The sequence below is a fragment of the Parajatrophihabitans canadensis genome, from assembly GCF_053764775.1.
This window is the reverse complement of sequence record NZ_CM132445.1, coordinates 509,835-566,419: the sequence shown is the minus strand read 5'-3', so window position 1 is coordinate 566,419 and position 56,585 is coordinate 509,835. Positions and strand designations below refer to the sequence as shown.

Genomic DNA, 56,585 nt, shown 5'->3' with positions numbered 1-56,585 from the left:
GTTCCCCGAGTTCTGAATCAAGATCATCGCGCTCGACTACATCAATCTCGTCATCGTCGAACACCGCTCCGAGCTCTTCGAGGTTGGGCTCGACCACCGCTTCAGAATGTGCGCCGCAACCATGATCGACCGTCACGACCTGGCCATCGGTCTCGGTGACGGGATTGGCGCAGACCCCGATCGCGGCGCTCAAGGATCCCGCGAGCGGCAGAAAGAATCCGCAGGTTCCGCACGGCGCGGGTGCCTGCCGGGCCATCGGCGTATCTGGACCGCCCGGACCGGCCGTCCAGCGATCGGCAGCATCCAGACGCCCGAAGCGCGACAGCACCCGGACGCGACCGACGCCGAGTTCGAAGGCGACCTCGGTGACCTGTGGGTCATCGGAGAGCAGGTAGGCCGGCACCAGCCGCGGGTCGTCGGGTGCAGTCGGCAATACGTCCCCGGGGCTGAGATCGCCCGGCTGTACCCGCTCACTCCACGGCACCCACGGGGGCGCCAGCAACGCAACATCACCGGGCAACAGGACGACCTCTGCGACGGTCGGCGCGAATCCCGGCGCACGATCGAGCGTGACTGCCCAGAACCAGCCGACATACCCGCGCAAGGTGGCTGCAAAGGCGTGCGTGACCAGCCGTTCGCCCTCAGCGCGAACACCGAGGTGTTCACCGACAGCGCTCGCTTCGCCTACCGCGGTCTCGCTCGCGTTCTCGATCGCGGCTGACCGCGCCAACTCGACTGCTGCTGCGCACTCGGCATCGAGCACGAACGTGTCCGCGGCGGCCTCGCCAGCACCTTCGGTGGCAATCGGGCTCTGCGGAAATCGCTCTGTTTGGACGCTCACAACGCCTATTGTCGCTCATTGGCATTTGAGTAGGCACCCGACTGCACAGATCTGGCGCCATTTCAGCCAGGCGGCGGCCTCGTCCGTCGGTGGTTTGGGGCAGGATGGAGACATGGGAACTGACTGGGAAGCGGGGGGCGCGAGCCCTGACGGTTTCTCCCAGCCCACCTACCACCACATCCAGCCGCCGGGCGGGCAGCAACCGCCGGAGCAGCTCGATCCCGGTAAGCGGGCGCTCGCAGGCCGCGAGTCGAACGAGCATGATCCACGAGAACCCAGGGCTGCCTCGGCCCGACCGGCTGGCACCGGCGATGTGACCGTGACCCGGGCCGTGATGGCCCGCAGCCGATACCTGTCGAAGCTTGTCGCCCACAAGGTCATCTCTGCGAGTCAAGCGGACGGAGCCCGCGAGTCCGGGCTCACGGCCTTGATCTGGAACCAGGTCATGTCCTATGGCGCGGACGCGATGGTCACGGTCGCGTTGGCCGGCACAGTGTTCTTCTCCGCGCCGTCGGACGCCCAACGCGGCAACGTTCTGCTCTACCTGCTCATAACGATGGCACCATTCGCGTTGGTGGCACCGATCATCGGCCCGGGTCTGGACCGGATCCAGCACGGCCGTCGTTGGCTGATGGCCGGCACGGCAATCGGCCGAGCGCTGCTGGCCATCGTCATGGCACAGAATTTCACCGACCTGTACGTACTGTTTCCGGCAGCGCTCGGGTCGCTGGTGCTGTCGAAGGCGTACGCCGTCATTCGATCCTCGGCCGCCCCCAGGCTGGTCCCCTCGAACCTCACGCTGGTCGAGGCCAACGCTCGGTTGAGCATCTTCGGCCTGGCCGCGGCGTTGCTTGGGGGTGGCATCGTCGGCGTGACGATCAAGGTGACCGGGTCCTACCCGCTCGGTCTCTGGATAACCGCCGTCGCCTTCGCGGCTACCGCCTTCTACTCATTTCGGTTGCCCAAGATCGTGGACACGCTGCCCGAGGATGCCGTGCACGTGGAAAAGCGCGCCCGGTCAGCCGCGAAAGAACCGCCGGCCGCGCGGCTGTTTTCGGTTCAACGCCTACTGGCCTGGTCCAGGCGTGGTTTCACCCAGCCGGTGATCCTTGCCCTGCAGGGTGAATCGACACTGCGCTGGCTGTCCGGTTTCATCACCCTCTTCCTCGCCTTCTACATCGAGGCGACCTCCCACGGGTGGGAGGCGGTCGCCAGCCTCGGGGCCATGGGCGGCGCCACCGGTGTCGGTAACTTTCTGGGCACCGGCATCGGTACCCGGCTCAAGATGGCTCGTCCCGACCTGATCATCCTGATGTGCAACGCCCTTGCCGCAGTGGCCTGCCTCGTAACGGCGGTGTTCTTCTCGCTGCCAATGGCAATCGTGGCCGCGCTGTGCTCGGCCATCAGCAACGCGCTCGCCAAGCTCTCCCTCGATGCGGTGATACAGCGCGACGTCGCCGAATCGCTGCGGTCCTCCGCCTTCGGCCGTTCTGAGACCTTCCTGCAGCTTTCCTGGGTGCTCGGTGCGACCATCGCCATCCTGCTGCCCTCCACGAATGGCCAGCTCGGCTTCGGCGTCGCCGCGGGTCTTACCGTCGGCGTCGCGCTGTTCATGGCCCTGCGCGAACGAGCGGTACGTGCCCGAGGCCACACTCAGCCGGTGCGCCCGGAGCGCGAGGCGCACCCCGGTAATCTCGGTGCGTGACTTCGTCGATAGACCGCTCGATCCCCGCCGTTGCCTCGCGCCGATCGGGCCGTCCGATCGCGATGGTCATCGCACTCATCGCGGCCGCGATGCTGCTCAGCGCTTGCGGCCAGAAGCCGCGGCCGACGGTAACCGTGTTCAGCGGATCTACTGCGAAGAAAGTGTCTGCCCAGCAACCCTGCGCGCTCCTCAAGACTTGCTCGGACGACTCGAAGATCGTCGAGCTGACCGTCCGGCCGGGCTCGACCATCCTGGTGGATGTGTCGCACGATCTGGCCGACGCCGGCTGGATCGCCACCGCGTTCACCGAGGACAGCACGGGCAAGTCGACGACCGTCGACGGTGCGGGGACGGCCGCACCCACCCGAGACTTCACGGCCCGGCTGAATGTTCCACAGGCCCAGGGCGGCTACTTCGTTCGGATCACCGCGGTACGTCCCTCGAACCAGCTGACAACCTGGCTGGTGCAGGTCAAACTCGAGCAGTAGTCGTGTTCGAGCAGATGGCGCCAAGCCGATGACCCGCATCCTGGTGGTCACGGCGGCAGGCGCCGAACGCGACGCCGTGCTCAAGGGTCGCAACCCGACAGCTGGGGCTGCCGGTGAGGTCGACACCCTGCGCTCGACAACGGCCGCGGGCGTGGTCGACGTGGTGGCCAGCGGCGTCGGACTGCCGGCAGCGACCGTTGCCGCATGTTGGGCCTTACGGCCACCGTCCTCCCGTTCTGATGCCAGCGCCGACTCCCGCGATAACTCCCGGTATGACTCCCCGTATGACTTGGTGATCTGCGCCGGGATTGCCGGCGGCTTCCCGGCCGCAGAAGTGGGATCGGTCGCGGTGTCTCATGCCGTCGTACACGCCGATCTTGGCGCCGAAACCGACTCCGGCTTCAGCTCGATGGCCGAACTCGGGTGGGGTCCCGTCCGCTTCGAGATAGATCAGCCGCTGGCTGAACTCGTCTCGCGCCGGACGGACGCGGTGCTCGGTTCGGTGCTGACGGTCTCCACGGTTACCGGTAGTCAGGCCAGAGCCGACGAACTGCACGCGGCTTATCCGGATGCGGTCGCCGAGGCCATGGAAGGTGTTGGCGTCCATCGGGCTGCGAGCAGGTTCGGGGTGCCATTCGTCGAGATCCGGACGATCTCCAACCGGGTCGGGCCCCGCAACCGCGACAATTGGCAGATCACCGAAGCGCTGGCCGCCCTCACGGCTGCCTTCGACGGGCTGCTGGCCAGCCCGTTACCGTTGAGAATTCAGGGAGACCCAGCATGACAACCCCCGCCGTGTCGTTAGCGTTCTCACCTTGCCCCAATGACACGTTCGTGTTCCACGCCTGGACACATGGCTTGATCGACGGCGCTCCGGTGCCAGAGGTCACGTTCGCCGACGTCGACGTCACCAATCACGCCGCCCAGCGAGGTGATTTCGACGTGGTCAAGGTGTCATATGCGGCCCTGCCGTGGCTGCTCGACAAATATCGCCTGTTGCCGTGCGGCGGTGCGCTCGGCAGGGGCTGCGGGCCCCTTGTCTTGACCAGCGAGGCTCGTGCGGATCTCAACGACGCCAAGGTTGCGGTTCCGGGTGACCGGACAACCGCGTACCTGCTGATGCGGCTGTGGGCCCAGGGCCAACAGCCGGCATCGATTGAGATCGTGCCCTTCGCCGAGATCATGCCCGGCGTCCGAGACGGACATTACGATGCAGGTCTGGTCATTCACGAGGCCCGTTTCACCTATCCGCAATACGGGCTCACCGCGATCGCTGACCTCGGCGAATGGTGGGAATCCACAACCGGGCATCCCATCCCGCTCGGCGCGATCATCGCGCGCCGCGACGCGTCCCGTCCCGAACTCGATCCAGAGCTGCTCAGCACGGTGATCAGGTCTTCAGTCGACTACGCGTTCGAGAATCCCCAGGCCTCTGCCGACTTCATCGCCGAGCACGCCGACGAGATGGACCCGGCCGTCCAGCGCCAGCACATCGCTCTGTACGTGAACGAGTTCAGCCGCGATCTGGGCGATGAGGGCTACGACGCGATCGAAGAATTGCTTGGCCGGGCACGCGCCGCGAGGCTGGTTCCGGCGATCGGTTCGCTTCGCGACTGAGCGGCGGCGAACCGACGCTCGTCGCCGACGGGCGTCAGCGCGATAGCGAGCAGCGGAAAGATCGCCGCAATCGCGAATCCGAGCGCGTAGCCGTGTGCCGAGATCAAGGCGCCGAGTAGCGGCGGGGTGAGTGTGGCGGCGATGTTCTGCGCGGTGTTCTGAGCGCCAAGAGCTCGACCAGCCCAGGACGATCCGGCGATTTCAGCCACCGACGTGAAGGCCAATCCGTTGTCGGCAACCGTGATGACCGCACCGAGTACCAGCACGACGATGACCACCGGCGACGAGATCCGGTCACACAGCGCCGCGGCCACCATCACCGCGGCACTGGCCACTGCCAATTGACGCATTGGGCGCAGCCGACTGCCAACCCGATCGGACCAGACTCCACTGCCGATCCGTCCGAACGCCCCGAGCACCTGTGCGAAAAACAGCAGCCTGCCGGCGTCGGTCGCATCCCAGTGCCGCACTCCGACCAGGTAGATCATCGAGAATCCCGATACTGCGAACTGCGGGACGACCAGCATGGTCGAGGCGGCGTGCAGACGCCACAAGGTGGGTACCCGATACGGTGATGCGACCTTGCGGGCTGTATCTGATGTCGTGGCCCCTGATGTTGTGGCCCCTGATGTCGTGGGCATAGCAGGCCGTGGTGGGTCCAGCGCAAAGGCCGCAACGAGGACAGCGAGCACCGCGCAGGTCACGGCCGGGATCGCGAGGGCCGGGCCAAGCCCCCATCGCTGGGCGACCGGTGGCAACACCAGAGCCGCAAAGGCCACGCCGAGCGGTTGACCGGTCTGCCTGATGCCCATCGCCAGACCGCGCTCATGGGCCGCGAACCAGCCCAGCACCATCCGGCCGCTTGCGGCGTTCACCGAGGCGGCCGAGGCGCCGGCCAGCACAAGCGCGATGCACAAGGCGAGGACGGAGGCCAGCTGGGTGGCCCACAACAAGAAGATCGCGGCCAGCGCGAGGCCGGAAACGATGATCCATCGTTCGCCGTAGCGGTCGGCAAGGGCTCCCCAGGCGATCAGGGTCAGCAGCAGCCCGAGCGCGGGCGCGCCCACCACCGCGCCGGCCACGGGCAACGACAGGTGCAGGTCGGTTCGAAACTGGGGAACGAGCATCGGCAGGCCGTACAGGAACGAGCACGTCGCCGCTTGGGCGAAGAGCCCCAGCGCGAGAATCAGCCAGCGCCGACTGCCTGCCGTTGGACGAGTGCCTTCCACGAAGCACACGGTACCGCAGCTCTCATTATATGGGAATATCGTCCCATAGAATGAGATACCGCGAGACTTTGAGTGAGCTCGCGAATTGCAGCAAAAAGGGGCTCCGGCGATGCGCCGGAGCCCCTTCTGCGATCTATCGAACTGCTCAGGACTCCAAATTGTCGGCGACGGCCCGTAACAGGGTCGCCACCTTCTTACCCTCGGCTCGGTCCGGGTAGTGCCCTCGACGTAGCGAGTTGCCTACTTTGTCGAGCAACTTGATCAGATCCTCGACGATCGGGGTCATTTCTTCGGCCGGGCGACGAGTGGCCTTGACCACCGACGGCACCGGATCGAGCAAACGGACCTGGAGCGCCTGGTTTCCCTTGCGCCCTTGCACGATGCCGAACTCGACCCGCTGACCGGGTTTGAGCTCGGCAACTCCGACGGGCAACGCGTCCTTGTGAACGAACACGTCGGCCCCCTCGTCGTCGGCGAGGAAGCCGAAGCCCTTCTCACCGTCGAACCACTTCACCTTGCCGGACGGCATGAGAAACACCCCACTACTCTTGGTCGTACTACACAGAAAACGTCCGCACGTCGTGCGGACGTCAATGTCACAGAATATCGTGGTCACACTATCCCTCGCACCAGAGATACTGGTGGACATGTCTATCGCGCAAGCATCATCTGTTGCTGATAACACCGATGGTTCTTCAGCACCCTCTCAGCAGGCAACGCGTTCGCGGGCGGTCCGGGTTGGTTTCACCGTCTTTGCGGTTGGCTTGCTCTTCCTGTCAGTAACGGTTCTGCCCTTCTTCTGGGGCGATGACAACCGCTCGCTCTGGCTCAATATCGGTTGCATGCTCGCCCCGATCGGTTTCGTCATTGCGATTGTCGGCGTTGTCCGCGCGGGCCGGGCCGACCAGCGCGCCGCTCTGACTGCGATCGAGTAGCTCCGCGCTCAGGTGCCCGCAGACGCGTGGCACACTGGTTGTTCGCATCAGAAACGCGTTATTTGCTCTCGCAGCACCGCATAGCTCTCGCAGCACCGCATAGAAGGTGGGCAGTACATGGCAGGCACGGTTACGCCGCGCACCATAGCGCCGCAGCTGAACTGGGAAGAGGACTACCCCGAACACCCGGTCAACGAGTTGCTCGCGCAGAATCCCGGCTCGCAGTCTCCGTTCGGTGACGACATCACGTTTCCGTTACCGGTCGAGGATCTGTACTACGAGCACCCCGGGCCGCAGAACCGCCCCCATCTCGCAGGCGACTGATTCAACTTCACCCAGAGGCCAGTCATGAGCACGACCGCAATGCCGTGACAGCCCTGCCGGATGCCACCAGTTCGGCGGGCTCGCCGCACACGCTTACTGACTGGTTGCGCCGATCCTCGGATTCCGATCTGATCGCGCTGCTGCGGCGCCGTCCGGACCTGGCCCTGCCGGCGCCGGTTGATCTGGCGACCTTGGCCAGCAGGGCAAGCGTTCGATCGTCCATCGCTCGGGCGCTCGACTCTCTCGATGCCTACACCTTGCGAGTGCTCGAAGTGATTTCGAGCCTTGGCGCCGGAGCCGCGGCCAACGAGGTCCAGGGTTGGTTCGCAACCGATGAGGCCACTGCGGTCGATGTTGCGATCGAACGCCTGCGCGAGTGGTTGCTGATCTGGGGCGCCGATGAGGATTTACATCCGGTCGGCGCGGTACGCGAGGTCATCGGGCCGTACCCAGCCGGCTTGGGTAGAACTGCTGCAGAACTGTTCAGCATGGTCAACGACATCGCTCTCGCGCCGTTGTCGCGGCGGCTCGGTGTGCCCCCTGCAACACAACCGCGGTCCGGATCGGCCGTTGCGCAAGCTGTGCTGTCCGATCTCGATCAGCTACTTGCCGACTGCGACGACGCCGAGCTGTCGATTCTGGATCGGCTGGCAGCCGGACCCCCGATCGGTACGTTGCGAAACGCGACCACCGTACGAGTCGACGACAGTGGTTTTCGAGCCGCAGATCCGGACCAGAACGCCAGTCCGGCGCGATCCCTCCTGAATCGCGGCCTGCTGGTTCCCGTCGACCGCGACACCGTCGAACTGCCACGCGAGATCGCGCTTCGACTGCGGGCCTACCCCGCCGGCGACGTGCGCCACGAACCTGCCGAGATCGCGCGGACCGACCGGGGCACGGCGGTCATCGACGGCGGCGGATCGAGCGCGGTCATGGAAAGCGTCCGCCTCGTCGAGGTGTTGTTGAACGCGATGGCCGACGATCCTCCCGCCCAACTGCGTGCAGGCGGGCTGGGCGTGCGGGATTTACGCCGGCTGTCCAGGATCCTCGATGTGACCGAAAGCGTGACCGGTTTACTCGTCGAGGTGGCGTACGAGTCCGGGCTGTTGTCATCGACGACGCACGTTGACCCGTCCTATTTGCCGACCACTGAGTTCGATTCCTGGCTCCGACGCGCCACACCGGCACGTTGGGTACAGCTGGCGACGGCGTGGCTGGGCATGACGCGACTACCGAGTTTGATCGGGGAACGCGACGAGCGGGACAAGACGATCGCTCCGCTGTCCTCCGACGTCGAACGGCACAGCGCACCTGGGCTGCGGCTGCAACTGCTCAGGCTGCTTGCAGAGCTGCCCCCGGGGCAGGCGCCGACAGCCGATGCTGACGTGCTGTCCAGGCTCAGCTGGCTGATGCCACGACGAGCCGCGACCAGCCGCCCGCTGGCCGCGTCGATGCTCACCGAGGCTGCAACCCTAGGCCTGACGGGGTACAGCGCAATCACCGGTTACACCCGAGCACTCGTCGACGGCGCCGAGACCGGTGCGGTACGCGCGGAGCTCAACGCCACCGACGCGCTCACCGCGGCGTTACCGGAAGCAGTCGATGAATTCCTGCTCCAGCCTGACCTGACCGCAGTGGTGCCTGGGCCGGCAACTGCCGACTTGCAGCGCGAGCTGAGCCTTGCCGCCGACCTCGAATCGACCGGCGGTGCGTCGGTGTACCGCATCTCGCCGACAAGTCTGCGACGCGCACTGGATTCGGGGCGATCGGGATCGGATCTGCTCCAGTTCTTCACCGGGTCTTCCCGCACACCCGTTCCGCAGGCCCTGCAGTACATGATCAACGACGTTGCCAGTCAACACGGCCGGCTGCGTACCGGCACAGCGGCCAGCTACCTTCGCTGCGACGACGAGGCCCTACTGGACCGTGTCATGACCGATCCGATCGCTGACACCTTGAATCTGCAGCGGATCGCCCCCACCGTCGTGCTGTCGAGCTCAACGATCAACGTGGTGCTCGACCGGCTTCGCGCCGCCGGGTTCGCCCCCGCGGCCGAATCCGCAACCGGTGCGATAGTGAGCCTCGCGGCGGACGCGCCCCGGGTCGCTGGCCGGCCGCAATCGCGGGTATCGCGAGTACGTGCCAGCAGTATTCCGGATGCCCAGCTCAGCGAGGTCGTGACCAGGCTGCGTGCCAGCGAGCGACTCTCGCGGGCAGTCACCCAATCGACGAACCGGGTGTCCCAGCAGATACCGGGCGTCACCTCCGCCTCGATTCTGGAGGTACTGCGCGCTGCTATCCGAGCGGAGCAGACCATCGCGCTGGGCTACGTGGACGACACCGGAACGCCCTCACAGCGCACGTTGCTGCCGATCTCGATGGGCGGCGGCATGGTTCGGGGGCACGATCCAGACGATGAGCGGTTGCGCAGCTATCCACTGCAACGCATTACTACCGTCAGTGTCCTAGACGACTCCGACGACTCCGACGACGACCTCTTCTAGCCGGGAACGCCCACGGGAACACCAGGCTGTCATAGTTCCTTGGCACAATGGACAGTTCGCGCACGTAAATGCAGGAAGCCTAGGAGCACGGTGTGACCGACGGACCGCTGATCGTTCAATCCGACAAGACCCTGTTGCTCGAAGTCGACCACGAACTCGCCGGCGAGGCGCGGGCCGCGATCGCGCCGTTCGCCGAGCTCGAGCGCTCTCCCGAACACGTGCACACCTACCGTCTTACCCCGCTGGGTTTGTGGAACGCGCGCGCCGCCGGCCACGACGCCGAGCAGGTTGTCGACGCGCTGGTGCGGTTCAGCCGCTACACCGTTCCGCATGCGCTGCTGGTTGATGTCGCGGACACGATGGACCGTTACGGCCGCCTGCAGCTGGCCAAGCACCCCGTGCACGGTCTCGTCCTGATCTCCCTCGATCGCGCGGTGCTCGAAGAGATCCTGCGCCAGAAGAAGATCGCCCCGATGCTCGGCGAGCGGATCGACGAAGACACGGTGCTCGTACATCCGTCCGAACGGGGACGGCTCAAGCAGGCATTGCTGAAGGTCGGGTGGCCCGCCGAGGACCTTGCAGGTTATGTCGACGGCGAGGCGCACCCGATCGAGCTCGACAACGCAGATTGGACCCTGCGGCCCTACCAACAGTTGGCAGTGGACTCCTTCTGGGCCGGCGGCTCGGGGGTGGTGGTGCTGCCCTGCGGCGCCGGCAAGACTCTCGTCGGTGCAGCCGCGATGGCCAAAGCCAAGGCCACCACCCTGATCCTGGTCACGAACACGGTCAGCGGCCGCCAATGGAAGCGCGAGTTGCTGGCCCGAACCTCGCTGACCGAGGACGAGATCGGCGAGTATTCCGGCGAGAAGAAGGAAATTCGCCCGGTAACCATCGCGACGTACCAGATCATGACGACCCGCCGGAAGGGCGAGTACCGCCACCTCGAGCTCTTCGACTCTCGGGACTGGGGTTTGGTTGTCTATGACGAGGTGCACCTGCTGCCGGCGCCGATCTTTCGGTTGACCGCGGACCTGCAGTCGCGCCGCAGGCTCGGGCTCACGGCAACTCTGGTCCGGGAAGACGGTCGCGAAGGCGACGTGTTCTCCCTGATCGGGCCCAAGCGCTACGACGCGCCGTGGAAGGACATCGAGAACCAGGGCTGGATTGCGCCGGCCGACTGTTCAGAGGTACGAGTGACGCTCACCGACGCCGAGCGGATGGCGTATGCGACTGCGGAGCCCGAGGACAAGTACAAGCTCGCCGCAACGGTACGAACCAAGCTGCCGGTCATCGAGGCAATCGTGAACAACCATCCTGACGATCAGATCCTCGTCATCGGCGCTTACCTCGACCAGTTGGACGAGATCGCCGAGCACCTCGGCGACGTGCCGATCATTCAGGGCTCGACCCCCAACAAGGAACGCGAGCGGTTGTATGACTCGTTCCGAACGGGTGAGACCCGCGTGCTGGTGGTGAGCAAGGTGGCCAACTTCTCCATCGATCTCCCTGAGGCTGCGGTGGCCATTCAAATCTCGGGTACCTTCGGATCCCGACAAGAGGAGGCTCAGCGACTGGGACGGGTGCTGCGCCCGAAGGCCGACAAGCGGCAGGCGCACTTCTACACGGTGGTCAGCCGTGACACGCTCGACGCCGACTACGCCGCACACCGCCAGCGGTTCCTCGCCGAACAGGGCTACGCATACACGATCGTCGACGCCGATGACCTCTTGAGGCCGCTCTGACGAGTCTGGGTCAGGAATAGCCCGGGGCCGAATAGCCCCGGGGTGCTAGTCAATCAGCGCGGCCGTCAGCTTCTGGACTCGAGCCACTCCTGGCCGGTTTGCAACTCGGTGCGGAATCCGCTGGCGATGACCCTGGCCAGGTCGGGCTCGAACTTCTTGCCAATGATCGGCACGGCGACCTTGACGTCACCCTCGATGGTCACCGTCGATCCGCTGCCTGACGGTGCTATGACGGCCGTGCCGACCATGGTTACCGGCTGCCCCTTGATCGTCAATCTGAGGTCAGCGGTTCGGCCGCCCGCGGAGTCGGCGGCACTCCACTGCTCGATCTGACGGACTTCGATCTTGTCGCCGATGAATTTCTTGGCGAAATCGGGCACGTCGGGCGGCAACGAGCGATCGACCTGAATCCGCACCGTGCCGTCCGCGGCGGGCTCAATCGTCACATTCCAGCTCAGGGCACCAGACTTCTTACACGCGGCCTCGCGCACACCCGGCTCGCAGTGAGCCTCGAAGGTCTGCTCGACACTGGCCTCAGAGGTGATCGACTCGCTCAGTTTCATGTGCTGATCATGGCCGATAAACCCCAGAATCGTGTAACGCTCGGCACCGTATCGGTGCCGAGCGTTACACGATCTTGGAAAAACTGACCTCTTAGAAGTCCATACCGCCCATGCCACCGTCGCCGCCACCGGGCATACCGGCAGGTGCCTTCTCAGGCTTGTCGGCAACAACGGCCTCGGTGGTGAGGAACAGGGCCGCGATCGACGCTGCGTTCTGCAGGGCCGAACGGGTCACCTTGGCGGGCTCGACGACGCCGGCCTTGACCATGTCGACGTACTCACCGGTTGCAGCGTTGAGGCCCCAGCCAGCAGTGAGGCCGGCAACCTTCTCGGCCACGACGCCGCCTTCGAGACCGGCATTGATCGCGATCTGCTTGAGCGGCGCGGTGAGCGCAACCCGAACGATGTTCGCGCCGGTGGCCTCGTCACCGGACAGGTCCAGCTTGTCGAACGCGGTCGCGGCAGCGTTGGCCAGAGCCACGCCACCACCGGGGAGCAGGCCCTCTTCGACGGCAGCCTTCGCGTTGCGAACGGCGTCTTCGATGCGGTGCTTGCGCTCCTTGAGCTCGACCTCGGTGGCTGCGCCAACCTTGATCACTGCAACGCCACCGGCCAGCTTGGCCAAGCGCTCCTGCAGCTTCTCGCGGTCGTAGTCAGAGTCCGAGTTCTCGATCTCGCCACGGATCTGGTTGACGCGACCCTGAATCTGGTCGGCGTCACCGGAACCCTCGACGATGGTGGTCTCGTCCTTGGAGATGTTGACCCGACGAGCGCGGCCCAGCAGCTCCAGGCCGGCGGTCTCGAGCTTGAGGCCGACGGTCTCGGAAATGACCTGGCCACCGGTGAGGATGGCGATGTCCTGCAGCATGGCCTTGCGGCGGTCACCGAAGCCGGGAGCCTTGACGGCAACCGACTTGAAGGTGCCACGGATCTTGTTCACGACCAGGGTCGAGAGGGCTTCACCCTCAACGTCCTCGGCGATGATGGCCAGCGGCTTGCCGGACTGCATGACCTTCTCCAGCAGCGGGAGAAGGTCCTTGACGGAACCGATCTTGCCTTCGACGATCAGGATGTACGGGTCGTCGAGGACGGCTTCCATACGCTCGGTGTCGGTAACGAAGTACGCCGAGATGTAACCCTTGTCGAAACGCATACCCTCGGTGAGCTCGAGCTCGAGTCCGAAGGTGTTCGACTCCTCAACGGTGATGACGCCTTCTTTGCCGACCTTGTCCATCGCCTCGGCGATGAGCTCGCCGACGGTGCTGTCAGCGGCCGAGATCGACGCCGTGGCGGCAATTTCTTCCTTGGTTTCAACTTCCTTGGCTGCCTTCAGCAGAACCTCGGAAACGGCTGCGGTCGCAGCTTCGATACCGCGCTTGAGTGCCATCGGGTTTGCACCGGCGGCAACGTTGCGCAGGCCCTCTTTGACGAGCGCCTGGGCGAGCACGGTTGCGGTCGTGGTGCCGTCACCGGCAACGTCATCGGTCTTCTTGGCGACCTCTTTGACGAGTTCGGCACCGATCTTCTCGTACGGGTCCTCGAGCTCGATTTCCTTGGCGATGGAAACACCGTCGTTGGTGATCGTGGGGGCGCCCCACTTCTTCTCCAACACGACGTTGCGGCCCTTCGGGCCAAGCGTCACCTTTACGGCGTCGGCAAGGATGTTCATGCCGCGCTCGAGGCCGCGGCGGGCCTCTTCGTCGAACGCGATCAACTTAGCCATGCGATGTCGTCCTTTGCTTGTCTGGGACTGACTGAGTCCTACCCAGCGATCACCGGATAGTCCAGCATCCGATCGGTGATGCCCGCGACGGCCGGCGCCCGTCAGGTGGGCACCTCATCACGATCGGCTAGCACTCACAGTACGCGAGTGCTAAGTCAGGTTTAGCACTCGACCCCAACGAGTGCAAGGTCGCTTCGTCCGCTATTGGCAGACTACGTCCGGTTATTCGGCCGGCACGCCGGGGTTTACCCGACGGACGACGGGCACCAGTGGCCGAGCGGCGGCCGGGCCGTCCAGCAGGTCGGCGAGTTCCAGTTGCAGCGCACGAAAGAAGTCATGGTCGAAATGAGCCTGCACGGCGGCTCCATCGGCGAATTCCTCCCACATGAAGACTTGGTTCTCATCATTGGGATCGGCGGCCACCGCGAACAACAGGGTGCCCGGTTCACCGTCGAGAGTCGCGGCATAGTTCGTAAGGATCTTCAGCAGCTCTTCGCGGGCACCCGGCTTCGCGGTCATCTGCAGTATGGCGCCGAATTTGCCTACGCCTCGGGCCGGTGTTGCCTCATCCACTGAAATCTCCGAACGTTCGCCTGGTGTGCACTCCAGCTCAGGGCAGATCTGGCAGGGCGCCGGTCTCGACCACCTCAGCGGCCACGTCGCGCAGCTTGACGTGCAGGTTCTGGCTCGCGGTACGAAGCAGCGAGAACGCCTCGTCCTGCCTCACCTTGTGATGGGCCATCAGCACCCCCAGCGCGACACCGATCTCGCGGTTGCTGTGCAGGGCCGACTCGAGGTTTGCCGCGTGGCCCTCGGCATCGTGCAGCGCAACCAGGCTCGAGGCGTGGGCGGCAAAGATGGTCGCGGTGTTGATCGCCTCGTCGCCGAACGCGGCCGGCTCGTCGGCGAACAGGTTCAGCGCGGCGGATTCTTCGGCAAGCAGCTGGAACGACAGGACGCTGCGAACCGGTGTCTGTTCGGCGACGGCAGCGGCAAACCGGGGCCAGCGGGGCTCGTTGGCGACGTCGAACAGCAAATAGTCGGCGTCGTCCTCCGCCGCCTGCACGCACGGACCTTCGTTCAGTTCGTACTGCAGCGCATCGGCCCGCGCGGCCACTGGATCAGAAGCAGCGAGCGTGTGGGCTTGCTTGCCTCGAAGTACGGTAATGCTTGCCCAGCTACAGCCGTCGACGTGCTTGACCGCAAGTTCGACCATGCGATGTAGCGCCGCTGCGTTGTCGCCGTCCCCGTGCAGTTCGTTGCCGAGCGCGGCAAACTCCTGCGACAGCTCCAGCATCTCGTTCGTATCCATGCTGTTCAGCCCCCAGAAGAGTCGTCTTGCCGATACACATTGTGACGGCAGCATTGTGCATGATCGCTTGGCGGCTTCGCCAGCGGGCCGCCTGTCAGGTCGGTGTCCGTCGGTGTCAGGTCGGTGTCCGTCGGTGTCAGGTCGGTGTCCGGTCGGTGTCAGGACGATTGCCGCACCCGAGTCAGGTCGGCTCAGGCGAGCTTCGTCGGAGGCGGCGGCAGCTTGAGCTCCCCAGATTCCGCGACGTCCATCGCCACATCGACGAGCTTGCGGTGGGTGTTCTGACTCGCCATCCGCAGCAGATCAAAAGCCTGAGCCTGGGTGAGCTTGTATTGGCTCATCAAGACGCCCATAGCGACACCGATACCGCGGTTACTCTGCAGCGCGCGCTCGAGGTGTTCGACCTGCTCGTGCATCCGTGCGGTCGTCACTGCCAGCGATGCATGCGTGGTGAACATCAGCGCCACCGTCTGATCAGAGTCATCGAAGGCGTCATGCTTCGTCGAGTACAGGTTGAGGGCGGCCAGCAGGTCATCGTCCTCGAGGAACAGCCTGGTCGACAGCATGCTGAAGATGCTCTCTTGGGCCGCGGCGCGGCGGCCGAATTCCGGCCACCTTCGGTCAGCCGCCAGATCGCCCGTCCGAAAGGTCGTGTTCTCCTCGGCCGCATCGACACACGGGCCGCTGTTGAGCTCGTACTGGATTCGATCGACCCGCAGCGGAAGGTCACTGGTGGCGCCGACGGTCTCGAACTTGCCGACGCGGCCACGGCTCACCGCCGCCTCTTCCGCGCCCGGTACCAGCTCGACAGCGCGTCGCGAGATCAGCGTCAGGGTGTCCTCGAGACTGCGCTCGGACATGAGGTCACGTCCGAGCTCGGAGAACAGCTCAGCGAGACGATGTACCGACTCAGCATCCACCATTGGAACGTACCCGCTGAGAGTTCGATGCGCTCACTCTGACCGTAGGGAGACCCGTTCGAACGCGCGCTACCGGCCCGAATCGGTGTGCGATCCGGGTCGGCGGCGGCGGTATTGAGGGTTTGATACTGCGGCGGTTCAGTTGACGGTTCAGGCTGACGGTGTCATGCGCCAGCGTGACTAACCGACGACGCGAACGCCTTCGGCCTGCGGACCCTTGGGTCCCTGAGCGACTTCGAATTCCACTCGCTGACCTTCATCAAGAGAGCGGTACCCGTCCGACTCGATGGCGCTGTAGTGGACGAATACGTCCTGGCCACCGTCCACGGCGATGAAGCCGTAGCCCTTCTCATTGTTGAACCACTTAACGCTGCCCTGGGCCACGTGCACTCCTTGCTAGGGGCCTTCCGTCGCTCACCCGTCGTGAGGGCGGGGTCTTCGTTCCTTCGGTCCCGATCAACGCGCACGGCCGGTCGGCGTGATGCCTGCCGTCGTGGCCCTTCGTCTGGCGAAACGCTTGGTACTACGACCAAGGCAGAAATTAACACGCAACGAGATTCACTGGCTAGAAATCTCAACCAAACCGAGACCATCGAATATGCAACGCGCAACCCGCATGCTCTACCCTCCGTCCCCGTCGCCGCCTGTTTGATCCCGAATGTCAGCGTCGGTCCGATGTTGTCGTCGATCTCGTCCGGTGCGCCGTCCGGCGCATAGCCTGGACCGATCCGTACCGACCGATGATCCGTACCGATCGTGGGGGCGCCCGCATGGCCGATGAAGATCTGTCGACAGCAGCCGACGACGGGCGCAATGAAACCAACGCCGCGCGCCTTGATCGCAACTACGCTGAGTTGCTCCAAGAATTACGGGTCTCAGAGACCGGCGTCCAGATCCTGTTCGCCTTCATGCTGTCGATCGCGTTTCAGCAGCGGTTCCAGAGCATCGACACCTTTCAGCGGACGATCTACGTGCTGACGTTGATATTGTCCACGCTGGCCATCGCATTGCTGATCGCGCCGGTAGCCTTTCACCGGCTGGTCTTTCGACAGGGGCTGAAAGAAGAACTCGTGCTGACTGCGAGCAGGTTGGCGATTGCCGGCACGAGCTTCCTGCTGCTGTCGGTCCTCAGCGGCGTACTGCTGATTCTCGACTACGTCGTCGGACGAGCCTTCGCGATAACCACAACCGCGCTGCTCGCGATCGTGTTTCTGCTGCTATGGGTGGCTCTGCCGCTGTGGTACCGCGACCGCGCAGGCGATCGACGACGTGAGTCGGCAGCGTCCCGCTAGAGCAAACCTGCTGCCCGCATCCCCTTGAGCGTCGGCGGAATTACCGCGGTCGGGCCAACCTGCTCGGCGACCGCATCGACTGTCTTCAGCCCGTCGCCGGTGTTGTAAAGGACCGTCTCACGCGTGGTGTCGATCTGGCCGGACTCGACCAGCTTCTTCAGCACGGCCGTCGTGACGCCGCCAGCCGTTTCGGTGAACACGCCGCAAGTCTCAGCAAGCAACTGGATCCCGGCCCGGATCTCGTCGTCATTCACATGAGCCATCGCGCCGCCGGTGGAGCGAACGGCGTCGAGGGCGTACGGCCCGTCCGCGGGATTTCCGATGTTGAGCGATTTCGCGATGCCAGTCGGCTTGACCGGAATCACGGTGTCGCTACCGTCGGCGAACGCCTGGGCGATGGGTGAGCAGCCGGTGGACTGGGCACCGTAAATCCGGTAGTCGCTCGGCTCGACGAGACCGATTGCCTGCAGCTCTTTGAACGCCTTGTGCACCTTGGTCAGCATCGACCCCGATGCCATCGGTGCCACGACCTGGGGCGGCAGCCGCCAGCCGAGTTGCTCAGCGACCTCGAACCCGAGCGTCTTCGAGCCCTCGGCGTAGTACGGGCGCACGTTGACGTTCACGAACGCGGTGGACTCGAACTCATCGGTCTCCGCGAGCTCGCTGCACAACCGATTCACGTCATCGTAGGAGCCGTCGATGGCGACCAGAGTGCCGCCGTAGATCGCGGTCTGAGTGATCTTTGCGGGTTCGAGGTCCGCCGGAATGAAGACAATCGAGTCCATGCCGATTCGCGATGCGTGGGCGGCCACGGAGTTGGCGAGGTTTCCGGTTGAAGCGCATGCGATCCGGCTGAAGCCGAGTTCGCGCGCGGCCGTGATCGCCACCGAAACGACCCGGTCCTTGAAGGAATGGGTCGGGTTGGCTGAATCGTCCTTGACCCACACCGGTGCCGTGAACCCCAGCAGATCCGCGAGCCTGTCGGCCCTGATCAAGGGCGTCATGCCGGTGCCGGAATCGACCCGAGTCTCGGCGTTGTGCCCGGCGGGCAGCAATCCGGCGTAGCGCCAGAGCGAATATGGCCCGGCCTCGATCTGGGCGCGGGTCACGCGCGCCAGCCGCTGCGGGTCGTAGCCGATCTCAAGGGGGCCGAAACACTCGAAGCAGGCGTGTTGGGCGCCGAGGGGATAGGTCGCGCCGCAGTTGCGACACACCAAACCTGAAGCGGGAGTTTCGCCGGACGTACCAGCGGGGCGATTGATCACAGCAGTCATTCCGAGGCCTCTCCTCATCTTTCCCGGGCGTCGTGGTGACGACCAGGCCGGAGTTGGCACCTACCTCGCGATGTCGCCGGTCTATGTGGCTGGACGCCACACGCTGCATTCGTCAGCAGCAATACGGTCTATCGCGGTGGTTGCCGGGGCTTCAACGGGCCGGTCCCTCTGCCCCTCTGGATGAGCGATATGTAGTCCGCGCGCGGAACCAGGCAAGAAATGACACGCACTGCCGAACGTTGTGCGCCTAACTGTAGTCGCTGGTCAGAACGAGGACGATCGGACCCTCGGGAAGGCCGTCAAAACGAGGCTTGATCCGCTTGATCTGCGGAAACTGAGCCTGCAGTGCCGTTGCCGCCGACTGAGCCCCAGCGGCGTTCGGGTCGTAGTAGGCCGCGGTAGAGAGAATGTCGCCGCTGAAGACGCCGCCGTCCGTTGCTGTCCAGCCGCCTTGTACGAGCCTTGTCACAGCAATGCCGCCCAGCCCGTCGGTGCCCGAGTTGTTCAGCACAATGACGGACGGGCGATTGACGGTCGGTTTGGTCGCCGTAGCCGGGTCGGTCGGTGCCGCTGCGGTCGTAGATGTCGTTGGTTTCGGCGACGTCGTGGCGGGCGTCGACTTCTTGGTCGTAGCGGCGGAGGCGGAACTAGAGACTCCGACGCTAGCCCGGTCGGCTTGGCGCCCCTTGGGGTGATTCAGCGCGACAAAGGCAAGGACCGCGACGAGCACCCCGACCGACGCCAAAACGACGCCAAGCAGTAACTCAACACGCCGACGTCGCGACGACGGCGGAGCAATATGCGACATAAATTATGGTTAGACCTCGATGCCCAGGCGGCGAGCAGAGCGCTGCCGCTGGCGACTGGCTCGAAGTCGCCTCAGCCGCTTGACCAGCATAGGGTCTGCCGCCAGCGCTTCTGACGAGTCGATCAGTCCGTTGAGCACCTGGTAGTAGCGGGTAGCGGACATATCGAACAACTCGCGAATGGCCTGTTCCTTGGCGCCGGCGTATTTCCACCACTGTCGTTCGAAGGCCAGAATCTCGCGGTCTCGCCGGTTGAGGCCACCCAGCTCTTCAGACTCTTCTGCGCCAGGAGCCACACCCACCTCGATCGGTGGTGCGCCATCAGAATCGGCTCCCGAAACGGCCGGTGCGCCGGCGTCAGGCTTGCCGCCGGGTGCATTGACCGCGGTGGGCGCGAGTTCCATGCGGCCTCCGAGCATCATCGCGGGCGGACTGTCGGCCCCCGCCAATACGTCACCTGTAACAGGTCTTGGACTATGAATCTCACCGGTGTAATTCGGTGCGCAATCATTCAACCATGCTCGGCGCGAGGTCGCTGAACCAGTCGTCATTGAATCAGCCGTGCGTGTCGCGTCAGCCCACTGGGTTCCGCACGCCACGATCGGCCGATATCCACAGCTAGCTCTCGATTTCCACAGCCAGCCGCAAAGCCGGATATCGAGGCGACGAACCGACCACGCTCGTGCCATGGCAACGAATCAACACAACTGTGCTCCCCGCCGCTACGCGCCGGTCGGCGTGCTCGGCCGCAGGCTTGAACAGACGGCACAACAGCTCGACCGCGCCTGCGATGAACTCCGGGCTCGCGCGGGCGCCTGCCAATGGCACTCGCCGGCCTCCCTCCAGTTCTCCGCCGCGCTCCAGAACCTGCTTGGCGCCTGTCACCGCGTCGCCGACAAACTTCGCGACACCGCCGCCGTGCAGCATCACCACGAAGACACGGCAGCCCAGCGGGCTCGAGCCGCAGCTCACCTCGCCGCGACGGTCGGCAGCAGCGTTGGCCTAGCCCCGATTGTCGAGCTGTTATGACGAGCGCCGGGACGGTCGCGGTCACCGGCGGGGCGTACTCGATCGCCGCTGACTTCGTTGAGCTGAGCGCTCTCGCCGGAGTCCTGGACAAGCTGGCAACGGTGCTCGGCGACGCCGCTGTCGTGGCATTGCAGGTTCTGATCGATCCACACTCGCTCGCCCTAGCCGCGCTCGATCCCGTCGGCGCGTTCGACCTCGCTTCCACGGCGTCGCGAACGGCAGTTCTGGCCACGGCGGCAGGAGCCGAATGCGTCTTCCTCGGAGTCGCGCTTGGGGCCGCGGCACAGGGCTATTCGGCCGTGGACGACCTGACGAGTCGCTGGACGCCGGTAGTCACGGCGCTACGCAGGTTGCCTTCAGCGATCGCGGCCAGCGAGTCCGAAGCCGTTCTCGCTTGCGAACACGGCGATCCGCGCAGGCTTGGCACGGCCCTCAAGACGCTGGTTGAGCACGATCCCGAGGTGGTCACGCTCGCACTGGACGCGATCACGACCGCGGGTGCAGCGGCGACCGCAGCTCAACACGGGACGGCCTCGCCCACGTCCGCGTCCTTCGGTCGACCCGCTGCGCTCGGGCACTACTCTGCGACGCTGGGGACGATCTACCCCGACGGCAAGCCTGTCCTGACCCGACATCCGACAGATCCGACCGATGACTCCAAGGGCCCCCCGCGCGACGTCGCCGACCTGCTCCGCGGGCTCGAGTGCCGCAACGAGCACACCGACGGCGGGGGCATCGACGTTCGATTCGTCAGCAGGACCCTCGCCGACGGGTCTCGCGCCCGCAGCGTCATCGTCGATGTCACGGGCACAAAGGAATGGAACGCACTCGACCGCAATGATCCGAACGTGGCAAACCTAGGCACCAATCTCCGCGCGCTCGGCAACGAGCAGACCGCCTACGAGCGCGGCATCATGGCGGCCCTCGCGGCCAGCGGAGTGCGCTCCGACGAACCGATCATGCTGGTCGGCCACAGCCAGGGCGGCATCATCGCGGCCCGGCTCGCTGCCGATCTGGCCCGCTCGCCCGGCCCATCCGGCCCATCCGGCTCGCCCGGCTCACCCGGCTCACCCGGCTTGAATATCACCCATGTGGTGACAGCGGGGGCACCGATCGGACTCATCGATATTCCTGCCCACGTTCAGGTGCTGTCCTTTGAGAACTCAGGTGACATCGTTCCGATGCTCGATGCCACTGAGAATCGCCACACGGTGAACCAGCTCACGGTGACCACCAATGAAGGTTCTCCGAACGATCACGGCTTGGGGGCTCGGCACGATCTGGCAACTGCTTATCTACCGGCGGCCCGCGATGCCGATGCCAGCGAGGACCCTTCTATAGCGGCCTGGACTGCGAGCGCGTCGGCGTTTCTGGGCGGCGATGATGTCAGCACACAGGTCTATCGGGTGAGCAGGCAACCGTGACTGGGCGCAGACGCTTCGCGGCACGCCTACCGGTCTCGATCTCCGGATGAATTAGGTTAATTCGGTGCCGATAACTCCAGCAACCTCACGTACCACTGCCCGCGGCCTTGTAACTGCGCGCACCGCCGTTCTGGTCATCGTGGGCAGTGCGGTCGCCGTCATCACTTTGGCGGGTTGCACCAAGGCACCGTCACCGACGGTAAGTGGCAGCACCTCTGTGTCGGCATCATCATCAACGCCCGACAGTAGCTCCGCCAGCACGAGCGCAAGCGTGCCGCCTAGCAGCACTGCCGCGTCGTCCACCGCCAGTTCGACCCGGCCGACGCCAACAGCTTCGACGTCTGCCACCGTGCCACCAGTCGGACCACCCGCGTGCGCGACGGCGGCGCTCACCGTAGGCGTCCAACGCGGTTCAGGCCTTAACGGCCACCAGTACGCAACGTTGTCGTTCACCAATAAATCTGCCGCGACCTGTTCGATCACTGGTTTTCCTGGCGCACAACTCCTTCTCGCCGGTGCACCGCTCGGGCAACCCGCGGTGCGCTCATCCGCACCGGCAAGTCCAGTCGTGCTGCGCCCCGGTGCGAGCGCGTCCGCTGCCCTCAGCAACGACTCGACCTGCAACGCGAACAACTCCGATTCGGTCCAGGTCATCGTGCCGAACCAGACCCAGAAGATCGTCTTGCCCCTGACGTTCCGTGGCTGCACCTTGACCATCGGTCCCGTAACCGCTGGCTGAGCTGCGCCCACCTCGCAGCCGGTTCGGCGCAATATCTATCGCCCGACAGGTGTCAGTGATTCGTCTGCAAGAATGGCGATATGAACTATTTGGCGGCCGAAGATCGCTACGACTCGATGACCTACCGGCGGGTCGGCCGAAGCGGTATCCAGCTTCCCCTTATTTCGTTGGGTTTGTGGCACAACTTCGGTGATGACCGGCCCCTGGAGACTCAACGCGCGATCCTGCGTCGGGCCTTTGATCTCGGCATCTGCCACATCGATCTGGCCAACAACTACGGGCCTCCATACGGTGGCGCGGAAGAAAACTTCGGGCGCATTCTCAAACAAGATCTGCGTCCGTACCGACCAGAGCTCTTCATTTCCACGAAGGCCGGTTGGGACATGTGGCCCGGTCCATACGGAGATCTCGGATCGCGCAAATATCTGCTCACCAGTCTCGATCAGTCGCTGGCTCGAATGGGCGTGGACTACGTCGACGTCTTTTACTCACATCGCTTCGATCCAGACACGCCGCTCGAAGAGACAATGGGCGCTCTGGACACTGCAGTGCGATCAGGCAAAGCGCTGTACGCCGGCATATCGTCCTACTCTGCCGAGCGAACCGCAGAAGCCGCGCGCATTCTCGCCGAGCTGGGTACTCCGCTGTTCATCCACCAGCCCTCGTACTCAATGCTGAACCGTTGGGTAGAGAGCGGATTGCTCGAGACTCTGGAAGAAGTCGGTGCTGGCTGTATCGCGTTTTCGCCTTTGGCTCAAGGTATGTTGACCGACAAGTATCTGTCCGGCGTGCCGAAGGACTCCCGGATGGCCGCGAACTCCTCACTGTCACCAGAGCTGCTGACCGAACAGAATCGCGAGCACATCCGTGCGCTGAATCGCATCGCCGAGCGTCGCGGGCAGTCACTGGCTCAACTGGCCCTTGCCTGGGTGGCGCGCGACGATCGGGTTTCCTCCGTTCTGATAGGTGCATCCTCGGTACGCCAACTCGAACAGAATGTCGCGGCGCTCGACAACCTCGCATTCAGCGACGCCGAGTTGGACGAGATCGACGAGCACGCGGTGGAGGGTGGCGTCGACCTGTGGCGCGGACCAGCAACGAGCTGACCCGTCGCCAGGGCGGCACGCTGATCGTCGCCGGCCTCATTCTGACCGGCTTCACCATGCGGGTCGCGGTGACAAGCATCGGCCCGGTCCTGGACGAGCTGCAGGACGGGCTGGGCATCTCCAGTGGCGCAGCGGGCTTCATCACCACGTTGCCGGTGCTGTGCTTCGCCGCCATAGGGTCCAACGCACCTAGGCTTGCTCATCGCTTCGGTTACCAGCGAGTTCTGGTAACCGCCCTGCTCGCGGCGGTAATCGGAGTTTTCACCCGAGCACTGGCCGGATCGCTGTGGCTGTTCGTCATGCTCAGCGTGCTTGCCCTTGCTGGCGGAGCGGTGGCAAACGTCCTCATGCCGACCTTGGTGAAGCGGCATTTTCCGAACCAGATCGGCCGGATGACCGCCGTCTACACCACCGCACTCGCCATCGGCACCACAGCGGCCGCCGCGTTCACCGTGCCGATCGCGCACGCCGGTGGCAGCTGGCGCGTCGGAATCGGCTTCTGGGCCGTGCTCTCCGCGATAGCACTGCTGCCCTGGCTGCCCACCCTGAGCGCTGATCGACCGGAGCGTGACGCCGTCGACACCCGCGTGCCGATGGCCCGGCTCGTCCACAGCCGAACGGTGTGGGCGCTGACCATCATGTTTGCCTTCCAATCAATGCAGGCCTACATATCCTTCGGTTGGTTCGCTGAGTTCTTTCGCCACGAAGGTCTCGATGAGACCCGGGCGGGGCTGCTCGTCGCCTTCTTCTCAGCCGTTTCGATCCCGGTATCGATCGTGATTCCATCCCTCGCCGCGCGCGGGCAACGTCCCCTCATCGCAGTCATGATCGGCTCTGCAGCCATCGCATACCTCGGCATGCTGATCGCTCCGGTCGGTGGATCCTGGCTGTGGATGTGCCTGGCCGGTATCGGCGGGGGTATCTTCCCGCTGAATCTGACGATGATCGGCCTGCGCTCGCGAGCCATCGCCGTGACGGCGACGTTGTCCGGATTCGTCCAGACCGTGGGTTACGTGATCGCAGGAGGCGGCCCTGTACTCGTCGGACTAATGCTCGGTGCCACGAATGACAATTGGACCTGGCCGTTCGTGCTGCTGTTCATCGCGCTGGGCCTTTCAGGTGCCGGCGGGTGGTACGCCAGCCGCGACGTCCGGGTCGATGACGAGCTCGATACTGCCGACCTGCACCACTAGCAACCCTCAGTTAGCACCGCTCGGTTAGCACCGCTCAATTAGCACCGCTCAGTGCCGCAGCTCTCATCAGCGCCTAACCGTCGCTAGTGGATTGTGAGAATTCGCCGGGCGACGCGTGATGATCTCGCTAGCAAACCGGGCGCGGTGCCCGATGGCGACGATCGTTTCAGGTGTCCCGACATTTGGAGTCACCAACATGACGCTCGCCGAGCTCATCCCATCCCTACGAAGTTCACTGCCACACCCGATCGAACCGTGGCTGTGGCCAGCCTCGGCACATCACCTTCCGGCCGGCGACATGTCGATAGCCGGAGTCAGCCTGATGTCGGTGGTCCGCGATCACGGCACCGCCACTCAGGTCATCGATGTCGCAGAGTTCCGCTCCCGAGCGCAGGAATACCGGCGTGCATTCGCTGACGGCGAAGTCTCCTATGCAGGCAAGGCGCTGCTGACAAAAGCAGTATGCCGATGGGTCGAGGACGCCGGCCTACGGCTGGACGTCTGCACCCCCGGCGAACTGTCCATCGCTCGCGCCGCGTCCTTTCCGATCGACCGCATCACTCTGCACGGCAACGCCAAGACCGCCGGGTTACTCCGCGCGGCGATGGCGATGGGGATTGGCCGCATTGTGGTCGACAGCGTCGGCGAGGTCGAGCTGTTGGCATCACTGGCCTATGGCGGCCACCGTCAGCAGGTGCTCTTGCGCGTCATCCCAGGCGTCGACGCCGGCACGCATCCGGCGATCACGACCGGAGTTGAAGGACAGAAGTTCGGCATGTCCATTCTCGATGGCTCGGTGAACCTTGCCGTCGAACGCGTACTGGCGGCCACCAACCTCGAGCTCGTCGGCCTGCACTGTCACCTCGGCTCGCAGATATTTCAGGCCGAACCGTACGTGCAAGCCGCTCGGACGATGGTCGATCAGCTGGCCGTCATCGAGTCCAACTTCGGCCTGTCGTTGCCGGAACTGAACCTCGGTGGCGGATTCGGGATTGCCTATCACAGCGGCGATGTCGCCCTCGACATCAGCGACACGGCTGCCCAGATCCGTCGCGCCGTCCGGCTGGCTTGTAAAACACGCCGAATTGCCATACCAAGGTTGGCGGTTGAGCCGGGCCGCTCGATCGCCGGGCCGGCAGGCGTCACCGTGTATCGCGTCGTCAGCGTGAAGCGAACGGCCAACCGGATCTGGGTCATGGTCGACGGCGGAATGGCCGACAACCCTCGGCCGGCTCTGTACGGTGCGCGCTACACCGCTCGGCTACTCGGACGCCTGTCACCAGCGGTCGACGAGCACGTCACGGTCGCCGGTCAGCATTGCGAGTCCGGCGATGTGCTGATCGCAGATGCGTTGTTGCCAGGCGACATCCATGCCGGTGACTTACTCACGGTCCCCGCGACCGGCGCCTATCACCACAGCATGGCTTCCAACTACAACCAGGTCCCCCGCTTACCGATCATCGGTCTCGAGGACGGCCGGGCGCGGACGTTGATTCGCCGCGAAACCGCCGCCGACCTGTTGGCGCGCGAGGTGTCAGAGCTATGACCTCACCTGCGGACTTGCCGATGACCTCCCTTACGGCTTCCCTTGCGGCCGGGCTCACGGCATCGTCCGCCTCCGGCTCGCATGCGCACTCCCGGCACAATCTCGCGATAATCCAGACCTCGATGTTCGACGGCTATGTCTGCGTGCAGTACATGGTGACGCCGGTTCCCGTCGAATTGCAACGAACGATTGAGCTGTTCCAATCCGACGGTGGCCTGGCGGTGGACGAGAACCGTCGCGTCTACGACTGCGCGCTCGCTTACCGTCGGTCGGGTCGCGGTGACCGCGTCGTCGGCGCGCTGCGGATCGGTGCCGTCGAACGGCATGTACCGGCGAACGCTCATCGCCTACGCGTGCTCTTCACACCCTTCTCGGCGACGCCCGAACTGCCGTGCTCGCTCTGTGAACTCGATCTGCGCATCCGGAGAGGCGTGGTCGAACCGACGGCGCTTCGCTGCGGTAGGAGCCCAAGTACCAAATAACCGGTTCACACGGGCTGCCGGGCGCTGAGTTTCGTGGGTAGTGTCGGGCCATTGGCGAGAGGAGCTCCGATGTTCTACCCGCTTACCGTGCACGATTTTCTGGACCGGGCCGAGACCGTATACCCGGCGCGAGTCGCGGTCATCGACGAGCCCAACCAACCGGCACCCTCGTGGGGTGAAGTCAGTTACGCCGACCTCGCCGCCCGAGCACGTGGGCAAGCGGCCGGACTTGACGCGCTCGAGATAGGAGTCGGCGGGCGGGTAGCCATCGTCTCGCACAATGCGGCTCGCCTGCTCACGTCCTTCTTCGGAGTCTCGGGTTGGGGGCGAATCCTGGTACCGATCAACTTTCGACTGTCAGCGAACGAGATCGACTACATCGTCACGCATTCCGGCGCTGAGGTGATGCTCGTCGACCCGGAGCTCAAACACCTGCTCGACTCCGTTGACTGCAAGCACAAATTCGTTCTCGGCGAAAGCGACACCGAAGTCTTCGGAAGTACGGCAGCGCCCCATGCGTGGGCGAGTGACGAAGGTGCGACTGCCACGCTCAACTACACCTCTGGCACCACGGCGAGACCGAAAGGCGTCCAGCTGACCCATCGCAATCTCTGGCTCAATGCCGTTGTGTTCGCCTTGCACGCTGGTGTCTCCGATTCCGACGTATACCTGCACACATTGCCGATGTTCCACGCCAATGGCTGGGGAATGCCCTACGGCCTCACCGGTATGGGTTGCAAGCAGATTGTCATTCGACAGATCGACGGCGCCGAGATCCTGCGGCGAATCGAAACCCATCAGGTGAGCCTGCTGTGCGCTGCGCCTGCGGTGATCAACGCCGTCCTTGACGCGGCTGCGAACTGGCACGGGCCGATCCCAGGCAACGGCCGCGTACGGGTCGTGGTCGCTGGAGCGCCACCACCCACCCGGACGATCGAGCGCATTCGCGCCGACCTGGGTTGGGAGTTCATTCAGCTTTACGGTCTCACCGAAACCTCTCCGATGCTGACGATGAGCCGCATGCGGTCGGAGTGGGCCGGACTCGATCCGCATGAGCAGGCGCGGTTGCTCGGCCAGGCCGGCGCGCCGGGCATCGGTGTGCGTATCGCGATCGACGCGAGCGGTGAAGTACTTGCCCAGTCGAACCACAATCTGGAGGCGTACTGGGACAACCCCGAGGCAACCGCCGAGGCGCAGGCCGGCAACTGGTTCCACACCGGCGATGGCGGATCGTTCACCGACGGCTACCTCAGCATCGCCGATCGAAAGAAGGACGTGATCATCTCCGGTGGCGAGAACGTCTCGTCCATCGAGGTCGAGGATGTGCTGAATTCTCATCCAGCCGTGCGCGAGGTCGCCGTCATCGGCATTCCTGACGACAAGTGGGGCGAGCTCGTCACCGCTGTAGTCGTAACCGATGGCTCACCGATCACCGCGACCGATCTGATCGACCACTGCCGAACAAGCCTGGCCGGCTACAAGTGCCCGAAGAAGATCGAGTTCGTCACGTCACTGCCGCGCACCGCAACGGGCAAGTTGCAGAAGTTCAAACTGCGCCAACCGTACTGGGAGGGCCGCGACCGGCAGGTCAACTGAGCTCTCCATCAATCTCGCTGGGTTGCTCAATAGGCATCAATCCCGAGCTTGACGGCAAGCCCGATCCCCGCGGCGGCGATGATCATCTTCAGCGGTGTCGCGGGCGCGCGGCGGACCACGACCGGCCCCAGCCTGCCGCCGATGAACAGCCCGATAGCGAGCGGAAGAGCCGCGGACCAGTGCACGTGGCCGAAGATCACGAAGCCGATGGCAGCTACCGCGTTGGCCAGGCCGAGCAGGACGTTCTTCAACGCATTCGCGCGCGGCAGCAGCTCGTGGGTGGCGAAGAGCAACATGGCGAGCAGCAGGACCCCTGCCGCGGCACCGAAATAGCCCCCGTACACACCAATGGCAAAGACGCCGAACGGCAGCCATTTCGGATCGGCGCTGTGATGATTGGGCTCGGCGGCCGGCCGAGGAATAAGCACGCCGATCGAAGCAGCAACGATCAGGATTGGCACGACCTTCTCGAACGCATCAGCCGGGGTGATCAGCAGCAACGTGCCGCCGGCGACCCCGCCGAGGACAGCCGTCGGCATCAGTTTGCGAAGCCGGCCAGCCTGCCCTTGAAGTTCGGGGCGTGACGCGGATACCGAACCAACGCTGTTGAATACGAGCGAGACCGTGTTGGTGACATTCGCCGCCAACGGGCTGAGGCCGGTAGCGAGAAGTGCCGGATAGGTGACCAGCGAAGCCAGTCCGGCGACGCTACCGGTGAGACCACCCCCGATGCCTGCCAGGATGAGCAGTCCGAACTCCAGCACCTAGTCAGTTCGTCTTGCCGTTGGGCACGTTCTTTCGAAGCGCCCGTCGCAACTGCAGAATTCGCACACTGCCAGGAATAGCTACCAGTAGCACCCCGATGACTGCGGCCAGGAGGATGGTCAAGGCCAACGAGAACTGACCATGCCAGCCAAAGAAATGGATGCTGACCTTCCGCGAGTTCTGCGCAACAAAGATGATCAGCAAGATCAGAAACAGCGCGGTCGCGATCAAGCCGATCCACAAGCCGCTCACCCGAGTTCGCCGCACCCGTCCTTTCTGATCGAAACCCGGCGCAGGCTCACCCGCAATCGGAGGCTCCGTGGTCAGCGGCTCACCGCTCGGTCGCACTGTGCTGGGCGGGATCGTGTTGGGCGGGATCGTGTTGGGCGGGATCGTGTTGGGCGGGACGGGGCTGGGCGGCATGCCATAGGAAGGTTCGTTCGAGCCGACCCGCCGCGGATCGAAGGGTGGCGGATCGATGGGGTTGCTCACGACGGCATCTCCTTCGTTGCCGCAATCAAGGACCCCTGGCTCGAGCGTGATCGCGGACATCTGAAACGCTACCGCCTCAGCTGGCGCCGCGGGTCGCACCCTCGAACTCCAGGCCTATCGGTCGGTAGACCGTCGAGGCGCTGGCCCGCACCGCCCGGCAGGTCAGCATCTGACTGGCACCCTTCTCGGCCCGCAGCGAAACCAGTATCTTGCCCCGCGGCGTTGCGATTCGAACCGTCTTCAATTCCAGTCCAGCTTCGTGATCAGGGACGTCAGCGGCGTGGTGCACGTGGCTGTCGAGCACCTGCAAATCATCGACTCCGAAAAGGCCCAGCGTCTCGTGGGCGTGCGCAAGGGCCGTTTGCACCCAGGGATAGAGGCCGATGTGGCCGCGAAGCATCGGTGCAAGAACCTCGTCCCGGTCGGTCGCGGCTGCGAGGTCAGCAGCAGCCTCGACCGACACGCGGCCGTAGACCAGTCCGAGGGGCAACACGAGCACGTTCGCAGCAAAGCGATCGCCACCTAGATGGCTGCATTCCCAGGCATTGCCCGGGCGGATTTCATTCAGTGCGGCAGCCACCGGCCTGCCCTCGATCGCACAGCAAACATCATGGGTGCCGTGGGTGCACACCAGATAGGTCGGCGACATCATTTGATCTTTGACGACGTGATCTTTAACGACGTGGTCTTTGATGTTGCCCGCGAGGTCGGGCGTGCCTTGACCATCGTCCTCGCCGAGGTCCGCGTTCGTGCCCGCCATGGTCCCGGTGTCCGGATCGAGGTCGAGAAGTTCGGAGTCCTCGGTAAACAGTCCCCAGGTCATCGAGCGCCGATGTGGCCGGCAATCGGCGAAGGCCCACCGACGCTGCGCAGGCTCAGTGACCCTGCCAGGTCTACGGACTGCAACGACCCGAACACCGTGGTAGCTGAATCCGTGGACGAGTTCCCGAGCGGTGGCCCGATCGAAGCGCGATTCGAGGAGACCCTCGACGCCCCAACCTCCCGGCTGCTCGACCATCAACACCCGCGGCGCGGGAAAGGCGGTGCCGATCATGGCGTCACCGCGCTCGGTGGCTCGGATTCCGCACCGGGGTATGAGTCTTGACGTCTGCGGGTCGAGCTCGGCTTCAGACATCAGGTTCCGGTACGACGAGGGCCTCACCCAGCAGGCGGCGAACCAGCTGCTCCTGGTCGTCCGCACTGAGCCCGGTCAGCTCACGAGCACCGAAGGTTGCGCCGGACAGTGCGAGTTTGAGGGCAGACTCCTGGGCCGGGGGGAAGCGGATCTCCTTGTCCAGAAAGCTGATCCTGATGCAGTCGGCGGCCGAGTGCACTACAGTCCGCAGACCGGGCCGAACTCGGAACCGCGTGGATTCGATGGGGCCGCCCAGCGCCGCTAGCTGGGCGAGCGGCGCCACCGGGGCGGGCCTGGTATTGCGGAGGAGTTCTGCGCCGACCCGATCGGCGATCCGTGAGAGCTGTAGATGATCTGGGTTGCGCACAGCGTTCGCGAGCTGTTCTGCCACCTCGGCAAGATAAGGGGCCAGTACCGATGGATCGGACAGGTCAACCCCCATCGGCAGCGCGCCCCGAAGCTCGGGATTGTCGGTGGTGGCGGCGACGAGTTCACGAACCAAGGCATGTTTGGTCACGGGATGCACGCCGACCGTGAGGTGAATCGACAGCTCACCGAGCGCGGTAGCGGAGTGCAAGTACCCGCGCGGCAGGTACAGCGCGTCTCCGGGTTGCAGCGACACGGTCATCGTGGGTTTCTCGTTCACCCGCGCCGCGACGGCGCCACGATGCTTCTCCCATTGCTGGTCAGGTAGTGGAGCTCGCACCACCGGTTCGTGGATGACCCATTGTTTGGTACCCGTCACCTGCAGGACGAAGACATCGTGCGTGTCGTAGTGCGCGGCGAACCCCTGATTCTGTGGCGGCGTTACGTAGGCATTGATCTGGACGGGATGACCCAGTTCGCTCGACAACGTGGTGCCAAACTGCATCAGCGGAGGCCAATTTCGGTGCAACGCCTGCAGTACCAGAGTCGCTCCGGCCGCGAACTCGCCCAGCACTTTGTCGTCCGCTACCTGGTCACCGACGGCCGCACCGACGCCACCGGAGCGGGTGAAGTCGCTGGACGCCAGGACGGATCCTGCTTTTGCCATCCGCACAAAAGGTGTTCGCAGGCCACGGCGCGAGATCAACTCATCGACGGCGCCGATGGACAGCAAGTCCGAGAAGTCGGCACCGGTACTGCTGCTAGGGCTCAGCAGCGGGCGCTGACCCCAGTAATGCTCGGCGAACTCCGCCTGCCCGACCGAGATGCACCGGGTCAGTGCGCTGCCGTCAGGAGCTTGCGCCGGCTCTAGCACGCGCAAGTGCGCGGGTGGGACGGGACCGGCAACGCCGGCCCCGTCCGCCGTGTCACCAAAACTCATGCGCCGCGATCGGCTCCACCGTCAGCGCCACCATCGGCTCCACCGTCAGCTCCACCATCGGCTCCACCATCGGCTCCACCATCGGCACCGCCGTCAGCTCCACCATCGGCACCGCCGTCAGCGCCACCATCGGCACCACCATCGGCTCCACCATCGGCACCGCCGTCAGCGCCACCATCGGCACCACCGTCATGCACACCCGGCTGGCCCGAGGCACCTCCGTCTGCTGGACCTTCGGTCGTGGCGTCGTCGTCGCTCATCTAGATCTCCTTTATCGGTTGCGCTCCGGCGGTCGACGACCGACGGACAGTAAGGAGGGCAGCTGTTTGGCCCGAGTCCACGCTAGCGATCTTCGACGCGACGCGACAGTGTGAGTCTTGCCCGTCCGATCAGATCCTGCAGTTCTGCCGATCCGGCAACGGCTGCGGCGAGGTCATCGGCGAGTTCGATTGACCAGGTCGATACCGCGGAAACGTCGACGCCGTATGGGAGAGCGCCGGAGTAGGGCGCCAGCGTAGTGACGCCGCGATTCAGCAGAGCGACCGCGCCGGCACGATTCCCCCGGGCAGCATGGGTCAACCCGACCGCCAGCTGCGCCAGGCCGCGCCAGAATTCGGCCTCGTCCGCCGGCGACGCCTTCCAAGCTTCTTCGAGTACTTCGTGGGCGTGAAAGGGCTTTTGCTCGTCCAATAGCCGCTGGGCAAGCTGCAGGGTCTGCGCCGGAGTTCGCAGAAATGGATCGCTTTGATCCTCACCATCGGCCGTCAGAGGCACCTCGACGCCTGCCGACCCGTAAGGCAACGGGCGGCCCAGGCCGTCCCGAGGACGTGCACTGCGCGCCCGCCCGGCAAGATCCCGGTCACGGCTGATCTGGTTACCCCGGATCGACGGGGGTGGTGTCTGGCCCATCGAGGCTCGAAGTCAGCTGTTCTCGGCGATGTACTCGTCAGGATCGACATCCTCGCCTGAGATCCCGCGGCCGCCGTGATGCGCGGCGTAGAACCGGAGCCATTCCTCGCCGAGTTGCTCCCGCAACTGCATCGGGGCGTTCTTGCGGAAGTCGGGAAGGCCTTCATCCTCTTCTTCGCCGATGTGCTCGGTGTTCTCGTGCCGGGCGCGGCCCACCGCGGCAAACCATTCCGGGCCTCCGACTGCATGCTTGCGGGAGTCGGCGACTGCGTCGCGGATCTTGTTATGGTCGCGAATCGCGTCGTCGGTCTCCTCTTCGGCGTCGTCACCGCGTTTGAGGAGCCGCGGGTAGAAAATCGTTTCTTCCGCCTCGGCGTGGGTGTCCAAGCGGGCGGCAAGTGGCGTCCACAGCGCGTTGAGTTCGGCTACCCCGGCGGCATCGTCGAGCCGCGCGAACTGCCGACGGAACCACTCGTGGTCGTCCATGATGTGCGAGGTGATGTCGGCCATGCACCACACTCTGCCACTCGAAACTCTGCCACTCGAAACTCTGCCACTCGAACCGCAGTCGCCGGGGCGTCGGATTTCTGACAGGATTCGTGTGGTGACCTTCGAACCCACCGCCCAGCAGCAACGCTTGCTCAATTTTGCCGCCGGATCCAAGGCCGGTGTCTTGGTAACGCTGAAGCGCGACGGCCGTCCGCAGCTGTCGAACATCAGCTATCACTACGATCCGCAGCGCTACCTAGTCCGAGTCTCGGTCACCGCAGATCGTGCAAAGACGGCCAACGCAGTACGCGATCCGCGAGTGAGCCTGCACGTCACGAGTTCAGATTTCTGGACGTGGGCTGTGCTCGACGGCACCGCTCGGCTGACCGCGATCGCTACCGACCCGCACGACGAGGCGGTCGCTGAATTGATCGATTTGTACCGAGCGATCAACGGCGAGCATCCCGATTGGGACGATTACCGGGCTGCGATGGTCGCCGATCGGCGGCAGGTGTTGAGCATCGACGTCACGCACGCCTACGGTCAGCCGCCGCCCGAGAAGTAGCAGCGCTACTGCGGGCGGCCGTCGACACGACGGGTACCCGTTCGCTGTTCCACCGCTCGCTGTTCAACCGCTCGCTGTTCAACCGGTCGGCGCCGACCACGACAGGCACGGCGAGAGCGGCGGGCTCTGCCAGCAAGAGCGGCTCGATGGGTACAGGCACCGGATCGTTGCTCGAGACGAGCTTCGGAGCCTCCAGCCGGCACAGCTGGATCACCGCCACACCGAGGATGACGAGCAAGCCAAGCAACCCGGCACCGGAGAATGGCCCGTGCCGTACGTGCTCGTTGTAGACGACGACGCCGACCACGATGCTCAGCAGCGGGTCGACGGTTGCCGTGGCCGGCAGGCTGGCGGTGAGAGGCCCGGCTTGGAAGGCGACCTGGCTCAAGAACAGCCCACAGCCACCGACCACGATGAGGGCGTAGAGCTGCCAGCTCGTCAAGCAGTCCAGCGGGCTCCGGACAGCGATGTCGGTAACGCCTTTGATCAAGGCAGCCGTCGCGGCGTACGTGACGCCCACCGCGATTCCGATCAGCGCGGGCCCATATCTGGCGGCACCATGTCTGCGGGCGATGAGGATGCAGCCGACGGCGATTATCAGACCGGCTACGGCGCTGAGAAATGCCGACATCCGGTCAGGCACTTCATGTGACGGCATTCCGCCGTGACCGGAACCACTCAGGAAGTAGAAGCCGACCAATGTCGCGCACAGGACGCCCGCCCACAGCAGTTCGGCGGCCGTGATCGCCCGGATGCCGCGTCCGTCCCGGCTACGCAGCAACAGGGAGAACAACAGGCCACTCACCAGCAGTGGTTGAACGATCGAAAGCGCGCCGAAATGCAGCGCCAGCACCTGCAGGCTCACCCCGACAACGTCGAGGACGATTCCGGCCAACCACCTCGGATGGCTCACGGTGGCGCCGACGAAGCGCATAACGACCCCGGCGCGCATAGCGTGCACTTTGGGAACGTCGGAGGCACTGGAGTGCTTCAGCGCCGTCGATGCACCGAACGCGAATGCGGACCCCAGCGTGAGACCGATGACGAGCCAGCCGATATGCACTCCTCACCCCGTCCGGTAGCCGCACGTGGACGGTGCGAGCTGCGCGGTATCGGGTGCGTCTTGGGGGGTTTTCTGCCGAATTCGGTCAGAAGTCATGCGAACCGATGAAACCCCCACCGCGCTTAGGTTAATCGTGATTTGCCGATTCGGTACGACGTTTATCGACATCTCAACCCTCGATTCGGCGTTCGTCGCCACATCGAGCTAACGCCAACCGAACAGACTTCATTCAGACATCCCCTATCCCCCTAGAGCCGTGGGGCTGCTAGCGCCCACCCCGAGAGCCAGATGTGTGGACAGGATGTCAGCACACTGACTCTACCGAATCTCAGCCCCGATTGCCCTGGCGAGACGATCTGGCTGTCCTCTCCGGCGAAGAATCCCGCCGCTGGACGTGATTGAAAACGTGATTGAATCTGCCGAGCGTCTCTCAGGGTTGCGTCAACGTGGCCGATTTGTGCTCGGAGAAACGCAACAGCGGCCAACCCGGGGGAACGCTCAGTGACGGATTCAGACTTCGGCCCAGATCCTGCTCTGCCGGCCGGCGACGGCGCGCAATCCACTTCCCCGGCCTTCGACGAGGTGGACGCCTACTTCTCACCACACCCGTCCTTCTCACCACAGCCGTCCGGTGGTCCGTCATATCTCCTCGATCCGAACACCCCTTCCTTGCAGGGCGAGTTCGCGCCGCTGCATCCAGTCAGCCGGCGAAGTCACCGCGGCAAGATCATCGGCGCAGTCCTCGTGGCCATCCTGGTCGCGGGCGCGGGAGCGGGCGCATATGCCTACAGCGTGCTCGCCAGCGGCGGCACCCAGCCCGAACACGTGTTGCCCGGCGACACGGTGGCCTTCGCCAAGATCGACCTCGATCCCGCGGCAGGCCAGAAGATCGCCGCGTACCGGCTGTCACAAAAATTTCCGTCCGTCTCGCACGGAGCCACCAACATCACAGATGTCCGAAATTCAGCATTGACGGCATTTCTTGGCGCGAGCTCGACGCTGGACTACAACACCGATGTCAAGCCGTGGCTGGGAGACCGGGTGGCGGTCGCTGCGGTGCCGGACGCCGCGAGTTCGAGCGGCGTGGACCCGGTACTTGCCATCGCCTACACCGATCAGGCAAAGATGTTCGCCGCGATGGCCAAACTGGCCCAGGCGGACTCCGACTTCGACTATGTGAGCAGCAGCGACTACGTCCTCATAAGCGATAGCCAGACCCACGCGAACGCGCTCCTGACCCGCATCAAGGCGGGGGCGTTAGATGACAACGCTCAGTACAAGGCAGACGTCACATCACTGCCGGGTGATCAGATCGCGGTCGGATGGGTAAACCTCGCCGCGGCGACCGCCGCACTCAAGGCCGGACGATCCAACGTCGGCAACCCGAACGCGGTGTCGGCGATACCGGCAAGCACCGGACGACTCGTGGTCGGAGCGCACGCCGACGCGAGCTACCTCGAGGTAGACGCAGTCGTGCGTGGTATGAACGTAAAAGCCAATAGCGCCAGCAGAAAGCCGGTCGACGGCGCGCTGGAGAGGCTGCCCGCCGACACCACGGCCGCTCTGGAGTTCAGCGGCCTGGGAGACACGCTCTCCGCGGCCTGGAACTCATCGGTCGATAAATCGGAGAAGGACGAGCTCAACAAGTTCGTCAACGCTATGGGTTTGGTTTTGCCCGGCGACCTGCAAGCCCTGTTCGGGTCCGACACGACGGCTTCGCTCCGGCTTCCAGCCGATGCTGCAGTCGGGTCGGCCGACTCGGCGCCCAAGGTCGCCGTGCAGACCAAAACCGACAATCCCCAACGATCACTCGCGATCATTACCAAACTGCGTAACGAATTCCCCATCCAGCTCTTCACTGCGACAACTGCAGACGGTTATGTCGCAGGAAACGATGCCGGCTACAACAGCCAACTCAGCGCCGTGACCGCCACCCTGGGTAACGATCCGAACTTCGGCAAAGCGGTTCCGAACGCGAAGGGCGCGACTGCGATCGGGTACGTCAATGTCGCCAGCATCCTCAACGGCGAGCCTGGAATCGATGCCGAGGACAAGGCGGACTGGCAGAACGTCGCGGCCGTTGGTTTGAGTGTGAATCCCACATCCGACGGCGGGGCAATAACGATCAGGATCACCACTCGATAGTTTCGCTGGAGCCGAGCTCGACTCCATCCACCGCTCTTCGACAAGATTCGCCATTCGCCCACGGAACGGATGAGAAAAAGCTAACGTCACTGGCTCATAGCACGGTGTTGACAACGCGGCACGCCAGCACATCCAGAGAGAACGAGTTCGTGACGTCTTCATTTTTCGGCCCCGATCAGCCCTTCAACACCGCAGAGCAGCAGTGGACCGATGCATTTATCGAGGATCGAGACCTTCCACGCAGTGCCCGGTCGCGAAGGCGACGCCGCAAGATCATCGCCGCGGCCGGCGCTGCGGCGCTGGTCATTGCTGGTGGCACCGGCGCCTACGTGTATTCAGCACTCGCGAGCGGCGGCATCCAGCCGGAGCACGTGGTTCCGGCTGATACGGTCGCGTTCGCCAAACTGGACCTCGACCCAGCCGCGAACCAGAAGGTCGCGCTGTATCGATTCTTGAAGAAATTTCCGTCGGATCCCAAAGGCGCTTCGACCCTTGGCGACGCTCGCAAGTCTGCCCTGACTCCGGTCCTGGGCGATGATTCTGCTCTCGATTACGCCACTGAGGTCGAGCCCTGGCTCGGCGACCGCGTGGCACTAGCAGCCGTTCCAGACCCGTCAAGCAAATCTGGAATCGACGAAGTCGCTGTCGTGGCATATACCGACCACGCAAAGATGCAGGACGCCCTGCGCAAGGTAGCGAAGGCGCGCAGCGATTTCGGCTACGTCAGCACCAGCGGCTACGTCCTGATGAGCGACAGCCAGCCACATGCTGAGGCTGCGGTGGCGCACAAGACGAAGTACGGCGCGTTGGACACCCATGCGACTTACACCAACGATGTCAGGGCAATGCCCGGCGACCAGGTGGCGATTGGCTGGGTCGACCTCCAGGCGACTCTGGCCGCGGTCAAGGCTGCGCCCGGCAACGTTTTTGATCCGTCGAAATTTCCTTCGACGGCTGGACGCGTTGTGGCGGGCGTGCACGCGACCGCGTCTCATCTCGAAGTCAATGCCCTGCTTCGAGGCTTCACTCAGAACAGCAGCTCGAATTCTGACCCGTCCGCCCCGCGAACCCTGACGAGATTGCCCGCGAATACTGCCGCGGCTGTCGAACTCACCAACGTCGGCGGCAACCTCGCGTCGAACTGGTCGGCGATAGCTGCCTACCCTGCAGCGAAGCAACAGGTCGATATGGTCGCACGAGGCTTTGGCATTGCACTGCCCGGCGACCTGAGGGCAGTGTTTGGTACTGATCTCACAGCTTCAGTTCGGTTGCAGTCGGGGCAACACGGTCCACCTCAGGTCGCGGTGCAGACCGCAACCGGCAGCCCAGAGCGGGCGGTGAACATCATCAAGAGCGTGGCGGCGCGGTTCGGCCTGCCATCTGAGGCGGTACCCACGACGGTTACGCCGACGGCTACATCGCTGGAACCAGTGCGTCGTACAACGCCGAGTTGGTCAAGGGCGCCGCCACATTGGGCAGCGACCCGACCTTCCGTGCGGCCGTTCCCAACGCGGACGACGCCATATCGATCGCCTACGTGAACGTGGCGAGCATCGTCAATCATCAAGCTGGCGAAAAAGCTGGCATCGACCCGGAGACCCAAAGGATGCTGCGTAGCGTTGCCGCAGTCGGGATGAGCGTCCACCGCACGGCGGACGGCGCGTCGATGACGATCAGGCTCACCACGCGATAACCGAGTAGGGCCCGCGGTTCGTGATGATCAGGCCGAGCTGACTACCTCGTCGTAGTCCAGTCGTGGCAGCCGGTCGAACCACGCGTTCTCGGCAGGCTTGCCGACGTTGATAACGGCCAGCGCGCGGTGCTCTCCATCGGCGAAAAACGTCTTGTCGATTGCAGCCGAGTCAAAACCGGTCATCGGACCCGCAGCTAGTCCGGCCGCGCGGATGCCGAGGATGTAGTAAGCCACCTGCAAGCCGGCGTTGAATCGGGCCGCATCCTCGCGAGCCAGCGCGTCCGCGTCGAACAAAGCCTTTGCTCCAGGAAAATGCGGGAACGTCTTGCCAAATTCCTCGTGAAAGTTCACGTCCGCGGCGAGGATCAGCACAGCCGGAGCGGCCGCCGTCTTGGCCTTGTTGCCTTCCGACATCGCATCCACCAGCTTTGCCCGACCCTCGTCTGACCGCACGACTACAACCCGCAGCGGCTGCTGGTTCATCGAGGTAGGCGCGTACTTGACCAGGTCATAGATCGCCTGAAGCTGCTCGTCGGTGACGGGCTCATCGGTGAAAGTATTCGCGGTGCGCGCCTGCCGGAACAGCAGATCCTGCGCGGCCTGGTCAAGGACCAGGGTGTCAGCAAAAGTGGTCACAAAATTCTCCTCGAAAGTGTTCGATCGTTCGAGGTCCCCAACATTGCTGATGTGTCAACAATTCCCGGGACTGTCGCCGCGCAAGAATTAGCGGGCCTCGGCAAACCCCCGGTAAGCGGCGGCTATCAACTCGGCGCAAGTCGCCAGCGGCAGTGCCGTGCTGTCGATCTGGAGGTGAAAGAGGTCCGGGTCATCGACGCTCACCCGGTACAACCGCCGGACATACTGCTCGCGGGCGTGATCGATGTGGGCCTGGCGCTTGCCCGCTGTCTCGGTGTCGATGTGCTCGACAACCGCAGCCTGCGCGACGCGGGCCTCGACCGGCCCGAACAGTCGAACCTTCATGACGTCTGCATGCTCGTGGAAGGCCGCAGCACCCGCACGGCCCAGGATGACGGCTCCGCCGGCCATCGCGTCGCGCATCAGCGTCTCCGCGCGCTCCCGGAATTCGGCCGCTTCGTCCACCAGAGGAGCGGCGTCGGGCGGTGCAGCATCCGTCCCAGCGCCGAGAAAGCCGCCGGACAGCGGGCCGAACAGAGCCATGAACCGGTCACCGCGTGAACGCGTAAGCGCACCTGACTCGGCCTCGCTCACCGAGACCTGCAGCTCGGCAGCGACTTCGGAACTGATCGCCCGGTCCAGCAATTGCAGCCCGAGTAGTCGTGCCACCTCTGGCGCGACGACACTCCCACCGGCTCCGTACGCGGCCGAAATCGTGACGCCCGGCATCAGAAGACCCTCCAGAACATCAATGCATCCCGCCGGAAGCGATCATGGCGTCTTCGGCGGTCTGCTCTCCGGCGGAGTTCGCCGTCCGCAACTGAACCTGATTGATGAAGCACGCGGCAACCACGCTCAGGAGCGAGATCGGCACTGCGACCACGAAAATAGTGTCGATCGCATGCGAATACGCCTGGATGATTCCCTCGTGCAGGGCCGGATTCGTCGTCTTGAGCGCGTCCAGGGCTTGCGGGCTCTGGACGAGCTGAGCGACCTTGTCCCCACCGCCGGCGAGCACCTCCGGCGGCAGGAAGTTGTGGAATTCCGCCGCGATTCGAGCCGTCAGAACGGCACCGAGCGCCGACGCCCCGATCGCACCGCCCATCGACCGGAAGAAGGTGACCGATGACGTACCTACGCCCATTTGTTTGGCGGGTACGGCGTTCTGCACGACCACAGTCAGTACCTGCATGAACAGGCCCAGGCCGGAGCCGAACACGAACACGTACACGCCCACCGTGACCAGCGATGTATGCGCGCCGAGCTGCGTCAACAGCAGCAACCCGGCCGACACGACGATCGTGCCGGCGAGCGGAAACCAGCGATAGTTGCCCGTTCGAGATATGTAACGACCTGAGCTGATGCTCATCGTGAGCAGCCCGATCAGCAGCGGCAACAGCAGCAGACCGGATGCGGTTGCCGAGACGCCGTGCACGAGCTGCATGTATTGCGGCAGAAACGCCAGCGCCCCGAACATCGCTATGCCGCTGATGAAGGAGATGGTGTTCGCGACCGTGAAGATCCGAAGCCTGAAGAGGTCCAAAGGCAAGATCGGTTCGGGCGCCAGACGCTCACGAATGACGAAGCAGGCCAGCAACACCGCACCCAGGAAGAACATCCCGATGATCTGCCAGGACGCCCATGGAAAGGTGGAACCGCCGGACTGGGTAGCCAGCAAGATCGCCGAAACTCCGGACACCAGCAAGAGGGCGCCCCACCAGTCGATCTTCACCTCGCGTTTGACCACCGGCAGGTGCAGGACGCGGTTGGCGACCACGAGCGCGACGATGCCGAGCGGAATGTTGATGTAGAAGATGAAGCGCCAGTTCAGGTTGTCGACCGCGAAGCCACCCGCGAGCGGGCCGACCACGCTGGAGACACCAAAGGTGGCGCCGAAGTAACCCTGGTAACGGCCGCGCGATCGGGGCGGGATCACGTCACCGATGATCGCGAAGACCAGCGAGATGATGCCGCCGCCACCGACGCCCTGCAAGCCCCGGAAGGCGATCAGCTGGTACATGTTCTGAGAGGCACCGCACAACGCGCTGGCGATGAGGAAGACCACGATGGCCAGCTGGAAGACTCGCTTGCGACCGTACAGATCGCCGGCTTTACCCCAGAGCGGCGTGGACGCGGTACTGGCCAGCAAGTAGGCCGTGATCACCCACGAGAGCAGGTCACTGCGATGGAAATCGCCGACGATGGTCGGCAGCGCCGTCGACACGATGGTCTGATCGAGAGACGCCAGAAACATGCCCAGCATGAGGCCCGACATGACGACGAGGATCTGCCGATGGGCCAGCCCGCTCTCGCCCGTCCCGACGGCGCCCGCTCTCGTTTCGGTGCTCAACTACTCGCCCCTCGCGGAGCCGACCATCGACCGAGCACCTTCGTCATCTCGCCACCATCGTCTTCAATTGTCCGCACGAAATGCCCTTGCCAATTGCCTTCTTGCACACCGACTGTCACGGTCAACGCAGATGAGCAGCCAACTTCAGGTTTACATGAGTCTGAACCGCGGGCAAAACCCGGGTGCCGAATTAGCCGCCGCGAGGACGCGCTGGTAGATCTGCTGTTACGGAGATTTGATCGTATCGAGGAGGCCATCATGGCGCGAGTAGCGGTAACAGGGGGCAGCGGCAAGCTGGGCCGGCACGTCGTGCGGGAACTGGCCGAACACGGTTGGGACGTCTTCTCCATCGATGTCGCGCCCAGCCCCGACCGCCCCCAGCGTTCCAGCCAGGTTGACCTGACCGATTTCGGGCAAACCTTGGAAGCCTTGACCGGGATCGACTCGCGTCATGACGGTGTCGACGCCGTCGTGCACCTGGCTGCCCTTCCGGCGCCAGGCCTGCGCACAAACTCGACGACTTTTCACAATAACCTGCCAGCCACCTACAACGTGTTTGCAGCTGCGCAGCGGGCGGGCATCAAGAACGTCGTCTGGGCCTCCAGCGAGACCGTGCTGGGCCTTCCCTTCGACGAGCCACCGCCGTATGTACCGGTCGATGAGGACTACCCACCGCGACCCAACAGCACCTATTCGCTCTGCAAGACCCTGGAAGAGGAGATGGCGCGGCAATTCTGCCGGTGGGATCCCGAGCTGAAGATGATCGGGCTGCGATTCTCCAACGTCATGAACGTTGAGGACTATGCCAACTTTGCTTCGTTCGATAGCGACCCGCGGCGCCGCAAGTGGAACCTGTGGGCCTACATCGACGGCCGCGACGGTGCGCAGGCAGTGCGCAAGGCTCTGGACCATAAGGCCACCGGCGCCGACGTCTTCATCGTCGCCAACGCGGACGGAGTCATGAGCCGTCCGAATGCCGAACTTCTGGCCGAGATCTTTCCCGACGTCCCGTACAAGCGCGAAGTCGGACCGCACGAGACGTTGCTGTCGATCGACAAGGCCCGCCGCGTACTCGGCTACGAGCCCCAGCACAGTTGGCGGGACAGCTGAGCGGCGAGGCGGCGGTCAGCGGCTACCGCCGGAGTGTGGCGCTGCTCGTCGCCGGCACGCTCTTCATGGAGATCCTCGACGCGACGATCATTTCGACCGCGGCACCCTCGATCGGGGCGAGCTTGGGGGTCGATTCGGCCTCGGTCTCCGTGGCGGTCACGGCCTATCTGATCTCGGTCGCGGTGCTCGTACCGCTCAGCGGCTGGCTTTCACAACGCTGGGGCATGCGGCGTGTCTTTCTCAGCGCCATCGTCATCTTCACGCTCTCGTCCGCGCTGTGCGCTGCGAGCACCAATCTCGCCGAGCTCGCAACCTTTCGCATCCTGCAGGGTGTCGGCGGGGCGATGATGGTGCCGGTCGGAAGACTTTCAGTGCTACGCAACACCAGCAAGGCCGAACTCGTTCGAGCCGTCGCCCTGCTGACCTGGCCGGCGCTGGCCGCGCCAGTTGTGGCGCCGCTCCTCGGTGGCGTGCTGGCCACGTATGCAAGCTGGCGCTGGATCTTCTTGATCAACATCCCGCTCGGTATCGTGGCGCTCGGGTTCGGCTACCGGCTACTGGATCGTGAACTCGACACCCGGCCGGGCCCTCTTGATGTCCGCGGCCTGATCTTGTCCGGCACCGGCCTCGGCCTGCTCGTCTGGGCCACCTCGTTGCTGTCGACCAACTCGCCGAACTGGACACTGACGGCTGGATTCGCCGCGGGCGGCGCGGTGCTCGTGACGCTGGCAATCCGTCATCTCCTGACGACCGCACATCCACTCTTGCAGTTGAAGATACTGCGGATTCCGACCATGCGGACCGCTCAGGCCGGCGGCGGCATCTTCCGCCTGACGGTCAGCGCCGTGCCCTTCCTGTTACCGCTGATGTTCCAAGATGCCTTCGGCTGGACAGCGGTCCGCGCAGGATCCATCGCCTTGTTCGTGTTCGTCGGGAACCTCGTAATCAAACCGGCGACAACACCGCTGCTTCGGCGTTTCGGCTTTCGCGCCATGCTCGTCGGGGCCACCGTGATTGTCGCGGCGACGATGGTCGGTGCCGGCTTTCTCACCGCCGGGACGCCGATCTGGTTGATCATCGTCCTGATCACGATTAGTGGCGCCGCACGATCCGTCGGTTTCACCGGGTACAACACGATCGCCTTCGCCGATATACCGTCCGATGGGATGACCGGCGCCAACACCCTCGCCTCGACCCTGCAACAGCTTGCCGCCGGCTTCGGGGTGGCAGTCGCGGCCATTTCGCTGCAAGCAGGCTCGGCGGGGCACCTCGAGGTCGGTTCCGGGACGGGCCCGTTTCGGCTGGCATTCATGGTTATTGCCGCATTGACTCTCTTCGCCATTGCCGAGGCCGTCGTGCTGGGCAAGGAGGCCGGCGAGAACATCAGACCTGCGGCGCGGGCCGCCCGAACGAGCGTCTAGGCCCTACCGCCAGCGGAACGGCGTTACGCCGACGAGGGATCGGCGAACAACTCGAGTTGGATGTTGTCCGGGTCCCGCAGAACGAGCAATGCCGCACCCGGAATCGAGTTTGCCGGCGCGATTGGGGAGTACCGGACGCCGGCGGCCGCGAGCCGCCTCTCCCAGTCGTCCAGTTCGGCGCGGTCTGCCACCGCGAACGCCAGATGATCCAGACCTACGCGTGTCTCATCGAATGCCTCTTGGCTTGCGCCTCGATGTTCGGTGAGGCCCAGCCTTGCCCGGAGACCGCTGTGCCGAAGGAAGATCTTGCGGCGTGCCCCATCGGGTGAAGCGTATTCGCCGTCCCTGAAGAACCCGAGCACCGCTACGTACCAGGCCGCGCTCAGCTCAACGTCGCGGACCGTAAGCCCGATGTGATGAATATCGGCAATCATGCACCCACGAGCTTTCGACAATGGAGCAGTGGTGGTCTCGCGAATCGTACGTGCCTCCGGCAGAAATCCGTACGGACGAGATTGCTGAGTTGGGGATACAGTGTTGCCGAGCCGAAGAGGTTTCGAGGTTTGCGAATGCATGAGCTTTCGATAGCCCAGAGTGTGGTTGAGGCGGTCACCGAACGCTTGCCGGACCGTCAGGTCTCGTATGTCGCGCTGCAAGTAGGCAAGCTCTCGGGTATAGAACCTGACGCACTCCGGTTCTGCTATGAACTCGTCACCGTCGACACGACGCTGGCCGGCTCCGTGCTCGAGATCGACGAGCCGGTCGGAGTCGCACGGTGCGAGGAATGCCAGGCCGACTTCAGGTTGGACACCCCCATCCTGTTGTGCGCCTGCGGCAGCGCGAATGTCCGTGTCGTCAGCGGCGACCAACTAGTGATCAGTTCAGTGAAGGTGGCCTGAAGTGTGCGCGACGTGCGGGTGCGGGGATGAGGTAGGCGTACGGATCACCGCCGTCAGCGGCCACGTAGCGCACAGGGGTCACCATCACGAGCATTCTGACCATGATCAACATACAGAACATGGTCATTCCACCGCCGAGGGCCAGACAATTTTTCTCGAACAACGCGTGCTTGCCAAGAACGATCTGCAAGCAGAGCGTAACCGCGCCTGGCTTGCCGACCGCGGTGTAGTCGCCGTGAATCTGATGAGTGCACCCGGTGCCGGAAAGACCACGCTGCTCGAGCGCAGCATCACCGAATTCGGCGCCGAACTCGGTATCTCGGTCATCGAGGGCGATCAGGAGACACTGCTCGACAGCGAGCGCATCGACGCCATCGGCAGCAAGGTAGTTCAGATCAACACCGGATCTGGATGCCATCTGGACGCTGAGATGGTGTGGCGCGGGCTGCATGAGCTGAACCCGACGCCCAATTCGCTGGTAATCGTGGAGAACGTCGGGAATCTGGTGTGCCCAGCGCTGTTTGATCTCGGTGAGAGCTACCGGGTTGTAATTACAGCCGTTACCGAAGGCGCGGACAAGCCGCTGAAGTATCCGCAGATGTTTCGGGCCGCCGATCTGGTTCTTCTCAACAAGGCGGATCTGCTGCCGTACCTCGATGTTGATGTTGAACAGTTCGCCACCAACGTTCGCTCGGTCAGTCCGAAAGCCGCGGTCGTGACCATCTCGGCTACACGCGGTGACGGCCTCGGCCAATGGCATGATCGACTGCAGCTATTAGGCCGAAACGGTTCGGCTTGACAGCCTGACGATACCGGCGTAGCAAGATCAATGCGTCGCACACGCAGGGCGAACCGCCCGCTCCGACGGCGTGGCAGGGCCTCAAAGCAGGTCCTTCTTTGGGGGTATGGCGCCGATGCCAACAGCCGAAGCGATCAAAGCCGAAGACACCCTGATCCACGTGCTGTGGATCAACGCAGGACTCAGTTGTGATGGGGACTCGGTCGCCCTGACCGCAGCCACGCAGCCAAGCGTCGAAGAGATCGCACTTGGTGCACTGCCGGGTTTGCCGAAGATTGCAGTGCACTGGCCGCTGATTGACTTCGAATCGGGACCCGAAGGCGGGACCGATGACTTCCTCGAGTGGTTCCGCAAGGCCGACCGCGGCGAACTCGACCCGTTCGTTCTCGTCGTCGAGGGATCAATACCCAACGAATCATTGCACGATGAGGGCTACTGGTGCGGCTTCGGAAACAATCCGGAGACTGGGCAGCCGATCACGACCAGCGAGTGGTTGGACCGTCTGGCGCCCAAAGCACTCGCCATCGTGGCGGCCGGGACCTGCGCGACCTACGGTGGCATCCACGCGATGGCCGGGAACCCAACGGGCGCGATGGGTGTCCCCGACTACCTCGGCTGGGAGTGGAAGTCCAAGGCCGGATTGCCCATCGTTTGTGTGCCCGGGTGCCCGATTCAGCCCGACAATCTCTCCGAGACCCTCGTCTACCTGCTTTACCAGGCTACGGGCCAAGCGCCGATGATTCCGCTGGATGAGTCGTTGCGACCAACCTGGCTGTTCGGCAACACCGTGCACGAGGGCTGCGATCGAGCTGGCTACTACGAACAAGGCGATTTCGCGACCGAGTATGGCTCACCGAAGTGCATCGTCAAACTCGGTTGCTGGGGCCCGGTCGTGAAGTGCAATGTCCCCAAGCGCGGCTGGATGAACGGAGTTGGTGGCTGCCCCAACGTCGGTGGCATCTGTATCGGTTGCACGATGCCCGGCTTCCCCGACAAGTTCATGCCCTTCATGGACGAGCCGCCAGGGGGCAAGCTGTCTACGACAGCGGTGGGGCTCTACGGCAGCGCCATCCGCAACCTCCGCAAGATCACCGGCCACACCCTGGACCAGGAACCAAAGTGGCGCAAGCCTGGTCGCGCTCTCACCTCCGGCGGCCAACGGACCTGGTCCTAGCTCCATCCGTAAATGATCAACCCGCACATGGTCAACCCGTAACCACGCAAGGCTGAACGTTTCGGACCGCGAAGCGAAGCGATCGGCCTCAGAGCTTAGGAATCGGCGATATGACATCGACCAGACCGCTCCAGACGAAACACACCGACAGCGACTTGGTCGAGATGGCTTGGGACCCGATCACACGCATCGTGGGTAGCTTGGGCATCTACACCAAGATCGACTTCAAGCAGCGAGTAGTTGCCGAATGTCACAGCACGTCGTCGATCTTCCGCGGCTACTCGATCTTCATGAAGGGTAAGGACCCGCGGGACGCGCACTTCATCACGAGTCGAATCTGCGGGATCTGTGGCGACAACCACGCGACTTGCTCGTGCTACGCCCAGAACATGGCCTACGGAGTCAAGCCGCCGCATCTGGGTGAGTGGATCGTGAATCTCGGCGAGGCCGCGGAATACATGTTCGACCACAACATCTATCAGGAGAACCTGCTCGCAGTCGACTACTGCGAGCGCATGGTCGCCGAGACGAATCCTGGGGTGCTCGAACAAGCCAACCGCACCGAGTCACCGCATGCCGGCGAGCACGGCTACAAGACGATCGGCGACATCATGCGATCGTTGAATCCGTTCACAGGTGAGTTCTACCGCGAAGCGCTGCAGGTCAGCCGCTACACCCGCGAGATGTTCTGTCTGATGGAGGGTCGGCACGTCCATCCGTCAACGCTCTATCCGGGCGGTGTCGGCACGGTCGCGACCATTCAGTTGATGACCGACTACATCAGCCGTTTGATGCGTTACGTCGAGTTCATGAAGAAGGTCGTGCCGATGCACGATGACCTGTTCGACTTCTTCTACGAGGCCCTGCCCGGGTACGAGCAAGTGGGCTTGCGGCGCACCTTGCTGGCTTGCTGGGGTTCGTTCCAAGACCCAGAGGTCTGCAACTTCCAGTACCGGGACATGACGCATGGGGCCGGGCCATGTTCGTCTCTCCGGGCATTGTCGTGGATGGCAATCTCGTCACCAATGACCTCGTCGACATCAACCTCGGTATCCGCATTCTGCTCGGCAGCTCCTACTACGACGACTGGGAGGGCCAGGAGACATTCGTTGCCCGGGACCCACTCGGCAACCCCGTCGATCGCCGCCACCCGTGGAATCAGCACACGAATCCTCATCCGCAGAAACGGGATCTGGACGACAAGTACAGCTGGGTCATGTCACCGAGATGGTTCGACGGCACCGACCACCTGGCTCTCGACACCGGCGGCGGTCCGATCGCACGGCTATGGGCAACCGCACTCGGCGGCCTTGTTGATGCCGGCGGCTACGTCAAGTCAACCGGTCACAGCGTTCAGATCAACCTGCCGAAGACGGCACTCAAAGGTCCGGTCAGCTTCGAATGGAAGATCCCGCAATGGAGTAACACGATCGAGCGCGGGCGGGCGCGCACCTACTTCCAGGCCTATGCCGCAGCGTGCGCTCTGCACTTCGCCGAACAGGCGTTGGTAGAGATCCGGGCGGGAAGGACCAAGACCTGGGAGAAGTTCGAGGTACCGGACGAAGGGATCGGCTGCGGCTTCACCGAAGCCGTGCGCGGAGTGCTCTCGCATCATATGGTGATTCGCGATGGCAAGATCGCCAACTACCACCCGTACCCGCCCACGCCGTGGAACGCCAATCCTCGCGATGTCTACGGCACGCCTGGCCCGTACGAAGACGCGGTACAGGGCCAACCGATCTTCGAGGAGAACGACCGCGACAACTTCCGCGGCATAGACATCATGCGTACCGTGCGCAGCTTCGATCCGTGCCTGCCATGCGGCGTCCATATGTACCTGGGCGACGGCAAGTCCATCGAGACCATGCACACCCCCACCGGCGCCGCGGGCGTCGAGTAGCGATCCGGACAGCCGCGGACATGTCGAACCCAACGTGGAGTGAAATCGGCACCGGCGGCCTGAGCGGATCGGCGCTGATCCACGCCAGCGGTGAGCGAATCGAGGCGCTGCTGACCGCCAGCTCGGCAAGTGGAGTGCTGGTTCGCGAGCGCTCGGAGGAACTGGTCCGGACCGTGGTCGAGTTGTACGGCGCCGGAATGCAACGGTTGCTCGACCTGCTGTATGACCTCGGCCGGCTTGACGACACTGTCCTCGAGGCCCTGGCCGACGATCAGCTGGTCGCCGGGCTGCTCCTGGTTCACGGCCTGCACCCCTATGACGTCGAAACCAGGGTTGCGCGCGCCCTCGATTCCGTACGTCCTTACCTTGGTTCGCATGGCGGTGACGTCGAACTGGTCGAGATAACAGCTGATGGTGTCGTCCGCCTTCGGTTGATGGGTAGCTGCGACGGTTGCTCCTCCTCGGCAGCCACGCTCGAATTGGCTGTGGACGGCGCGGTCCGCGACGCTGCACCGGAGATCGTAGAAATCCAGGTCCTTGCTTCGGCCGATTCTGCTCCGGCCGGCTTGTCCGCGGGTTCGGTGATCCCGGTATCGAGCCTGCGGGTGCGAACCGCAATGAGTGCCGACGGATCCGCAGGTTGGCAGACCCTCGCAGACGTCGACGAACTCGTCGAAGGACGCGCCGACCCGCGGGTCCTGGGCGGCCAGGCAGTCGTGGTTTGCACCGTCGGCACCGACCTGTTCGCATTCCGAGATGGGTGTCCGCATTGCGAATCCTCGGTCGGGGGCGCGACGATGCAACGGCGGGCGGGCGGGGCCATCGGGGCCGCCGTGCTGCGCTGCCCGGGCTGCGGTCATCATTTCGACGTCCGACATGCCGGCATCGGTATTGACGATGCGGACGAAACGCTTTACCCGTTGCCGCTGTTGGTGCGTGACGGTGAAGTGCGGATCGCGGTACCGGCAATTGGTTTGTCCACATGACTCGCGATGACCAGGTACCGGCGGGCGGCCTTTCCGTTCTGGCGAGGTTCGCTGCGGAGCGCACTTCACAACCTGACATCGAGCGTTGCGAAATGTGCGGCGAGAGCATTGGTGCCGTTCATTCACACGTCGTGAATCTGACCAGCCGCAGCCTGCTGTGTACCTGCCGACCGTGCACGCTGCTGTTCGCCTACGATCACGCCGAACTCAGATATCGGGCCGTACCTGATCGCTTCTTGTCGTTTCCCGGGTTGCTTCTGTCGCCCGCTGTGTGGGACGACCTGCAGATTCCGGTTGGCCTAGTGTTCCTGTTCCACAACTCAAACCTCGGGCACACGGTTGCGTTCTACCCCGGTCCGGCCGGTGCAACCGAATCCGAACTGCCGATGGGCGCCTGGGATGAGGTCGTCAGCGATCATCCCGAGCTCGGCATCGTCCTGCCCGACGTTGAAGCTTTGATCTTGCACGACAAGGGCGATCGCGGCGCCGAGTGCTATCTCGTTCCCATCGACAATTGCTATGAACTCGTTGGCCGGTTGCGACAGGTGTGGCGAGGTTTCGATGGCGGACAGGAGGCGCGCGCGCTGGTGGTGGACTACTTCGCCGACCTCGAGAGTCGCAGCCGGGTAGCACCTGCGTCGACGGACCGGGGTGCGGTCCCATGATGACCAAGCTGCACTTCGGCGTACTGGGCATCGAACCGGAGCCCTACGCTGCTTCACCCATTCTCACCGTGCGATTGGGCATCGAGGAGCTGAGCGGGACGGTCGTGCACGCAATCGCGCTGCGCTGCCAGGTGCGGATTGAACCGCAGAAGCGGCCCTACAGTGATTCAGAAGCGCTAGGTCTGCTCGATCTGTTCGGACACCGCGATCGTTGGTCCAACACGCTTCGCCCGTTTCTTTGGACTCAATGCACGAGCTTGGTGCAAGGCTTCACGGCCGCAACCGAAGCGGATCTGCCGTTACCCTGCACCTACGACTTCGAGGTGTCGGCCAGCAAGTACCTGCACTCGCTCGAAGGCGGCGCCGTACCGCTCGAATTACTTTTCAGCGGCACCATATTCACTCGTGGTGAGAGCGGATTCCAGGTTGAACAAGTGCCCTGGTCAGCAGCCGCCGGTTACGAAATGCCCGTCGCGGTCTGGCGCAGCGTGATGGATCTGCATTTTCCGAACAGTACCTGGATCCGGCTTGGTCACGATACATTCACCGCTCTACATCGTTTCAAATCCTCAGAGGGCCTGCTGCACTGGGACGACACCCTGGAGCGCCTGCTCCAGGCAGCAAGCGAGAACGTCACCAAGGCCTCGCCATGACTGAACCCATCGACCTGGCCAGGAACGTCGCTGACACCGTGCTGTACGAGGGTTACCTGCTTTATCCCTACCGTGCCAGCGCGAAGAAGAACCAGATTCGGTGGCAGTTCGGTGTGCTCGGTCCCCCGGGCGCGCGGTCCGGTGCCAGCGAGCCGGCAAGTCTGGGAGCACAATGCGTGCTGGCAGGGGCTGAGGATGCCTCTGTAACACTGCACCTGCGTTTCTTGCAGTTGCAGGCACGACGAGTTCAACAGTTGATCGAAGGTTCATTCGTAGCCACCACCGAACTGCTCGCGGCGGGAGAAACCTGGACCTCGTGGGACGAGGCGGTGCCGCAGGAGATCTCTATCGGCCCGCTGCTGCTGAAGGATCTGGTTGATCAGAAGGCACTTCCAGTGCGGGTGCCGGAATCGGAGCAGATCGAGGCGATCACCGCTGACGGCGAGACGCCACTCGGCCGGCTCGTCCGTCGTCGTGAAAGCCTGCTTGCCGAGGTACTGATCCGAGCGTTACCACTGGCGATGACTCCTGTCCAAGGCGACCCAGCCAAGCGCTGTTTCCAGCTTGACGTCAGGGTGCAGAATCAGACCCCGGGTGAGCCCGCGGACCGAGCGAGTGCGAGCGCACTCTCCTTTCTGGGCACCCACCTTCTGCTCGAGTCCGCTCAGTCCCGGTTCATCTCCTTGCTCGATCCGCCACCCTGGGCGGCTGCTGCGATCGACGCCTGTTCGAGTGAACGATGCTGGCCGATCATGGCATCAGACGATGACGACATCATGCTCATCTCGCCGATAATCCTGTACGACCACCCCGAGCTCGCAGCACAGAGCCCCGGAGCTCTCTTCGACGCCACCGAGATCGACGAGATCCTCACCTTGCGGGTGATGACGATGACCGATACGGAGAAGGCTGAAGCTCGCGCCACCGACCCGCACGCGGCGGCGATCATCGACCGCTGCGATGCCATGTCCGCGGCGGACCTCCAGTCGCTGCACGGCATCTTGCGCGATCCACACGGGCTCGACGACCGACGCCACGGTGCCGACGATCAGCGGTTTGATGTACCAACCTGGTCAGATACCGGCGGTAGACCCTGGTGGGATCCAGGCGTCGATGCCTCGGTGGATCCCGAACATGACTCGTTGATGATCGGCGGGTCTCGGGTATCGAGGGGCAGTCGCGTCCTGGTACATCCGCTGCGGCGGGCCGACGCGCAAGACATCTTCTTTGCGGGTAAGGCGGCGACCGTGGCCGCGGTCTTCGCCGACGTGGACGGAAACGATCATGTGGCTGTCGTCCTCAGCGAGGACGACAAGGCGAACCCAGACGATTGGTATGGCCGGTACCTGTATTTCGCACCGGAGGAGCTTGAACCCATCAACTCGGCACGAGAGGAATGAGCATATGCGTTTCATCGGAAGAGTGACGACCATCGCGCTCGCCGGCACCGCGATCCTGGCGGTGATCGTCGGTATCAGGTCAGTCCCTGATATCCAGCGGTATCTGCGGATGCGGTCGATGTAGCAGGGCGCGACCCGGCGACGGACCTGCGGAGAGGATTGCGATGCAACGGATCTTGGTGGCCGGGATCGGCAACATGTTCCTCAGCGACGACGGATTTGGCTCTGAGGTTGCACGCCGCCTGCTCGCGCAGGCGTACCCGGCGAGTCCACAGACCGAGGTTCGAACCGTCGACTACGGCATTCGGGGGACGCATCTTGCCTTCGATCTTCTCGACGGTTGGGACGCCCTGATCCTGATCGATGCAATCCCATCGCATGGCGCACCGGGCACGGTCCGGCTCGTCCAAGTCGACACCGAAAACGCTGGGGCGCCGCTGTTCGCGTCGCAGTTCGATGCACATGGCATGGACCCGCAGTCGATGCTGGCCGGAGTGACCGCATTGGGTGGCCAGTTGCCGGCGACCTATGTGGTCGGCTGCGAGGTGAGCACGGTCGAGGATGGCATCGGTCTGTCGGAGGCGGTTGCCGGTTCAGTAGCCCGGGGATGCGAGGTTGTTCGCGAACTTGTCGGGCACCTGACGTCCTGCCGGGCGCTCAGCACGTCAGCGGGACCATCGCCTGCGCCGGAGGTGAGCTGAGATGTGCCTTGGCATTCCCGGTCGAGTGGTCGAACTCGTTGCGGGCTACGAGGGGCAGCTCGTCCTGGTCGATGTGCAGGGCGCCGTGCGCAAGGTAAACGCCGGCATGCTCGAGCAACCGACACACCCGGGTGATTGGGTGTTGCTTCATCTCGGATTCGCGGTGGCAGTCATAGACGACGCCGAGGCACAACGCGCACTGTCCGGCCTTGAGTTGGTGGGCCGTCCGCTGGAGGTGCCCGAGTCACCGTGACCTCGACGCAGGCATTATCGGCCACCGCCGAAAGAGTTCGGCGCGAATTCACGGTGCGCGGCGTCGTCCAAGGAGTCGGGTTTCGCCCGTTCGTCTATGCCGAGGCCACGGCCCTCACGTTGAGTGGTTCCGTTCTCAACAACAGCGAGGGGGTCATCATCGAGGTTGAGGGCCGGCCAGCCGACGTCGAAGCCTTTGGATCGCGGCTCCGAGGGAACGCGCCGCCGCTTGCGATCGTGACGAGTATCGACTGTCGGGACCGGGATGTGTGCGGTGGCAGCGACTTTGTGATCACCGATTCGGTACAGGTCGACGGCGTTCGCACGCTCGCACCGCCGGACATTGCGACGTGCCCCGATTGTCTGCGTGAAATGGCCGACCCGACCAACCGCCGTTACCGCCACCCTTTCATCACCTGCACGAATTGCGGGCCAAGATTCACCATCATCGAAAGCCTTCCCTATGACCGGCCTGCGACGACGATGTCGGACTTCGCGATGTGCGACAGCTGCGCAGCCGAGTACGCCGACCCGACCGATCGGCGGTTTCACGCCCAGCCAATCGCCTGCCGCGAGTGCGGTCCCCGGTTGGAGTTTCTACTCGCCAGCGGGCAAGCAGCGCCCCCACAGTCCTACCGGCCCTACTGGGCGCAAGCTGGCGACCAGGCCGCGCTTGCTCTGGCTCAACGTGAGCTGGGCCGTGGCGCAATCCTGGCGGTGAAGGGTATGGGCGGCTACCACCTCGCCTGCGACGCGTTCAACGAGGCAGCGGTGGCAACGCTGCGCCGACGTAAAGGGCGCAACGACAAACCGTTCGCCATCATGGTGCGTGATGTAACGGTGGCAGCCGAACTGACGGTTGCCGACGCGTCAGAGCTGGCGCTGATGTCGAGCGGGCGCCGTCCGATCGTGTTGATCGGACGACGACCAGGCACCGACGTCGCTGAGGCTGTCGCTCCGGGCAACGCTGACCTTGGTGTGATGTTGCCTTACACACCGGTGCATACGCTGCTCTTCACTGGAGGCAACCTGCGCGCGCTGGTCATGACGTCAGCGAATCTGGCGGGCGAACCCATAGTCTTCGAGGACGCGGACGCTCTTGTCCGGCTGGCTGATATCGCAGACGGTTGGCTGCGCCACGATCGGAGGATTCTCGTTCCGGTCGACGACTCCGTGACCCGGATCGTCGACGGCGCTGAGCTGCCGCTTCGACGTTCGCGCGGCTACGCCCCGCTGCCGGTGGCGCTGCCCTTCGACGTCGGACCGATACTCGCCGTTGGTGCAGATCTAAAGAATGCCTGCTGCGTCGGGGACGGCCGCAACGCCTGGCTTTCACAGCACGTCGGCGACATGGACGATCTGCGCACGCTACAGGCCTTTGCCCGGACATCAGCACACTTGAGCGAGCTGACCGGCGTGAGTCCGGTGGAGCTCGCCGCTGATGCGCACCCCGGCTATCGCTCCGGTCAGTGGGCCCGGCGGGCAGGGCTGCCGGTGCACAGCGTGCAGCATCACCATGCACACGTCGCATCGCTGATGGCCGAACACGGGCTGGACGGTGACGAGCCGATAATCGGTTTCGCCTTTGATGGAACTGGGTTCGGCACCGATGACGCCATCTGGGGCGGCGAACTGCTCATCGCGGACTATCGCCAGTTTCATCGTTTCGCGCACTTGCAATACGTTCCGCTAGCGGGTGGCGATGCGAGTGTCGAGCGCCCCTACCGAATGGCACTGGCGCACCTGCACAGCGCCGGGGTCCCATGGTCAGCTGACCTGCCATGCGTTTCTGCCTGCCCCGCAACGGAAAGGCAGCTGCTGGCGCAGCAACTGGGTAGCGGGTTCGGCTGTGTTCCGACCTCGAGTATGGGCCGCCTGTTCGACGCGGTCAGCGCGCTCGCCGGTATTCGACAGGTCGCCGGTTACGAAGCGCAGGCGGCCATCGAGCTCGAGGCAGCCAGTCGAGGGGTTCCGGCCGGTCGCCCATACCACTATGAAATAGGCGCGAACGGTGTCATTGGCACCGCGTCGATCATTCGGGCCGCCGCGATGGACGTGCTCGCCGGAGTCAGCCCCGATGTGATCGGCGCGCGATTCCACGCCGCCACGGTTGGCCTTGTCAGCGACCTCGCCGTCCGAGCGCGCGACCAACTCGGCCTGAACACCGTCGGCCTGACCGGTGGGGTCTTCCAGAACGCCACGCTACTTGCTGGCGCATCGGCCGCCCTACGTAGGCGGGGTTTCACGGTTCTCCGGCACCGGCTCGTGCCACCGAATGACGGCGGCATCGCCCTCGGCCAATTGGTCATAGCGGCGAACGCCCAGAACGTGGGGCACGCCCAACAGACGGCGAACGCCCGACAGACGGCGAACGCAGAGGAGACGGCCGAGTCATCGGCCAGAGGAGGCAGACCATGTGCTTAGCAATTCCGGGACGGGTCGTGAAATGCTACGAGCGCGACGAAACTCCGATGGCCGAGGTGGACTTTGGCGGCGTGCTGAAAGAGGTTTGCCTGCAGTACATTCCCGACGCGACAATGGGCGAATACGTCATCGTGCACGTGGGCTTTGCCATCCAACGACTCGATGAAGTCTCCGCCTTGCAGACGCTTGCCAACCTCGGCAACCTCGGCCTGTTGGAACAGGAATTCGGCGACGGGTTCAGACGCGACGCCCAGCAATCGGGG

General features: G+C 64.0%; 58 protein-coding genes, 1 pseudogene and 1 riboswitch (2 of these 60 cut by a window edge). Of the genes and pseudogenes, 35 read left to right on the top strand and 24 right to left on the bottom strand.

Annotation, left to right across the window (positions count from 1 at the left end; all coding sequences use genetic code 11):
• Window positions 1-805, bottom strand: the 5' portion of a protein-coding gene (locus ACSMXN_RS02745) for a DUF3027 domain-containing protein (protein ID WP_081649164.1). The gene continues 215 nt to the left of window position 1, outside the view; the window shows 805 of its 1,020 coding nt (coding positions 1-805); it begins with the start codon at window positions 803-805; the stop codon falls past the left edge of the window.
• 148 nt (window positions 806-953) lie between these two features.
• Here ACSMXN_RS02745 and ACSMXN_RS02740 point away from each other — a divergent pair, with 148 nt between their 5' ends.
• From ACSMXN_RS02740 to ACSMXN_RS02725, 4 genes are read left to right on the top strand one after another with little or no spacing between them, the layout of a single operon-like run.
• Window positions 954-2,546, top strand: a complete 1,593-nt coding sequence (locus ACSMXN_RS02740) for an MFS transporter (protein ID WP_022913742.1) — start codon at window positions 954-956, stop codon at window positions 2,544-2,546.
• A complete protein-coding gene (locus ACSMXN_RS02735; RefSeq protein WP_022913741.1) occupies window positions 2,543-3,034 on the top strand; it encodes a DUF2771 family protein in 492 nt (163 codons plus the stop codon). Before ACSMXN_RS02740 ends, ACSMXN_RS02735 begins: the two co-directional genes overlap by 4 nt.
• Before the next feature lie 28 nt (window positions 3,035-3,062).
• Entirely contained in the window at window positions 3,063-3,818 is a 756-nt protein-coding gene (mqnB, locus tag ACSMXN_RS02730) for a futalosine hydrolase (protein ID WP_022913740.1), read from the top strand.
• Entirely contained in the window at window positions 3,815-4,651 is an 837-nt protein-coding gene (locus ACSMXN_RS02725) for a 1,4-dihydroxy-6-naphthoate synthase (protein ID WP_022913739.1), read from the top strand. The genes mqnB and ACSMXN_RS02725 overlap by 4 nt, the downstream gene beginning before the upstream one ends.
• On the opposite strand, the gene ACSMXN_RS02720 is transcribed toward ACSMXN_RS02725, so the two are convergent.
• Both ACSMXN_RS02720 and ACSMXN_RS02715 read right to left on the bottom strand, forming a co-directional pair.
• Entirely contained in the window at window positions 4,573-5,880 is a 1,308-nt protein-coding gene (locus ACSMXN_RS02720) for an MFS transporter (RefSeq protein ID WP_196811309.1), read from the bottom strand. The two genes, ACSMXN_RS02725 and ACSMXN_RS02720, sit on opposite strands and share 79 nt — an antisense overlap.
• A gap of 145 nt (window positions 5,881-6,025) precedes the next feature.
• Window positions 6,026-6,409: a cold-shock protein gene (locus ACSMXN_RS02715; protein WP_022913737.1), complete on the bottom strand. Its 384-nt coding sequence runs from the start codon at window positions 6,407-6,409 to the stop codon at window positions 6,026-6,028.
• Between the two features lie 118 nt (window positions 6,410-6,527).
• On the opposite strand from ACSMXN_RS02715, the gene ACSMXN_RS02710 reads away from it, so the two are divergent.
• From ACSMXN_RS02710 to ACSMXN_RS02695, 4 genes are all read left to right on the top strand, one after another.
• Entirely contained in the window at window positions 6,528-6,815 is a 288-nt protein-coding gene (locus tag ACSMXN_RS02710) for a hypothetical protein (protein WP_155958404.1), read from the top strand.
• 117 nt (window positions 6,816-6,932) lie between these two features.
• Window positions 6,933-7,139, top strand: coding sequence for a hypothetical protein (locus ACSMXN_RS02705; RefSeq protein ID WP_022913735.1), 207 nt, complete (start codon window positions 6,933-6,935; stop codon window positions 7,137-7,139).
• A gap of 44 nt (window positions 7,140-7,183) precedes the next feature.
• Window positions 7,184-9,643 (top strand): helicase-associated domain-containing protein, encoded by a 2,460-nt coding sequence (locus tag ACSMXN_RS02700; protein ID WP_022913734.1) that lies wholly within the window; start codon window positions 7,184-7,186, stop codon window positions 9,641-9,643.
• 92 nt (window positions 9,644-9,735) lie between these two features.
• Window positions 9,736-11,385, top strand: a complete 1,650-nt coding sequence (locus ACSMXN_RS02695) for a DNA repair helicase XPB (RefSeq protein WP_022913733.1) — start codon at window positions 9,736-9,738, stop codon at window positions 11,383-11,385.
• Window positions 11,386-11,450: 65 nt separating this feature from the next.
• On the opposite strand, the gene ACSMXN_RS02690 is transcribed toward ACSMXN_RS02695, so the two are convergent.
• From ACSMXN_RS02690 to ACSMXN_RS02665, 6 genes are all read right to left on the bottom strand, one after another.
• Window positions 11,451-11,948: a DUF2505 domain-containing protein gene (locus ACSMXN_RS02690; protein ID WP_022913732.1), complete on the bottom strand. Its 498-nt coding sequence runs from the start codon at window positions 11,946-11,948 to the stop codon at window positions 11,451-11,453.
• A gap of 91 nt (window positions 11,949-12,039) precedes the next feature.
• Window positions 12,040-13,671, bottom strand: a complete 1,632-nt coding sequence (gene groL / locus ACSMXN_RS02685; protein WP_022913731.1) for a chaperonin GroEL — start codon at window positions 13,669-13,671, stop codon at window positions 12,040-12,042.
• A gap of 222 nt (window positions 13,672-13,893) precedes the next feature.
• A complete protein-coding gene (locus tag ACSMXN_RS02680) occupies window positions 13,894-14,244 on the bottom strand; it encodes a putative quinol monooxygenase (protein WP_022913730.1) in 351 nt (116 codons plus the stop codon).
• 37 nt (window positions 14,245-14,281) lie between these two features.
• A complete protein-coding gene (locus ACSMXN_RS02675) occupies window positions 14,282-14,983 on the bottom strand; it encodes a GAF and ANTAR domain-containing protein (RefSeq protein ID WP_022913729.1) in 702 nt (233 codons plus the stop codon).
• A 191-nt stretch (window positions 14,984-15,174) separates the two neighbouring features.
• Complete coding sequence (locus ACSMXN_RS02670) at window positions 15,175-15,906, bottom strand: GAF and ANTAR domain-containing protein (RefSeq protein ID WP_022913728.1); 732 nt, start codon at window positions 15,904-15,906, stop codon at window positions 15,175-15,177.
• 177 nt (window positions 15,907-16,083) lie between these two features.
• Window positions 16,084-16,287: a cold-shock protein gene (locus ACSMXN_RS02665; protein WP_022913727.1), complete on the bottom strand. Its 204-nt coding sequence runs from the start codon at window positions 16,285-16,287 to the stop codon at window positions 16,084-16,086.
• 386 nt (window positions 16,288-16,673) lie between these two features.
• On the opposite strand from ACSMXN_RS02665, the gene ACSMXN_RS02660 reads away from it, so the two are divergent.
• A complete protein-coding gene (locus tag ACSMXN_RS02660; protein WP_051148910.1) occupies window positions 16,674-17,195 on the top strand; it encodes a DUF6328 family protein in 522 nt (173 codons plus the stop codon).
• Here ACSMXN_RS02660 and thrC read toward each other — a convergent pair.
• From thrC to ACSMXN_RS02645, 3 genes are all read right to left on the bottom strand, one after another.
• The gene (thrC, locus tag ACSMXN_RS02655; RefSeq protein WP_022913725.1) at window positions 17,192-18,469 is read right to left on the bottom strand and encodes a threonine synthase; all 1,278 of its coding nucleotides are present in this window, start codon (window positions 18,467-18,469) and stop codon (window positions 17,192-17,194) included. The genes ACSMXN_RS02660 and thrC overlap by 4 nt on opposite strands.
• Before the next feature lie 11 nt (window positions 18,470-18,480).
• Window positions 18,481-18,656, bottom strand: a riboswitch (SAM riboswitch).
• Window positions 18,657-18,716: 60 nt separating this feature from the next.
• Window positions 18,717-19,277: a LytR C-terminal domain-containing protein gene (locus ACSMXN_RS02650; protein ID WP_022913724.1), complete on the bottom strand. Its 561-nt coding sequence runs from the start codon at window positions 19,275-19,277 to the stop codon at window positions 18,717-18,719.
• A gap of 9 nt (window positions 19,278-19,286) precedes the next feature.
• Window positions 19,287-19,679 carry a DUF3263 domain-containing protein gene (locus tag ACSMXN_RS02645; RefSeq protein WP_081649162.1) on the bottom strand — a complete coding sequence of 131 codons (393 nt, stop codon included), beginning with the start codon at window positions 19,677-19,679 and terminating at the stop codon, window positions 19,287-19,289.
• Between the two features lie 283 nt (window positions 19,680-19,962).
• Between ACSMXN_RS02645 and ACSMXN_RS02640 the strand changes: the two genes are divergently transcribed.
• From ACSMXN_RS02640 to ACSMXN_RS02605, 8 genes are all read left to right on the top strand, one after another.
• Window positions 19,963-20,304, top strand: coding sequence for a hypothetical protein (locus tag ACSMXN_RS02640; RefSeq protein WP_155958403.1), 342 nt, complete (start codon window positions 19,963-19,965; stop codon window positions 20,302-20,304).
• Window positions 20,301-21,728: a hypothetical protein gene (locus tag ACSMXN_RS02635; protein WP_022913721.1), complete on the top strand. Its 1,428-nt coding sequence runs from the start codon at window positions 20,301-20,303 to the stop codon at window positions 21,726-21,728. The genes ACSMXN_RS02640 and ACSMXN_RS02635 overlap by 4 nt, the downstream gene beginning before the upstream one ends.
• A 64-nt stretch (window positions 21,729-21,792) precedes the next feature.
• Window positions 21,793-22,467, top strand: a complete 675-nt coding sequence (locus tag ACSMXN_RS02630) for a DUF4232 domain-containing protein (protein WP_081649147.1) — start codon at window positions 21,793-21,795, stop codon at window positions 22,465-22,467.
• Window positions 22,468-22,547: 80 nt separating this feature from the next.
• On the top strand, window positions 22,548-23,573 hold the full coding sequence (mgrA, locus tag ACSMXN_RS02625) for an L-glyceraldehyde 3-phosphate reductase (protein WP_022913719.1): 1,026 nt from the start codon (window positions 22,548-22,550) through the stop codon (window positions 23,571-23,573).
• The gene (locus tag ACSMXN_RS02620; RefSeq protein WP_022913718.1) at window positions 23,549-24,766 is read left to right on the top strand and encodes a CynX/NimT family MFS transporter; all 1,218 of its coding nucleotides are present in this window, start codon (window positions 23,549-23,551) and stop codon (window positions 24,764-24,766) included. Before mgrA ends, ACSMXN_RS02620 begins: the two co-directional genes overlap by 25 nt.
• Window positions 24,767-24,962: 196 nt before the next feature.
• Window positions 24,963-26,312 carry a diaminopimelate decarboxylase gene (gene lysA, locus ACSMXN_RS02615; RefSeq protein ID WP_027139536.1) on the top strand — a complete coding sequence of 450 codons (1,350 nt, stop codon included), beginning with the start codon at window positions 24,963-24,965 and terminating at the stop codon, window positions 26,310-26,312.
• Complete coding sequence (locus ACSMXN_RS02610; RefSeq protein ID WP_022913716.1) at window positions 26,309-26,794, top strand: hypothetical protein; 486 nt, start codon at window positions 26,309-26,311, stop codon at window positions 26,792-26,794. Before lysA ends, ACSMXN_RS02610 begins: the two co-directional genes overlap by 4 nt.
• A gap of 69 nt (window positions 26,795-26,863) precedes the next feature.
• Complete coding sequence (locus ACSMXN_RS02605; protein ID WP_022913715.1) at window positions 26,864-28,390, top strand: AMP-binding protein; 1,527 nt, start codon at window positions 26,864-26,866, stop codon at window positions 28,388-28,390.
• Window positions 28,391-28,416: 26 nt separating this feature from the next.
• On the opposite strand, the gene ACSMXN_RS02600 is transcribed toward ACSMXN_RS02605, so the two are convergent.
• From ACSMXN_RS02600 to ACSMXN_RS02570, 7 genes are all read right to left on the bottom strand, one after another.
• Window positions 28,417-29,154 carry a sulfite exporter TauE/SafE family protein gene (locus tag ACSMXN_RS02600; protein ID WP_022913714.1) on the bottom strand — a complete coding sequence of 246 codons (738 nt, stop codon included), beginning with the start codon at window positions 29,152-29,154 and terminating at the stop codon, window positions 28,417-28,419.
• Between the two features lie 4 nt (window positions 29,155-29,158).
• Window positions 29,159-29,647: a lipopolysaccharide assembly protein LapA domain-containing protein gene (locus ACSMXN_RS02595; RefSeq protein ID WP_155958402.1), complete on the bottom strand. Its 489-nt coding sequence runs from the start codon at window positions 29,645-29,647 to the stop codon at window positions 29,159-29,161.
• Window positions 29,648-29,723: 76 nt separating this feature from the next.
• Window positions 29,724-30,782, bottom strand: coding sequence for a sucrase ferredoxin (locus tag ACSMXN_RS02590; RefSeq protein WP_022913712.1), 1,059 nt, complete (start codon window positions 30,780-30,782; stop codon window positions 29,724-29,726).
• A complete protein-coding gene (locus ACSMXN_RS02585; protein WP_022913711.1) occupies window positions 30,775-32,088 on the bottom strand; it encodes a JmjC domain-containing protein in 1,314 nt (437 codons plus the stop codon). The genes ACSMXN_RS02590 and ACSMXN_RS02585 overlap by 8 nt, the downstream gene beginning before the upstream one ends.
• Complete coding sequence (locus ACSMXN_RS02580; protein ID WP_196811306.1) at window positions 32,075-32,281, bottom strand: hypothetical protein; 207 nt, start codon at window positions 32,279-32,281, stop codon at window positions 32,075-32,077. Before ACSMXN_RS02580 ends, ACSMXN_RS02585 begins: the two co-directional genes overlap by 14 nt.
• A gap of 149 nt (window positions 32,282-32,430) precedes the next feature.
• A complete protein-coding gene (locus ACSMXN_RS02575) occupies window positions 32,431-32,997 on the bottom strand; it encodes a DUF309 domain-containing protein (RefSeq protein WP_022913709.1) in 567 nt (188 codons plus the stop codon).
• A 12-nt stretch (window positions 32,998-33,009) separates the two neighbouring features.
• On the bottom strand, window positions 33,010-33,507 hold the full coding sequence (locus ACSMXN_RS02570) for a hemerythrin domain-containing protein (RefSeq protein ID WP_022913708.1): 498 nt from the start codon (window positions 33,505-33,507) through the stop codon (window positions 33,010-33,012).
• A 91-nt stretch (window positions 33,508-33,598) separates the two neighbouring features.
• On the opposite strand from ACSMXN_RS02570, the gene ACSMXN_RS02565 reads away from it, so the two are divergent.
• Window positions 33,599-34,051, top strand: coding sequence for a PPOX class F420-dependent oxidoreductase (locus ACSMXN_RS02565; RefSeq protein ID WP_455407680.1), 453 nt, complete (start codon window positions 33,599-33,601; stop codon window positions 34,049-34,051).
• Here ACSMXN_RS02565 and ACSMXN_RS02560 read toward each other — a convergent pair.
• Window positions 34,014-35,114: a DMT family transporter gene (locus tag ACSMXN_RS02560; protein WP_022913706.1), complete on the bottom strand. Its 1,101-nt coding sequence runs from the start codon at window positions 35,112-35,114 to the stop codon at window positions 34,014-34,016. The two genes, ACSMXN_RS02565 and ACSMXN_RS02560, sit on opposite strands and share 38 nt — an antisense overlap.
• A 501-nt stretch (window positions 35,115-35,615) precedes the next feature.
• On the opposite strand from ACSMXN_RS02560, the gene ACSMXN_RS02555 reads away from it, so the two are divergent.
• Complete coding sequence (locus ACSMXN_RS02555; RefSeq protein ID WP_022913705.1) at window positions 35,616-37,259, top strand: DUF3352 domain-containing protein; 1,644 nt, start codon at window positions 35,616-35,618, stop codon at window positions 37,257-37,259.
• A gap of 149 nt (window positions 37,260-37,408) precedes the next feature.
• Window positions 37,409-38,800, top strand: coding sequence for a DUF3352 domain-containing protein (locus ACSMXN_RS02550; RefSeq protein WP_027139532.1), 1,392 nt, complete (start codon window positions 37,409-37,411; stop codon window positions 38,798-38,800).
• Between the two features lie 179 nt (window positions 38,801-38,979).
• Here the strand turns inward: ACSMXN_RS02550 and ACSMXN_RS02545 are convergent, their stop codons facing one another.
• From ACSMXN_RS02545 to ACSMXN_RS02535, 3 genes are all read right to left on the bottom strand, one after another.
• On the bottom strand, window positions 38,980-39,588 hold the full coding sequence (locus ACSMXN_RS02545; RefSeq protein WP_022913702.1) for a malonic semialdehyde reductase: 609 nt from the start codon (window positions 39,586-39,588) through the stop codon (window positions 38,980-38,982).
• A gap of 87 nt (window positions 39,589-39,675) precedes the next feature.
• Entirely contained in the window at window positions 39,676-40,317 is a 642-nt protein-coding gene (locus ACSMXN_RS02540; protein WP_022913701.1) for a cytidylate kinase-like family protein, read from the bottom strand.
• A 19-nt stretch (window positions 40,318-40,336) separates the two neighbouring features.
• On the bottom strand, window positions 40,337-41,938 hold the full coding sequence (locus ACSMXN_RS02535) for an MDR family MFS transporter (RefSeq protein ID WP_022913700.1): 1,602 nt from the start codon (window positions 41,936-41,938) through the stop codon (window positions 40,337-40,339).
• A 258-nt stretch (window positions 41,939-42,196) separates the two neighbouring features.
• Between ACSMXN_RS02535 and ACSMXN_RS02530 the strand changes: the two genes are divergently transcribed.
• Both ACSMXN_RS02530 and ACSMXN_RS02525 read left to right on the top strand, forming a co-directional pair.
• A complete protein-coding gene (locus tag ACSMXN_RS02530) occupies window positions 42,197-43,048 on the top strand; it encodes an NAD-dependent epimerase/dehydratase family protein (RefSeq protein WP_022913699.1) in 852 nt (283 codons plus the stop codon).
• A complete protein-coding gene (locus tag ACSMXN_RS02525; RefSeq protein WP_022913698.1) occupies window positions 43,033-44,469 on the top strand; it encodes an MFS transporter in 1,437 nt (478 codons plus the stop codon). Before ACSMXN_RS02530 ends, ACSMXN_RS02525 begins: the two co-directional genes overlap by 16 nt.
• Window positions 44,470-44,492: 23 nt before the next feature.
• Here the strand turns inward: ACSMXN_RS02525 and ACSMXN_RS02520 are convergent, their stop codons facing one another.
• Window positions 44,493-44,903 carry a VOC family protein gene (locus ACSMXN_RS02520; protein ID WP_035943955.1) on the bottom strand — a complete coding sequence of 137 codons (411 nt, stop codon included), beginning with the start codon at window positions 44,901-44,903 and terminating at the stop codon, window positions 44,493-44,495.
• 135 nt (window positions 44,904-45,038) lie between these two features.
• Between ACSMXN_RS02520 and ACSMXN_RS02515 the strand changes: the two genes are divergently transcribed.
• The 13 genes and pseudogenes from ACSMXN_RS02515 to ACSMXN_RS02455 form a co-directional block, all read left to right on the top strand.
• The gene (locus ACSMXN_RS02515) at window positions 45,039-45,368 is read left to right on the top strand and encodes a hydrogenase maturation nickel metallochaperone HypA (protein WP_022913696.1); all 330 of its coding nucleotides are present in this window, start codon (window positions 45,039-45,041) and stop codon (window positions 45,366-45,368) included.
• Between the two features lie 166 nt (window positions 45,369-45,534).
• Complete coding sequence (gene hypB / locus ACSMXN_RS02510) at window positions 45,535-46,167, top strand: hydrogenase nickel incorporation protein HypB (protein ID WP_455407679.1); 633 nt, start codon at window positions 45,535-45,537, stop codon at window positions 46,165-46,167.
• A gap of 115 nt (window positions 46,168-46,282) precedes the next feature.
• A complete protein-coding gene (locus ACSMXN_RS02505) occupies window positions 46,283-47,341 on the top strand; it encodes an NADH-quinone oxidoreductase subunit B family protein (protein WP_027139529.1) in 1,059 nt (352 codons plus the stop codon).
• Between the two features lie 164 nt (window positions 47,342-47,505).
• Window positions 47,506-49,241: pseudogene (locus ACSMXN_RS02500) on the top strand (nickel-dependent hydrogenase large subunit).
• Between the two features lie 20 nt (window positions 49,242-49,261).
• Complete coding sequence (locus ACSMXN_RS02495) at window positions 49,262-50,227, top strand: NifU family protein (protein ID WP_022913692.1); 966 nt, start codon at window positions 49,262-49,264, stop codon at window positions 50,225-50,227.
• Window positions 50,224-50,892, top strand: coding sequence for a DUF5947 family protein (locus ACSMXN_RS02490; RefSeq protein WP_022913691.1), 669 nt, complete (start codon window positions 50,224-50,226; stop codon window positions 50,890-50,892). Before ACSMXN_RS02495 ends, ACSMXN_RS02490 begins: the two co-directional genes overlap by 4 nt.
• Window positions 50,892-51,545 carry a DUF6084 family protein gene (locus ACSMXN_RS02485; protein WP_022913690.1) on the top strand — a complete coding sequence of 218 codons (654 nt, stop codon included), beginning with the start codon at window positions 50,892-50,894 and terminating at the stop codon, window positions 51,543-51,545. Before ACSMXN_RS02490 ends, ACSMXN_RS02485 begins: the two co-directional genes overlap by 1 nt.
• On the top strand, window positions 51,542-52,945 hold the full coding sequence (locus tag ACSMXN_RS02480) for a hypothetical protein (RefSeq protein ID WP_022913689.1): 1,404 nt from the start codon (window positions 51,542-51,544) through the stop codon (window positions 52,943-52,945). Before ACSMXN_RS02485 ends, ACSMXN_RS02480 begins: the two co-directional genes overlap by 4 nt.
• 4 nt (window positions 52,946-52,949) lie before the next feature.
• Window positions 52,950-53,069 (top strand): DUF6893 family small protein, encoded by a 120-nt coding sequence (locus tag ACSMXN_RS02475; RefSeq protein WP_022913688.1) that lies wholly within the window; start codon window positions 52,950-52,952, stop codon window positions 53,067-53,069.
• Window positions 53,070-53,109: 40 nt separating this feature from the next.
• Complete coding sequence (locus tag ACSMXN_RS02470; protein WP_022913687.1) at window positions 53,110-53,646, top strand: hydrogenase maturation protease; 537 nt, start codon at window positions 53,110-53,112, stop codon at window positions 53,644-53,646.
• A gap of 1 nt (window position 53,647) precedes the next feature.
• A complete protein-coding gene (locus tag ACSMXN_RS02465) occupies window positions 53,648-53,899 on the top strand; it encodes a HypC/HybG/HupF family hydrogenase formation chaperone (protein WP_022913686.1) in 252 nt (83 codons plus the stop codon).
• Window positions 53,896-56,322 carry a carbamoyltransferase HypF gene (hypF, locus tag ACSMXN_RS02460; RefSeq protein ID WP_022913685.1) on the top strand — a complete coding sequence of 809 codons (2,427 nt, stop codon included), beginning with the start codon at window positions 53,896-53,898 and terminating at the stop codon, window positions 56,320-56,322. Before ACSMXN_RS02465 ends, hypF begins: the two co-directional genes overlap by 4 nt.
• Window positions 56,313-56,585, top strand: the 5' portion of a protein-coding gene (locus tag ACSMXN_RS02455) for a HypC/HybG/HupF family hydrogenase formation chaperone (protein ID WP_022913684.1). Its footprint extends 33 nt past the window's final position; 273 of the gene's 306 nt are visible here — the first part of the coding sequence; it begins with the start codon at window positions 56,313-56,315; its stop codon lies beyond the right edge, outside the window. The genes hypF and ACSMXN_RS02455 overlap by 10 nt, the downstream gene beginning before the upstream one ends.

Coding starts and splice junctions, on each gene's coding strand:
- ACSMXN_RS02670 (WP_022913728.1), bottom strand. CDS start 15,906: ATGGTGGATGCTGAGTCGGTACATCGTCTCGCTGAGCTGTTCTCCGAG.
- ACSMXN_RS02585 (WP_022913711.1), bottom strand. CDS start 32,088: ATGAGTTTTGGTGACACGGCGGACGGGGCCGGCGTTGCCGGTCCCGTC.
- ACSMXN_RS02515 (WP_022913696.1), top strand. CDS start 45,039: ATGCATGAGCTTTCGATAGCCCAGAGTGTGGTTGAGGCGGTCACCGAA.
- mqnB (WP_022913740.1), top strand. CDS start 3,063: ATGACCCGCATCCTGGTGGTCACGGCGGCAGGCGCCGAACGCGACGCC.
- ACSMXN_RS02575 (WP_022913709.1), bottom strand. CDS start 32,997: ATGGGCCAGACACCACCCCCGTCGATCCGGGGTAACCAGATCAGCCGT.
- ACSMXN_RS02715 (WP_022913737.1), bottom strand. CDS start 6,409: ATGCCGTCCGGCAAGGTGAAGTGGTTCGACGGTGAGAAGGGCTTCGGC.
- ACSMXN_RS02705 (WP_022913735.1), top strand. CDS start 6,933: ATGGCAGGCACGGTTACGCCGCGCACCATAGCGCCGCAGCTGAACTGG.
- ACSMXN_RS02570 (WP_022913708.1), bottom strand. CDS start 33,507: ATGGCCGACATCACCTCGCACATCATGGACGACCACGAGTGGTTCCGT.
- ACSMXN_RS02495 (WP_022913692.1), top strand. CDS start 49,262: ATGTCGAACCCAACGTGGAGTGAAATCGGCACCGGCGGCCTGAGCGGA.
- ACSMXN_RS02690 (WP_022913732.1), bottom strand. CDS start 11,948: ATGAAACTGAGCGAGTCGATCACCTCTGAGGCCAGTGTCGAGCAGACC.
- thrC (WP_022913725.1), bottom strand. CDS start 18,469: ATGACTGCTGTGATCAATCGCCCCGCTGGTACGTCCGGCGAAACTCCC.
- ACSMXN_RS02710 (WP_155958404.1), top strand. CDS start 6,528: ATGTCTATCGCGCAAGCATCATCTGTTGCTGATAACACCGATGGTTCT.
- ACSMXN_RS02650 (WP_022913724.1), bottom strand. CDS start 19,277: ATGTCGCATATTGCTCCGCCGTCGTCGCGACGTCGGCGTGTTGAGTTA.
- ACSMXN_RS02645 (WP_081649162.1), bottom strand. CDS start 19,679: ATGGAACTCGCGCCCACCGCGGTCAATGCACCCGGCGGCAAGCCTGAC.
- ACSMXN_RS02520 (WP_035943955.1), bottom strand. CDS start 44,903: ATGATTGCCGATATTCATCACATCGGGCTTACGGTCCGCGACGTTGAG.
- ACSMXN_RS02580 (WP_196811306.1), bottom strand. CDS start 32,281: ATGACGGTGGTGCCGATGGTGGCGCTGACGGCGGTGCCGATGGTGGAG.
- ACSMXN_RS02660 (WP_051148910.1), top strand. CDS start 16,674: ATGGCCGATGAAGATCTGTCGACAGCAGCCGACGACGGGCGCAATGAA.
- ACSMXN_RS02540 (WP_022913701.1), bottom strand. CDS start 40,317: ATGCCGGGCGTCACGATTTCGGCCGCGTACGGAGCCGGTGGGAGTGTC.
- ACSMXN_RS02590 (WP_022913712.1), bottom strand. CDS start 30,782: ATGTCTGAAGCCGAGCTCGACCCGCAGACGTCAAGACTCATACCCCGG.
- ACSMXN_RS02470 (WP_022913687.1), top strand. CDS start 53,110: ATGCAACGGATCTTGGTGGCCGGGATCGGCAACATGTTCCTCAGCGAC.
- ACSMXN_RS02505 (WP_027139529.1), top strand. CDS start 46,283: ATGCCAACAGCCGAAGCGATCAAAGCCGAAGACACCCTGATCCACGTG.
- ACSMXN_RS02490 (WP_022913691.1), top strand. CDS start 50,224: ATGACTCGCGATGACCAGGTACCGGCGGGCGGCCTTTCCGTTCTGGCG.
- ACSMXN_RS02725 (WP_022913739.1), top strand. CDS start 3,815: ATGACAACCCCCGCCGTGTCGTTAGCGTTCTCACCTTGCCCCAATGAC.
- ACSMXN_RS02640 (WP_155958403.1), top strand. CDS start 19,963: ATGGCAACGAATCAACACAACTGTGCTCCCCGCCGCTACGCGCCGGTC.
- ACSMXN_RS02740 (WP_022913742.1), top strand. CDS start 954: ATGGGAACTGACTGGGAAGCGGGGGGCGCGAGCCCTGACGGTTTCTCC.
- ACSMXN_RS02475 (WP_022913688.1), top strand. CDS start 52,950: ATGCGTTTCATCGGAAGAGTGACGACCATCGCGCTCGCCGGCACCGCG.
- lysA (WP_027139536.1), top strand. CDS start 24,963: ATGACGCTCGCCGAGCTCATCCCATCCCTACGAAGTTCACTGCCACAC.
- ACSMXN_RS02635 (WP_022913721.1), top strand. CDS start 20,301: ATGACGAGCGCCGGGACGGTCGCGGTCACCGGCGGGGCGTACTCGATC.
- ACSMXN_RS02530 (WP_022913699.1), top strand. CDS start 42,197: ATGGCGCGAGTAGCGGTAACAGGGGGCAGCGGCAAGCTGGGCCGGCAC.
- ACSMXN_RS02675 (WP_022913729.1), bottom strand. CDS start 14,983: ATGGATACGAACGAGATGCTGGAGCTGTCGCAGGAGTTTGCCGCGCTC.
- ACSMXN_RS02480 (WP_022913689.1), top strand. CDS start 51,542: ATGACTGAACCCATCGACCTGGCCAGGAACGTCGCTGACACCGTGCTG.
- ACSMXN_RS02610 (WP_022913716.1), top strand. CDS start 26,309: ATGACCTCACCTGCGGACTTGCCGATGACCTCCCTTACGGCTTCCCTT.
- ACSMXN_RS02485 (WP_022913690.1), top strand. CDS start 50,892: ATGACCAAGCTGCACTTCGGCGTACTGGGCATCGAACCGGAGCCCTAC.
- ACSMXN_RS02605 (WP_022913715.1), top strand. CDS start 26,864: ATGTTCTACCCGCTTACCGTGCACGATTTTCTGGACCGGGCCGAGACC.
- mgrA (WP_022913719.1), top strand. CDS start 22,548: ATGAACTATTTGGCGGCCGAAGATCGCTACGACTCGATGACCTACCGG.
- groL (WP_022913731.1), bottom strand. CDS start 13,671: ATGGCTAAGTTGATCGCGTTCGACGAAGAGGCCCGCCGCGGCCTCGAG.
- ACSMXN_RS02465 (WP_022913686.1), top strand. CDS start 53,648: ATGTGCCTTGGCATTCCCGGTCGAGTGGTCGAACTCGTTGCGGGCTAC.